Source organism: Sulfitobacter sp. BSw21498 (assembly GCF_006064855.1).
In the GTDB taxonomy this organism is placed as follows: domain Bacteria; phylum Pseudomonadota; class Alphaproteobacteria; order Rhodobacterales; family Rhodobacteraceae; genus Sulfitobacter.
The window spans coordinates 2160884-2217521 of record NZ_CP040753.1 but is presented as its reverse complement, the minus strand read 5'-3'; the positions used below and the strand labels follow the sequence as shown (position 1 = coordinate 2217521).

The following is a 56638-nucleotide window of genomic DNA, read 5'->3' as shown; positions in this document are numbered from 1 at the left end:
CGCGGCACATCCCTCTGAGCGGGCGCGCCGGATGGCACGCTCAGAGGCGGATTAGGAGCAGTAGGTTGGCACGCAGGAAAGTCGCGCAGCGGCGCGGCAGGATCGACATATGATCGGCGTGTGTCATGGCGACAAGTTATACCCGCGCATTCGCAAATGGGAAGGGTTTTTCTGCGCCCTTTTTCCCGCGCTTGAAGGGGGGCTGTTTTCCGCTACGTTTCCCTGCATGAAACAGGTTTTGATTATAGGGGCCTCGGGCGGTGTCGGTGCCGCCTTGGCCGCCGCCTACGCGGCGCGCGGCGATGCGGTCACGCGGCTGTCACGGTCGGTGGATGGGTTCGACATCACCGACGAGACAAGCGTGGATCGCCATATCACCGCTGTGGGCGGGCCGTTCGACGTGGTGCTGGTCGCCACCGGCGCGCTTGAGATAAACGGCGCTGCACCCGAAAAGTCGATCAAATCCATCAGCCGCGACGCGATGATGGATCAGTTCGCGCTGAACGCCGTCGGCCCCGCGCTGGTGTTGCGCCATGCGGGCGACCTGCTGCGGCGCGACAAGGCGTGCGTGTTTGCCGTGCTCTCGGCACGGGTGGGGTCGATCGGGGACAACCGGATCGGCGGCTGGATCAGCTATCGCAGCGCCAAGGCGGCGCTTAACCAGATCGTGCACACGTCCGCGATTGAACTGGCGCGCAGCCACAGGCACAGCATCTGCGTCGCGCTGCATCCCGGCACGGTCAAGACCGGTTTCACCGCGAAATACCTTGCCCGTCATCCGGCTGTGGAGCCATCAGAGGCGGCGGGGAATTTGCTGGGTGTGGTGGACAGTTTGACGCCGAAAGACACAGGCCAGTTCTTTGATTGGTCCGGAAAGCCGGTGCCGTGGTAGGGCGCTTGGTGCTGGTCTTGGGCGACCAGTTGACCCAAACGCTTAGCGCGTTGGCACAGGCGGATAAAACGCGTGACACCGTCGTCATGGCTGAAGTCGCGGACGAGGCGGCCTATGTCAGGCATCACCCTAAAAAGATCGCTCTGATCTTTGCCGCGATGCGCAAATTTGCCCAAGCCCTAGAGGCGGACGGCTGGACCGTCGCCTATACGCAGCTGGACGACACGGAAAACGCGGGCTCTATCGTGGGGGAATTGCTGCGCCGCACCGCGCAGACCGGTGCCAGCGATGTGCTGGCGACAGAGCCGGGGGAATGGCGTTTGATCGACAATTTGAAAGACGCCCCGCTGAAGGTGCAGATCCTGCCCGACGACCGCTTTCTCGCATCGCATGCCGAATTCGAGGCGTGGGCCGAGGGGCGCAAGGCGCTGCGGATGGAGTATTTCTACCGTGAAATGCGCCGCAAGACTGGCCTGCTGATGGACGGAGACCAACCCGCTGGCGGCAAGTGGAACTTTGATCACGACAACCGCAAGGCCGCGCCCGATGACGTGACCGTCGATGGCCCCCTGCGGTTTGAACCGGATGCCACCACCCGCGAGGTGCTTGATCTGGTGCAGGCGCGTTTCGGCGATAACTTCGGGGATCTGGAGCCGTTCTGGTTCGCCACCACCCGCGCAGAGGCCTTGCAGGCGCTGGACCATTTCATCGCCAACGCCCTGCCACGGTTCGGCGATTATCAGGATGCGATGCTGAACGATAACGCATTTCTCTACCATGCGATCCTGTCGCCTTACCTCAACATCGGCCTGTTAAACGTGACCGAGATTTGCGAGGCCGCCGCCGACGCCTATGCCGCAGGCGATGCGCCGATCAACGCGGTCGAAGGGTTCATCCGGCAGATCATTGGCTGGCGCGAATATGTGCGCGGCATCTATTTCCTCGAGGGGCCTGACTATACCAGTCGCAATGTCCTAGGGCATGACCGCGCCCTGCCGTGGTTCTACTGGGGTGGCGAAACACGGATGAACTGTGTGGCCAAGGTGGTAGGGCAGACCCAGACGCAAGCCTATGCGCATCATATCCAGCGGCTGATGGTGACAGGCAACTTTGCCCTGCTGGCGGGGATTGATCCGGCGCAGGTGCATGAATGGTATCTGGCCGTCTACGCCGACGCGTTCGAATGGGTGGAGGCCCCGAACACAATCGGCATGAGCCAGTTTGCCGACGGCGGTGTCATCGCGTCCAAGCCCTATGTCTCGTCGGGGGCTTACATTAACCGCATGTCGGACCACTGCAAAAGCTGCCATTATTCGGTCAGTGCGAAAACGGGCGACAAAGCCTGCCCGTTCAATCTGTTGTACTGGCACTTTCTGGACCGGCATCGCGACCGGTTCTCGAACAATCCACGTATGGGCAATATGTACCGCACATGGGACCGGATGGACGCCGACAAACGCAAGACGGTTCTGGCCGAAGGCGATGCCCTGCTCGCCCGTCTGGACGCGGGCGAGGTGGTCTAGCCGTCGTTGCTGTCTGCGTCGGTCGTGCTGTCCGCAGGAGCCTCTGCTGGTATTTCAGCCGTTCCCTTGGGCGTGGTATCGGTGTCGGCATCACTCGCGGGGGCCGCGCCCGTTTCCTGCAATGCACCGTTCACCCACTGGCCAGTGACTTCCTCGCCCGTCTTATAGCGCATGGTGCCTTGGCCCTGACGTTTGCCGCCCTCGAACGACCCTTCGTAGATATCACCGTTGGGGTAGGTCGCGGTGCCGGCGCCGTCGATCTCTCCGCCGGACCACTGGCCGTCATAGGTGAACCCGTCGGGCATGGTGATCTTGCCGGTGCCATCGCGCAACCCGTCGGCAAAGCTGCCGGTATAGACTGTGCCATCGGGATAGGTCGCCGTGCCCATTCCGTTGCGCTGGCCGTCTTTCCAGCTGCCATCGTATTTATAGCCGTCGGCATAGGTCATCACGCCCTGACCATCATTGCGGGCATTTTTGAACCCGCCCTCATAGACGATGCCGTTGGGATAGGTCGCTCGGCCTTCGCCTTCGATGACGCCAACGACCCATGATCCTTCATAGGTTGATCCGTCGGGATAGGTGATCTTGCCCTGACCGTCTGCCAGATCATCGCGAAAACTGCCTTCGTAGACTGAACCGTCGGGGTAGGTTACCTTGCCCATCCCCTCGATCTTTCCCGCAACCCAAGAGCCTGTGTAGACATAGCCATCGGTGCCGGTGAATGTGCCTTGTCCCTCGCGGCGGTCTTCCGCAAAGCTGCCCTCGTAGATGTCGCCCGTGGCGTAGGTCACTTTGCCGGTGCCTTGGCGCTGGCCGGCGACCAGATCGCCTTCGTAGATGTCGCCATTGGGCTGGGTCAGCGTGCCGGTGCCGTCGATCTGCCCGTCTTTCCACTGGCCGGTATAGGTCAGCCCGTCGGGCATGGTCAGCGTGCCGGTGCCATTGCGGTCGCCATCGACGATTTCACCATCATAAAGCGCGCCATCGGGGTAGGTGATCTTGCCCACGCCCTGCTTGACGCCGTCCACCCAGTCGCCCTGATACTCATAGCCGCCGGGGGATTGCATAACGCCTTTGCCGTGGTGATTGGCATTGCGGAACGACCCTTCGTAGCGCACGCCATTGGCATATTGCGCGATGCCCTGACCGGTGATCGCGCCGGCTTCCCATTCGCCCTCGTAAGTGCCGCCATCGGCAAAGGTGATCTTGCCGAATCCGTCCGGCTTGCCCTTTTCAAAGTTGCCCTCGTAGACCGATCCGTTGGGAAAACGCGCGACGCCTTTTCCTTTGATCTCTCCGTCGACCCAATTGCCTTCGTATTCATAGCCGTTGGGCAGCGTGTAGGTGCCTGTCCCGTGCTGAACGCCGTCTTTAAACGTCCCCTCATAGACGCCACCATCGTCGTATTGCTTGCTTTGCACTTCGCCATCTTGCGCAAGTGCGGTGAAGGGCAGCAGCCCAAGGCAAAGGATCAGCGGGGTCAGGTTCAATTTCGTCATACAGCAACTTTCAAAAGAGAGTGCGGCCAAGAGCGGCGGGCGAGTTTGTTAACGCTTAGCCTATTCAATGGCCTGCGAGGGGGCAATCGTCTTTTGCCCGGCGGTGCGCCTTGGTCTTTTACTTGGCGCGTGATCTGCTACATCACTTGCGTAGATTATCGAAGGATCGCCTCATGACATCGCGTTTTCGCATCACGCTTGGCCAGTTGAACCCCACCGTCGGGGATTTGGCCGGAAACGCAGACCTCGCGCGGGATGCCTGGGCCCAAGGCAAAGAGGCCGGTGCCGATCTGGTGGCTCTGCCAGAGATGTTCCTTGCCGGATACAATGCCCAAGACCTTGTGATGAAGCAGGCTTTCCAGCTGGATGTCATGACCCACCTCGAAGCGCTGGCCGCTGATTGTGCCGACGGGCCCGCGCTGGCCATTGGCGCACCTTGGGTCGAAGGGGCCAAGCTTTATAACGCTTATGTGATCCTCAAGGGCGGCAAGATCGCCAGCCGCGTGTTCAAACACAACCTGCCAAACGAGACTGTCTTTGACGAGGTGCGTATTTTCGACAGCGCGCCTTTGGGTGGGCCGTACGCCGTCGGCGATACCCGCATCGGAAGCCCGATCTGCGAAGACGCATGGCACCCCGATGTGGCCGAAACACTCGCCGAAACCGGGGCGGAGTTCTTGCTGGTGCCCAACGGATCGCCCTATTATCGCGGCAAGTTCGAGACGCGGTTGAACCATATGGTTGCCCGTGTGGTCGAAACTGAACTGCCGCTAATTTACCTCAATATGGTGGGTGGTCAGGATGATCAGGTCTTTGACGGGGCGAGCTTTGCGCTGAACCCCGGGGGCAAGCTGGCGTTTCAAATGCCGGCGTTTGACGCGCAGATAACACATGTCGATCTGGAACAAACCGTCGAAGGCTGGCGCGTGGTCGAGGGCGAGAAGGTGCCGATGCCATCGGAGCTTGAACAGGACTACCGCGTGATGGTGCAGGGCTTGCGCGACTACATGGGCAAGACTGGCTTTAAGAAAGTGTTGCTGGGCCTGTCGGGCGGCATTGATTCGGCGATTGTGGCGACGATCGCTGTGGATGCGCTTGGCGCTGACAATGTGCGCTGTGTGATGCTGCCGTCCGAATACACGTCCCAAGCCTCGTTGGATGATGCTGAATCCGTCGCCAAGGCGCTTGGCTGCCGCTATGACTATGTGCCAATTGCGCAGGGGCGCGCGGCGATCACCGACACACTGGCCCCGCTGTTTGACGGCACCGAACCCGACCTGACCGAGGAAAACATCCAGTCGCGCCTGCGCGGGCTGTTGTTGATGGCGGTCAGTAACAAGTTCGGCGAGATGCTGTTGACCACAGGCAACAAGTCAGAGGTCGCGGTGGGCTATGCCACGATCTATGGCGACATGGCGGGGGGCTATAACCCCATCAAGGATATGTACAAAACCCGCGTCTTTGACAGCTGCCGCTGGCGCAATGAAAACCATCGCGATTGGATGATGGGCCCCGCAGGGGAGGTGATCGCGCCGCGTATCATCGACAAGCCGCCGACAGCCGAACTGCGCGAAGACCAGAAAGACAGCGACAGCCTGCCAGATTATCCCGATCTGGATGCGATGCTGACGATCCTTGTCGACGACGATGGGTCCATCGCCGATTGCGTGGCGGCGGGGTTTGACCGCGATGTTGCCAAACAGGTCGAGCACCTGCTTTATATCAGTGAATACAAGCGGTTTCAGTCCGCCCCCGGTCCCCGTTTGACCAAAGGCGCGTTCTGGTTGGACCGCCGCTATCCCATCGTGAACCGCTGGCGCGACCCCAGTTGATCGCGCGCGCGCTGCTGCACGTTATCTAGACAATGACGCCGCGCTGTGACAAGCCAGCGGCCAATCAGGAGAACCCAATGACCATCACCCGCTTCGCCCCGTCCCCGACCGGTTATATCCACGTAGGCAACCTGCGCACGGCGCTGATGAACTATCTGATCGCCCGCAAAAGCGGTGGCGAGTTCATCCTGCGGATCGACGACACCGATCCGGTGCGCAGCAAGGAAGAATACGTCGACGGTCTGAAAGAAGACCTGACGTGGCTGGGCCTGCATTGGGATCGCGTTGAACGCCAGTCCGAGCGGTTGGAGAAATACCACGCCGCCGCGGACGAGCTGCGCAAGATCGGGCGCTTCTATGAAGCGTGGGAAACGCCGACCGAACTGGATCTCAAGCGCAAGAAACAGCTGAACATGGGCAAGCCGCCGGTCTATGACCGCGCTGCGCTGAACCTGTCGGATGCGGAAAAAGCCAAGCTGCGCGATGAACGCGGCCCGGGCGTGTGGCGCTTTAAGCTGGATCAGGAACGGATCGAATGGAAGGACGGCATCCTTGGCGACATCTCGATTGATGCGGCGTCGGTTTCGGACCCCGTTTTGATCCGCGGTGACGGCCAGATTTTGTACACACTGGCGTCAGTCGTGGATGATACAGAGATGGGCGTGACCAATGTTGTGCGCGGGTCCGACCACGTGACCAACACGGCGACACAAATCCAGATCATGCACGCACTTGGCGGCACCGTACCCTCCTTTGCGCACCATTCGCTGTTGACCGGTCCGCAAGGCGAGGCGCTGTCGAAACGTCTGGGCGTGCTGGCGCTGCGCGATCTGCGCGAACGCGGCGTGCATCCGTTTGCCTTGCTGTCCATCATGTCGCGTCTGGGGTCGTCTGATCCGGTCGAGCTGCGCACCGACATGGAGGCCTTGATCGATGGCTTTGACATCGAACGCTTTGGGTCTGCGCCGACCAAGTTCGACGTCGAAGACCTGTTCCCGATGACGGGCCGCTATTTGCAGACCCTCCCGCTCGAGGCTGTCTCTGATGAGATCGCAGCCCTTGGTGTGCCAGACGACAAGGTTGCACTATTCTGGCAGGTCACCCGCGAAAACGTCACGACACTTCGCGATCTTGAGGGATGGTGGCAGATGTTTAGCGTGGGCGCGGAGCCGGTGATCGCGGACGAAGACAAAGAGTTCGTCGCCGAGGCTTTGGCCTTGTTGCCCGAGGGCGAATTTGACGAAAGCACATGGAGCACATGGACTGCCGCAGTGAAAGAGCAGACAGGCCGCAAGGGCAAAGGGCTGTTCATGCCGCTGCGTCTGGCGCTGACGGGCAAGCCCCACGGGCCGGATATGGCCGCCGTGCTGCCGTTGTTGCAAGTCGTGAAGGCACGCGGGTGAAACGGGTCGGGTTCGCGGGCGCAAGTTCGGGAGCCTTCGGCGAGAGTTTATCTGGCAAAATGAAGCCGCTGTCGGCTGACATAAGGCGCGTCCATCATGGTTGATGGGCGCGCCAAATTTTTATCGGGCAACCTGTTCGGCCATGTGGCCAACATGTCTTTGCTGGCCTCTGTCGGGCTGGTGGCCGTGTTCCTTGTCGATTTCGTCGACATGATTTTCATTTCTATGCTGGGCAAGGCCGAGCTGGCGGCGGCCATCGGCTATGCCGGGGCGATCTTGTTTTTCACCACGTCTTTCGGGATTGGTCTGGGGATTGCGGCCGGTGCTTTGGTCGCGCGGGCCTTGGGGCAGGATGATGCGCAGCTTGCGCGAGAACGTACGACCCATGCGCTGTGCTATGGGGCGTTTTTCGGCGTGATCTTTGCGCTGTGTGTGTTTCTATCGCTGGATGTTCTGGTCGGATTGGTCGGCGCGCGCGGTGAGACGGCGACACTGGCGGTGCATTTCTTGCAGATTGTTGTGCCGTCCGTCCCGTTCCTCATGGTTGGGATGATGGGCAGCGCCATCCTGCGGGCGCATGGGGATGCACGCCGCGCGATGATGGCAACGATCGCGGGGGGTATTGTGAATGCCATTCTTGACCCCATCCTGATCTTTACCTTCGACCTGGGTCTGACCGGTGCCGCCTGGGCGTCTTTTGTCGCGCGGGTGGTGATTGCCTATACCGCGTTGATGCCGATCGTACGCCATTATGGCGGGATCGCGATGCCGCGTCCTTCGGGGCTGTGGCGCGATCTGTTGCCGGTGTTGGCCATTGCGGTGCCTGCCATCCTGACGCAGGTCGCAACGCCTGTAGGGCAGGCATATGTCACCCGCGCCATGGCGGCCTATGGCGAAGACGCGGTGGCGGGCATGGCGATTGTCAGCCGGATGATGCCTGTGGCCTTTGCCGTGATCTTTGCCCTGTCTGGTGCGGTGGGGCCGATCATCGGGCAGAATTTTGGCGCGGGCGATCTGGGTCGGGTCAAACGGACCTATGCCGCGGGGGTCAGCTTTGCCGCATTGGTGATCGTGGCGATTTCCGCCGCGCTTTTTGCGTTCCGCGCACCGCTGGCGGCGATGTTTGACGCCGAAGGCATTACGTTGACGCTGATCTATCTGTTCTGCGGCCCGCTTTCGCTGGCGTTCTTTTTCAACGGCGTGTTGTTCGTGTCGAATGCAGCGTTCAACAATATGGGCCACCCCTATTATTCGACGGTCACCAACTGGGGTCGCAACACGCTGGGGATGATCCCCTTGGTCTGGGCCGGCAGCCTGCTGTTCGGCGCGCCCGGCGTGCTCATTGGGCAGGCGGCGGCGGGGGTGGTCTTTGGGACGCTGGCGTGGCTTCTGGCGCGTCGGATGATCGCGCAAGGGGGGCAGCGCAAACGCGCCAAGCCCGAGGTCTTTGCCCGCGACGGGCGGTTGATGTCGCTACTGCACCTGCGCCGATAGGCGGGTCAGATTGTCGTCCACCAGCGCGGTTTCTTGCGCGGTAAGCGCTTGTGCACGCGGGTATTTCGGCGCGGCGCGGTCATTCAGGATCGGCGTGTCCCAGCCCCGCGTCGTGTCAAAGAACCGCTGCACGCCGTCGACCCCGTATTCGCGCAGGAACCCTTGGACCACGACATCAATATAGCTGAGCAAAATGGTGTGGTCGCCGGATGTCACATGGGTGTCCGTCGGCACTGAATAATGCGCCATGTCGGGGGCGGGAATGATGTCGTGTACGACAGCCCCGTTCGACCCGATGCGGTTGTAGTTGGTTTCGCGGGTATCCAGCGCCACCCAGTCCGCACCAGGCACCGCCGCGATCAACCCGTCGATGACGGTGTCTTTTTCAGGCAGCACGCTGAGAAAGACGTGCGATGCCCCTGCGATGCGAACCCAAAGCCGGTGCCACCCGTGCAACTGCGCCGGACGGGCGTCGGGGTAGGCGTGGGTACTGCGGTTTACGAGGCTGCCATAGCCGAAAAAATATGGTGTCATGCGCGTGTTTTGGCGCCGTGCGGCGCTGATGTCCACATCTTGCGCCTGCAGGTCGCGGTGGGCTGCTCAATATCGCGGCACGGGATGAAAGTTTTAGCGCTGCGCTGTCAACTTTGCTTGACGCAGCGCCGCGATCCGGCATAGCACTTGCCCACACCGTTACGGGAGAACCGGCGCAAGCCGGTGCCGAAGGAGCAACCGCCCCGGAAACTCTCAGGCGCAAGGACCGCAACGGGACCTAACAACTCTGGAGAGTGACGCAACAGCGTCCGCCGAAGGGATAACGATCTCAGGCGAAAGGACAGAGGGGGCATTTGACGGGCTGCATTCCTGCGGTCTGCTGGGTGCCAGTATGGTCAATGGCCTTCTGGATATGGAAAAGGCCGCGTGACCATGAGCGATTTGCAACAGACACCGCTATACGATCTTCATCTGGAACTGGGTGGCAAGATGGTGCCCTTTGCGGGCTATTCCATGCCTGTGCAGTATCCGATGGGCGTGATGAAAGAACATCTGCATACCCGTGCCGCTGCGGGCGTATTCGACGTCAGCCACATGGGGCAGGTGATGGTGACCGGCCCGTCGTGGGAGGCCGCAGCACTGGCGTTTGAAACGCTGGTGCCGATGAACGTGCTGGGGCTGGAAGACGGGCGTCAACGCTATGGGTTTTTCACCAATGACGCGGGCGGGATCGAGGATGATCTGATGTTTGCGCGTCGTGGCGATGACCTGTTTGTTGTCGTGAATGCGGCCTGCAAGGAGTCCGACATCGCGCGGATGAAAGCGGCGCTTGAGCCTGAGCTCACCGTTACACCGATCACCGACCGTGCCTTGATTGCTGTGCAGGGGCCGACCGCAGGCGCGGCCATCGCCACGCTTGATCCGGCCGCAGACGCGATGCGGTTCATGGATTTTGCGACGTTGACGCTGGACGGCGTAGAGGTCTGGGCATCGCGGTCGGGCTACACCGGCGAGGATGGGTTCGAACTGTCTGTACCAGAAGCGCAGGCCGAAGCATTGGTCCGCCGTTTGCTGGAGATCGAGGGCGTCGCGCCGATTGGTCTGGGCGCGCGGGATTCGCTGCGGCTCGAGGCGGGGTTGTGTCTGTACGGCAATGACATCGATGCGGGCACAAACCCGGTGGAGGCAAGCCTGACATGGGCGATCCAGAAGGCCCGCCGCGCTGGTGGTGACCGTGCGGGGGGCTACCCCGGTGCCGACGCTGTGCAGGCCGCGTTCGAAACTGGCACGGCGCGCAAGCGTGTCGGTCTGGCCCCCGAAGGCCGTGCCCCCATGCGCGACGGCACACCGCTTTTTGATGCCGCGACAGGTGGCACGCAGGTGGGCGAAGTGACGTCGGGCAGTTTCGGGCCGACGGTAGGCGGGCCTGTCGCAATGGGCTATGTCAGTGAGGCGCAGGCGGGTATTGATACGATGCTGTGGGGCGAAGTCCGCGGCAAGCGTCTGCCAGTGACCGTTGCCAAGCTGCCCTTTGTTGCGGCGAATTTTAAAAGATAATCTAGTGAAGGATGGAAGTATGAAGTTTACCGAAGAACACGAGTGGCTGCGGGTTGAAGGCGACGAAATCGTCGTTGGCATCACCATTCACGCGGCCGAACAGCTGGGCGACGTGGTGTTTGTCGAGCTGCCCGATGAAGGCACGACTGTCAGCAAGGACGACGAAGTTGTCGTGATCGAATCCGTCAAGGCGGCGTCCGATATTCTGGCACCGATTGATGGCGAGATCATCGAGGTCAACAGCACGCTGTCCGACAACCCCGCCCTGGTGAATGACGACCCGCAGGGCGAGGCGTGGTTCTTTAAGATGAAGGCGTCCGACCCGAGCCAGATGGACGAGTTCATGGACGAAGCCGCCTATCAAAAGTTCATCGGGTAAAGCCCGCTGCCCCGCCGGAGCCTCCGGCGGGGATTTTATACCATTTGGAAGAGGGGCCTTGCGCCATGGTTTTCAAACCGACCGAATATTTGCCGTATGATTTTGCCAACCGCAGACATATCGGGCCTTCTCCGGCAGAGATGTCGGACATGTTGAAAACTGTCGGCGCGCAGAGCCTTGGCGCGTTGATCGATGACACGATGCCCGCTCAAATTCGCCAGAAAGAGCCGCTGGATTTTGGCAAGCCGATGTCAGAGCGCGAAGTGTTAGAATACATGCGCGTGGTGGCGGGCAAGAACAAGGTGCTGACCTCGCTGATCGGGCAGGGCTATCACGGCACGGTGACGCCGCCTGCGATCCAGCGCAACATTTTTGAAAACCCCGCATGGTACACCGCCTACACGCCCTACCAGCCCGAGATCAGTCAGGGCCGGCTTGAAGCGCTGTTGAACTTCCAGACTATGATCAGCGATCTAACCGGCCTCGAGGTCGCCAACGCGTCTCTGCTGGACGAAGCGACGGCCTGTGCCGAAGCGATGACGATGGCGATGCGCCTGTCGAAATCGAAGGCCAAGGCGTTCTTTGTCGACCGCGATTGCCACCCCCAGAACATCGCCGTGATCCAGACCCGCGCGGCCCCGCTGGATATCGAAGTGATCATCGGCGATCCGGACAAAATGGACGCGAGCGCTGTTTTCGGTGCCCTGTTCCAGTATCCCGGCACCTACGGCCATGTGCGCGACTTTACCGACCATATGACTGCGCTGCATGACGCTGGTGCTTTGGGTGTCGTATCCGCTGATCCGATGGCGTTGACGCTGCTGAAAGAACCCGGTGCCATGGGCGCGGATATCGCTGTCGGGTCCACCCAGCGGTTTGGCGTGCCCGAAGGATATGGCGGCCCGCACGCTGCCTATATGGCCTGCAAGGACGCCTATAAGCGCGCCATGCCCGGCCGCATTGTTGGCGTGTCGATTGATGCCCACGGCAACCGTGCCTACCGTTTGTCACTGCAGACGCGTGAACAGCACATCCGCCGCGAAAAGGCGACGTCGAACGTTTGTACCGCGCAAGCGCTGCTGGCGGTGATGGCGTCGATGTATGCGGTTTTCCATGGGCCAGACGGTCTAAAGGCGATTGCACAGCGTATTCACCGCAAGGCTGTACGCTTGGCCAACGGGCTGGAAGAAGCCGGTTTCAAGGTCGATCCGAAATCCTTTTTTGATACGGTGACGGTTGATGTCGGCCCCTTGCAGGCCGCTGTGATGAAATCTGCCGTGGACGAGGGCATCAACCTGCGCCGCGTCGGTGAGACCCGCGTTGGCATCAGCCTCGACGAGCGCAGCGTGCCTGCCACGATCGAAGCCGTCTGGCGTGCCTTTGGTATTCGCCGCACAGATGAGAAGTTCGAGGCGCAATATCGCTTCCCCGACGACATGCTGCGCGAAAGCGCATATCTGACCCACCCGATCTTCCACATGAACCGCGCCGAGACCGAAATGATGCGCTATATGCGTCGTTTGGCCGATCGTGATCTGGCCTTGGACCGTGCGATGATTCCGCTGGGGTCGTGCACGATGAAGCTGAATTCGGCTGCGGAAATGATGCCCGTCAGCTGGCGCGAGTTCTCGATGATCCACCCGTTTGTGCCGCAAGATCAGGCGCTTGGGTATAAGCATATGATCGACGACCTGTCCTCCAAGCTGTGTGACATCACCGGCTATGACGCGATTTCCATGCAGCCCAACTCGGGTGCGCAGGGTGAATATGCGGGTCTGCTGGCGATTGCGTCCTATCACCGTGCCAACGGGCAAGGGCATCGCAACATCTGCCTGATCCCCATGTCGGCCCACGGCACCAACCCCGCCAGCGCAAATATGGTTGGCTGGAAGGTTGTTGTGATCAAAACCGCCCCCAACGGCGATATCGATCTGGACGACTTCCGCGCCAAGGCGGAAAAGCACAGCGAAAACCTTGCTGGCTGCATGATCACCTATCCCTCGACCCACGGCGTGTTCGAGGAAACCGTGACCGAGGTGACCAAAATCACCCACGATCACGGCGGTCAGGTCTATATCGACGGGGCGAATATGAACGCCATGGTCGGTTTGGCGCGTCCGGGCGATGTGGGCGGCGATGTCAGCCACCTCAACCTGCACAAAACATTCTGCATTCCGCATGGCGGCGGTGGCCCCGGCATGGGTCCGATTGGTGTGAAATCGCACCTCATCGCGCATGTTCCGGGCCATCCGAACGGTGGTGAAGGCGCTGTTTCGGCTGCACCCTACGGGTCGCCGTCGCTTCTGCCGATCTCGTGGTCGTATTGTTTGATGATGGGCGGCGACGGGCTGACGCAAGCCACACGCGTCGCGATCCTGAACGCCAACTACATCGCCAAGCGGCTCGAAGGGGCGTTCGAGGTGCTGTACAAAGGGCCGACGGGCCGTGTCGCGCATGAATGTATTTTCGATGTGCGCCCGTTCGAGGAAAGCGCAGGCGTGACGGTGGATGACATCGCCAAACGTCTGATTGACGCGGGCTTCCACGCGCCCACGATGAGCTTCCCTGTCGCTGGCACCTTGATGGTGGAACCGACCGAGTCAGAGACCAAGGCCGAGCTGGACCGTTTCTGCGACGCGATGCTGGCGATCCGCGAAGAAATCCGCGCGATCGAAAACGGAGACATGCCGCGTGAAAACAACGCGCTGAAGAATGCGCCGCACACGGTCGAAGATCTGGTCGGCGAATGGGATCGCCCCTACACCCGCGAACAGGGTTGCTTCCCCCCCGGTGCGTTCCGCGTCGACAAATACTGGCCTCCGGTCAACCGCGTCGACAACGTGCATGGCGACCGCAACCTGATCTGCACCTGCCCGCCGATGGAGGAGTACGCAGAGGCGGCTGAGTAAGTTTCAAGAGATATGAGTGACAAAACGAGCGCGGGGGAAACCTCGCGCCCGTTTTGCGTGGGGCGGCCTTAGCTGTCGGCGAGAAAGGCAAAGACCTTGCGCAGGCGGTTCCATGTGGTCTTGTCTGGTGCCACCAGAATATGCCCCGTCCGCAGGGTCGCGTCATAGGGGCCGCCCGACAGCATCTCGACGTGGGCACCGGCTTGGGCGCAGATCAAGGCGCCGGCGGCATGGTCCCAAGGGTGCAGTGTGCCGCTTAGGATGAAATCGGCATGGCCTTGGGCGACGGTGCGGTATTCGTGGGCCGAACAGCGCAGGGAGTTCACCTTGGCAAAGCTCGGCAGGGTGGCGGCAACCTTGACCCGAAGCTCCTTGGTAAAGTTTCCCAGCGGGACAAATCCGCTGAGCTCTTCGATCTGCTTGCCCATGCCAACGCGCAGCGGACGCGAAAGCCCAAGGGCGCGTTCAAAGCGCGGGGTGCTGGTATCATCGGCAATCACCCAGTCATCGTTCACCGGATCATAGATCACGCCAAAGGCCGGTTTACCGAAGCGTGTCACCGCAAGGATCATGCCGAAGGTCGATAGCCCGTGGGTGAAGTTCGATGTGCCGTCGATGGGATCAAGGATAAAGGCCAGAGGGGCTTCGGCGATCTTGTCGAGTAATCCGGGGTTCGCCGATACCGCTTCTTCGCCGATGATCAGCGCGTCGGGATAGGCCGTGGCAAGGGCGCGGGTGATCATCGCTTCGGCAGCAAGATCGGCAGCGGTGACCAGATCATGCGGGCCGGATTTGGTGTCAATGTCAGCCGGTGCCAGATTGCGGAAACGCGGCAAAACCTCGGCCCGCGCAGCACGGCGCAGGACATTTATCACATGGGTTTGCTGGGCTGCCGTCAGCACCGGCGGCAGGGGGGCGGGCAGCGTCTGGGTCGTCTGCGTCATTGTCGTTTCCCTTTTTTGGTCTATCGGATCCATCTTATTCGCGGGCGCGCAGCACCTGTGCGGGTCTGGCGTTCAAGGCATTGATCGCAAAGCTAAGCGACGCAAGGATCGACGCCAGTGCACCGCCGGTGATGATCAACAGTGCCGAGGGCCAAACCACGGCAAAGCTGGTATCCATCACAAAGCGGCTGACGGCCCAACCGCCCAAAATACCTGCCAGCAACGCAACGGTCCCTGCAAACAGCCCCAACAGGGCGGCGCGCAACAGAAAGCTGGTGGCGATGCTGCGGCGCGAGGCTCCGAGCGTTTTCAGCAAGGCGGCTTCATAGCGACGGGCGTCTGCCCCTGCCGCGGCTGCCCCGATCAATACCAGAAAGCCGGTCAAAAGAGTAGCCGCCGCGCCGTAAGATGTCGCCGCGGCCAACCCGCTAAGCACCGCCGCCACCCGGTCGATCGCATCGCGCACGCGGATCGCGGTGATATTGGGGTAAGCCGTGGCCAGATCGCGCAGAATCGGTGCTTCGGCTTCGGGGTCGGCATAGACGGTCGAGATATAGGTATGCGGTGCGCCGGTCAGCGCGGCGGGGTTCATGGTCAGGATAAACCCGATCCCTGCGGACGAGAAATCGACCTCTTGAAAGCTGGCGATGGTGCCCGTGATGTCGCGCCCCAGCACGTTGATGGTCAGCGTGTCACCGAGCTCTAGCCCGATCTCTTCGGCTTCTTCGGCGGCAAAGCTGATCAGCGGCGGGCCGTCATAATCAGGTGCCCACCATTCGCCCGCGGTGATCACCGTGTCGTCATCAGGGGCCTCGGCATAGGTCACCCCGCGGTCGCCCCGCACAACCCAGTGATCGCCTGCCACATCTTTGGCGGGCCTGCCGTTGATCTGTGTGACGACCCCGCGCAGCATCGGTGCGCTATCGATGCGGCGCACAGCCGGGTCATCGGTTAGCCGTTTAGTGTAGCCCTCGATCTGGTCTTTCTGGATATCGACAAAGAAATACGACGGGGCAACATCGGGCAGGTTGCCCGAAATCGCCTGCCGCAGGTTGCCGTCGATCTGCCCCACGGCGGCCAGTACCGATAGGCCAAGACCGAGCGACAAGACCACGGCACCCGCCCCTTCGCCACTGCCGCCAATCGCAGTCAAGGCCCAGCGAAGCCGCGGTCGTCCGCGTGCCAGAACGGTAGCGCGTTGCGCAAGGAAACGCACCAGCAGTGCAGCCAGCGTGAGTATCCCGAGCGCGCCTGCGATGCCACCCAAGGTCCAAAGCGTCAGCCACCAGCTGCCATTGAACCACCCCGCCAGCCCGACCAGCAGCGCGACGGTCAGCAAGATGACCGCCACGTAGCGCGGCGCGGGAAAGCGTGCGGCCCCGTCCCATGCATCCCGAAACAGGGTCGCCGCGCGGATGTTCTCGCTGCGCGCCAGTGGCCAGAGCGTGAAGGCAAACGCCGTGAGCAGCCCGTAGATCGCCGCCTCGGCCAGCGGTGCGGGGTAGATGGCAAAGGCCGCAGGGATCGGCAGCCGCGCGGAAATTAGTGGCGCAAAAACCAGCGGGGCCACGGCCCCCAACACCACGCCAATGGCGACGCCCAAAAGCGATAGCGCGCCGATCTGGATAAAGTATGTCTGGAAGATCGTCGCACGGTCTGCCCCAAGGGCTCGGAGCACGGCAATGACCTCTGTCTTGCCGGTCAAATAAGACCGTACAGCAGCCGACACGCCGACGCCGCCCACAGCCAGACCGGACAGGCCCACAAGGATCAAAAACGCAGTGAGCCGTTCGACAAAGCGCGATACCCCCGGTGCGCCATTGCGCGCATCGGTCCAGCGCATCCCGCTGTTTTCGAACCGCGCACGGGCGGCGGACTTAAGCTGATCGAGATCGGTTTCGGGGGGGAGCAGCATCCGGTATTTAGAGTTGAACAGCGTCCCTTCGGCCAGCAGGCCGGCGCCCTCCAACGCATCGGTGCGCAGCAGGGTACGGGGGCCAAGGGCAAAGCCGCTGGCGGCGCTGTCGGGTTCGCGGGCGATCAGGGCGGACAGGCGGAACTCCTTGACGCCAAGCTTGAAGGTATCGCCGGGGGATAGGCCCAGACGGTCGGACAAGGCGCGCTCCATCACGGCACCCGACAGCCCGTTTTCTATGCCAAGCGCCTGTTCCAGCGGCATCGCGGGTTCCAGCAACATGTCGCCCACCAGCGGGTACAAATCATCGACCGCCTTTACCTGCGTCAGCGCACGGTCTGCTGCGGAGCCGTCACCGGCGACGGCCATGGACCGGAATTCGACGACCTCGGACACGGCGCTGGCTTGGGTTTCGATCCAGTCGCGTTCGTCTTGGGTGGCGAAACGATAGGTGAAATCGATCTCTGCCGCGCCCCCCAGCAGGGCCGCGCCTTCGCGTTGCAGCCCGCCTTCGATAGCGGACCGTACAGACCCTACGGAGGCAATCGCCGCGACGCCAAGGGCGAGGCAGGCCAGAAACAGACGGAACCCGCGCAGCCCCCCGCGCATCTCGCGGCGGGCGAAACGGCCGGCCAGACGCAGGCTCATGCGCCGGTCCCGCCGACGATGCGCCCGTCGGTCAGCGTCACCACCCGATCACAGCGGGCGGCCAGATCATCGGCGTGGGTCACCAGCACCAGCGTCGCCCCATGCTTTTCGCGCAGATCGAACAACAGCTCCATAATCGCGGCCCCGTTGGTGCTGTCGAGATTGCCGGTTGGTTCATCCGCCAACAGGATCGCCGGACGCGGGGCAGAGGCGCGGGCCAGTGCAACCCGCTGCTGTTCGCCGCCCGACATCTGTGCGGGATAGTGGTTCAGCCGGTGACCCAGACCCACGGCGTGCAATTCGGCCTCGGCGCGGTCAAAGGCATCAGCCACGCCGTTCAGTTCAAGCGGGGTGGCGACATTTTCCAGCGCGGTCATTGTGGGGATCAAGTGGAAAGACTGGAACACGATGCCCATCCGTCCGCGGCGAAACTTGGCCAGCCCGTCTTCGGACAGCGTGCTGAGGTCTTCACCCAAGGCCCGCACGGAACCGCCTGTGGCCCTCTCGAGCCCGCCCATCACCATCAGCAGCGAAGACTTGCCCGACCCCGACGGGCCGGTAAAGGCGACCGTCTCGCCTTGTGCGACGTCCAGAGTGATCCCATGTAGGATGTCGACCTTTCCGGCGTTGCCATTCAGTTTCAGGGATGCATCTTGAAGCTGGAACACCGGGTCGGTCATAGGGCTGCCTTTTGAAATACGGTCCCTGTTGGATATGGAGGTTCGACCATGATGCGCAAGGTTACGACGGCACTTGTTCTGGTATTAGCAGGCCCCGCACTGGCGGAACCGCTTGTTCTTGCGGCATTGGGCGACAGTCTGACGCAGGGATACGGTCTGCCTGCCGAAGACGGGTTCGTGCCTCAACTGCAAAACTGGCTGGATCAGAATGGGGCCGAGGTGACGGTCATCAACGCGGGCGTGTCTGGGGATACCACCGCCGGCGGGCTTTCACGTGTTGCCTGGACCATGACGCCCGAGGTGGATGGCATGATCGTGACGCTTGGCGGGAACGACCTTTTGCGCGGGATCGATCCGTCGGTCAGCCGTGCCAATCTGGACGGGATACTCAAGGCCGCGCAGGACGCCGAGGTCGAGGTGCTGCTGGTCGGCATGACGGCACCGGGCAACTTCGGGCCAGAGTATAAAACGTCCTTTGACAGCATCTATCCCGATCTGGCCGCGCAGTATGACGCGACGCTGATGGGCAGCTTTTTCGACGGTCTGTCAGAGAATGGCAAACAGCCTGATCTGGCGCAGGCACGGGGCTTTTTCCAAGCAGACGGTGTGCACCCGAACGCGCAGGGCGTCACCAGAATCGTCGATGCACTGGGGCCCAAAGTGCTGACCCTGATCGATCAGATCAACGAGAACCGGTAACTTTGCACAAAAAACGGGCACCGAAGCGCCCGTCGTCAAAATTATTATGATCCGGCGTGGGCCGGGTCAGGCCAGTGCGATATTTGCAGCACTTTCACGGCCGTCACGGCCTGCCTCGATGTCGAATGTCACCTTCTGGTTGTCGGCAAGCCCGGTCAGGCCAGCGCGTTCAACCGCCGAGATGTGAACAAAGATATCCTTGCCGCCGCCATCAGGCGCGATAAAGCCATATCCCTTTGTAGTATTGAACCATTTTACGGTGCCAGTCGCCATGCCCCGTTACTCCTGTGTTTGTCCTGCCCACATTATGCGGCAGCGTGGCTCGGTCAGAACTTGATCGCACCAGCGCCTAAGGGCTGAGGGGTCGAAAGTCTTTCGCGTCGCACCTCTGATTTTGGCGCCAAAAAGGACAAAATCAAGAGTTTTTGCCCGCAAATTCACAACAGGCGGGCGTTTGCGCATGAAATTTCACAACAGTGAAATAATTTTACCAGTTGATAAAAAAATCATTCCGTGGGAGCGTTTCTGAATAAATAGTGACAGCAGGGATAAAAAAATGTCGCAGAAAATCTTTGAACCGGGGGTCGCTGCCGGAAGGCTGGACGCTGATGCCTACACCGCGCAGTTTTCGGATTTGCACCCGCCGCTGGATGTGCACGAGGCGCTGGTCGCCGCAGACCGATGCTATTTCTGTCACGACGCGCCGTGCATCACGGCGTGCCCGACGGACATCGATATTCCGCTGTTCATCCGGCAGATCGCCACCGGCACACCGGATGCTGCGGCCAAGACCATCCTGAGCCAGAACATCATGGGCGGCATGTGTGCCCGCGTTTGTCCGACCGAACAACTGTGCGAACAGGCTTGCGTCCGCGAAGCGGCCGAGGGCAAGCCGGTCAAGATCGGCGAGCTTCAACGCTATGCCACGGACCATCTGCAAGCCAAGGGGTCGCATCCGTTTAAACGCGCAGCACCGACGGGCAAACGGGTCGCGGTTGTGGGGGCGGGTCCGGCAGGGCTTTCTTGTGCGCACCGTGCGGCGATGATGGGTCATGATGTCACCGTCTTTGACGCGCGGCCCAAGCCCGGCGGCCTGAACGAATACGGGATCGCCACCTACAAAACACCAGACGGGTTCGCGCAGGCAGAGGTCGACTGGCTGCTCAAGATCGGCGGCATCACCGTGCAGAATAACGCGGCCCTCGGTGCGGCAATGACGCTGGACAGCCTGCGGGCCGACTATGACGCTGTGTTCCTTGGTATGGGCCTTGGCGGTGTGAACGCTTTGGGTGCTGAGGGCGAGGATAAGGCCGGCGTCCTAAATGCCGTCGATTTCATCGCCGATCTGCGTCAGGCCAGCGATGTAGCCGCCGTGCCAATCGGCCGCGACGTTGTGGTGATTGGCGGCGGGATGACCGCTATCGACGCGGCCATTCAGGCGAAACTGTTGGGGGCGTTGAATGTGACGCTGGTCTATCGCCGCGGGCGGGACCGGATGAACGCCAGCGTGTTTGAACAGGATCTTGCCGCCTCTAAAGGGGTGCGGATCGTGACCCACGCCACGCCGGTCGCCGTGATCGGAAACGGTGCCGTGCGCGAGATCGAATTCGAGTATGTGGATGACCAGATGCAGGGCACGGGTCAGACCCTGCGCCTTGCTGCGGATCAAGTGTTCAAGGCCATCGGCCAGACGTTGCAGGGCGACGCGCTGCCGATGCTTGAGGCGCGCAAGATCAAGGTCGATGGCACCGGACGCACTAGCGTTGACGGGGTCTGGGCAGGCGGGGATTGCGCCAGCGGCGGCGATGACCTGACCGTGACAGCCGTTGCCGAAGGGCGCGACGCGGCGATGGACATTCACATGGTATTGATGGGCTAAGCCCCTACAGGAGAACGCAAATGGCTGATCTAAGAAGCGACTTCGTGGGCATCAAAAGCCCGAACCCGTTCTGGCTGGCATCCGCGCCGCCAACGGACAAGGAATACAACGTCCGCCGCGCCTTCGAGGCGGGATGGGGCGGTGTCGTGTGGAAAACGCTCGGCATGGAGGGCCCGCCGGTCGTCAACGTCAACGGCCCGCGCTACGGTGCCATCTATGGGGCGGACCGGCGGCTGTTGGGGCTCAACAACATCGAGCTGATCACCGACCGTCCGCTTGAAGTGAACCTGCGCGAGATGAAAGCGGTCAAACGCGACTACCCCGACCGTGCGCTGATCGCCTCGATCATGGTCCCGTGCGAGGAAGAGGCGTGGAAAGCGATCCTGCCGCATGTGGAGGACACCGGTGCCGACGGGATCGAGCTGAACTTTGGCTGCCCGCACGGGATGGCCGAACGCGGCATGGGGTCTGCCGTGGGGCAGGTGCCGGAATACATCGAAATGGTGACCCGCTGGTGCAAAATGTACACGCGGATGCCGGTGATCGTAAAGCTGACGCCGAACATCACCAATGTGCTTTATCCCGCCGAGGCCGCGAAACGCGGTGGTGCGGATGCGGTGAGCCTGATCAACACGATCAACTCTATCACCTCGGTCGATCTGGACCTGTTCGCGCCCGAACCGACAATCGACGGCAAAGGCACCCATGGCGGCTATTGCGGTCCGGCGGTGAAACCCATTGCGCTGAACATGGTGGCCGAGATTGCCCGCAACCCTGCCACGGCTGATATGCCGATCAGCGGTATCGGCGGCGTGACCACATGGCGCGACGCGGCAGAGTTTCTCGCACTTGGGGCGGGGAACGTGCAGGTCTGTACCGCCGTGATGACCTATGGATTTAAGGTCGTCGAGGAAATGATCAGCGGCCTGTCAGAATATATGGACGACAAGGGGATGACGTCGGTCGATCAACTGGTCCGCCGCGCGGTGCCCAACGTGACCGACTGGAACCAGCTGAACCTGAACTATGTCGCCAAGGCAAAGATCGATCAGGATTTGTGCATCTCGTGCGGGCGATGTTTTGCAGCCTGCGAAGACACGTCGCACCAGGCGATTGCCATGTCCGAAGACCGGACGTTCAGCGTGATCGACGATGAATGCGTGGCCTGCAACCTGTGCGTCAATGTCTGCCCTGTCGAGGATTGTATCTCGATGGTGGAATTGGCCACGGGCACCACGGACCCGCGTACCGGAAAAACGGTCGAAGCGGCGTATGCCAACTGGACGACGCACCCGAACAACCCCTCCGCCACGGCGGCAGAGTGAACCTTGGCCCCCGCCGCTATTTTGCCGGTGCGGCGGGGGTCAGCAACGTAGAGAACATCAGCCGTAGATGATCCGACGCCTGTTGATGCTGTTCGGCGTCGCCCTCAAGCAACAGCGCCACTTGTGGGGCAAAATCCGCATAGTGCTGCGTTGTGGACCAGATCGAGAATATCAGATGCCGCGGGTCCATCCGTGCGATCCTTCCTGCGTCCATCCAGGCCGAAATGACGGCGCATTTTTCATCAAAAAGCGGCTTTAGATCGCTTTGCAATCGAGGGCCCATATGCGGCGCACCGCGTAAAATTTCACCAGCGAACAGCCGGCTCTCGCGGGGCAAATCCCGCGCCATATCCAGCTTGCGCTGCACGTAATCCAACAGCTCTGTGCGCGGGTCACCGTGGGCGTCGAGCTCTACCAGAGGGTCCAGCCATGTTTCCATAAGCTGGCTGAGAAGGGTCGTATGAATTTCTTCTTTGCCACTGAAATAATACAATATATTTGGTTTGCTGAGCCCTGCCTCTGTGGCAATCTGATCCAGCGTGGCACCCCGAAACCCGTAGCAGGAAAACACATCCAGCGCGGCGTCCAGGATGACACGCCGGTTGCGCCTTTGGATTCGGCTGGGCTTTTTCTTGGCGGTGGCGTCGGGCATGGCGCGGTCCCTTCCGGTGTAAGTGCCTGAAAATGCGGCAGTCCGCCAGTGACGGGTGGCCCCAAGGAAAGCATTTCTTGACAGACTTAACCCTAGCCGCAATCGTGGATTTACCAAATGGTAAAAATTTACACCTTCCACAAGGTAGAAAACGCAAAGGAAACCGCTATGGCCGCGCCCGGTGAAAACCTGAAGATCAACCCTGATCGTCTGTGGGACAGTCTGATGGAGATGGCCCAGATCGGCCCCGGTGTGGCAGGTGGGAATAACCGCCAGACGCTGACCGACGAAGACGCCGAAGGCCGCGCCCTGTTCCAGAAATGGTGCGAGGAGGCCGGCTGCACCATGGGTCTCGACACGATGGGCAACATGTTTGCGCAGCGCGATGGCACTGACCCCGATGCACTGCCGGTCTATGTCGGGTCGCATCTGGATACGCAGCCTACGGGCGGGAAATATGACGGCGTATTGGGCGTGCTTGGCGGGTTGGAATTGCTGCGCACGATGAACGATCTGGGGATCAAGACAAAGCACCCCGTGGTCGTGACCAACTGGACCAACGAAGAAGGCACCCGCTATGCGCCCGCCATGCTGTCGTCCGGTGTCTTTGCCGGCATCCACACGCAAGAATGGGCCTATGCAAAGACCGATGCCGAGGGCCTGAGCTTTGGTGATGAGCTCAAGCGGATCGGCTGGCAAGGCGACGAAGAGGTCGGCGCCCGGAAGATGCACGCCTTTTTCGAGCTGCACATCGAACAGGGCCCGATCCTTGAAACCGAAGGCAAAGACATCGGTGTTGTCACCCACGGGCAGGGGCTGTCGTGGACCCAAGTCACCGTGACCGGCAAGGATGCACACACCGGATCAACCCCGATGCCCATGCGCAAGAACGCAGGGCTTGGCATGGCGCGCATGCTTGAGGCCGTGGACCAGATCGCATGGTCCCACGCGCCCCACGCGGTTGGTGCCGCAGGGCATTTCGAGGTCTACCCGAATTCGCGCAATGTCATTCCGGGCCAAGTGATCTTTACCGTCGATTTCCGGTCGCCTGATTTGAGCGTGATCGAAGATATGGAAAAGCGTCTGCGGGTCGAAGGCCAGAAGATCGCCGATGACATGGGGCTTGAGGTTGCCTTTGAAAAGGTCGGCGGCTTTGATCCCGTGACGTTTGACGAAGGCTGCGTCTCCGCAATCCGGTCTGCAGCAGAGCGGCTGGGGTATAGTCATATGGATGTCATCTCGGGGGCCGGTCACGATGCCTGCTGGATCAACGGGGTGGCTCCGACAGCAATGGTCATGTGCCCCTGCGTCGATGGGCTAAGCCATAACGAGGCCGAAGAAATCACCAAAGACTGGGCCAAAGCGGGTGCCGATGTACTGCTGCACGCGGTGCTGGAAACAGCCAAGATTGTGGGCTGATCCGGGCGGGGGCCGCAGCTATTGCGCAGTGGGGGCCAGCCCCCACACCCCCGGGATTTAGGCCAATTGGAAGACAGATAGGGGAGAGGGAAAAATGAGTAAGGTTATCAAGGGCGGCATGGTCTGCACGGCGGATCGGACCTGGAAAGCGGATGTGCTGATCGAGGGCGAGATCATCAAACAGATCGGCGAGGATCTGGTGGGCGACGAATACATCGACGCCGAAGGGGCCTATGTCATTCCCGGCGGTATTGATCCGCACACCCACCTCGAGATGCCCTTTATGGGGACCACGGCGGCCGAAACCTTCGAGACGGGGACTTGGGCCGCGGCTGTGGGCGGGACGACGATGATCGTCGATTTCTGTCTGCCCGGTGCGGATGGGTCGATCAAGAACGCGATCAATGAATGGCACCGCAAATCCGCACCGCAGATCTGTTCGGACGTCGGCTATCACATGGCGATCACCGGTTGGAACGAGAATGTCTTTGACGAGATGAAAGACGCCGTCGAGATGGGGGTGAATTCGTTCAAGCATTTCATGGCCTACAAGGGTGCCTTGATGGTCGAGGATGACGAGATGTTTGCATCCTTCCAGCGCTGTGCTGAACTGGGTGCGCTGCCCATGGTGCACGCCGAAAACGGTGATCTGGTTGCGGCCTTGCAAGAGAAGTATTTCAATCAGGGGATCACGGGGCCAGAGGGGCACGCCTATTCCCGTCCGCCCGAGCTGGAAGGCGAAGCCGCGAACCGCGCGATCACCATCGCAGATGCCGCAGGGGTGCCGCTTTATATCGTGCATGTGTCCTGCGAGCAGACCCACGAGGCGATCCGCCGTGCGCGGCAAAAGGGGATGCGGGTCTACGGCGAGCCACTGATCCAGTTCCTGACCTTGGACGAATCAGAATATTTCAACAAGGATTGGGATCACGCCGCACGCCGTGTCATGTCGCCGCCGTTCCGGTCCAAGGACCATCAGGACAGCCTTTGGGCGGGCTTGCAGTCGGGATCGTTGCAGGTGGTTGCGACGGACCACGCCGCGTTCTCGACCGAGCAAAAACGCGCGGGCAAGGACGATTTCCGCATCATCCCCAACGGGTCGAACGGGCTGGAAGAGCGTCTGGCAGTTCTGTGGACCGAAGGCGTCGAGACGGGCCGGCTGACACCGAATGAATTCGTCGCCGCGACCTCTACCAACGTGGCGAAAATCCTGAACATCTACCCGCGCAAAGGGGCCATCGTCGAAGGGGCGGATGCGGATATCGTCGTCTGGGATCCAAAAATCAGCAAGACGATTTCAACCGCGAACCACCATTCCATTCTGGATTACAACGTCTTTGAAGGCTTTGAGGTCAAGGCACAGGCACGCTATACCCTCAGTCGTGGCGAGGTCATCTGGGCCTGGGGGCAGAATTCGCAGCCCAACCCCGGACGCGGACGCTTTGTGCCGCGGCCTGCCTTCCCGTCGGCCAACCTTGCGCTGAGCAAGTGGAAAGAGTTGACTGCGCCGAAACTGATCAAACGCGATCCGTTGAACATCCCTGCGGGGATCTGAACGCGGACCCGCCAAAGCGGCGCGGCGGTTGCGCCGCGCTGACATATGAAGAAAAAGGCCAGCATAAATGCGAGCACGTTGTACGGCAGAAGAGGGACGCAGCATATGAGCACCGCGCCCGTGATCTCGGCCCAGAACCTATCCCTGACATTTGAAACGAACGACGGCCCTGTCCACGCGCTGAAAGACGTCTCGCTTGATATCGAAAAGGGCGATTTCGTTAGCTTTATCGGGCCATCGGGCTGCGGCAAGACGACGTTTCTGCGCTGTATGGCGGACCTTGAGCAGCCAACGGGTGGCGAGATCACGGTGAATGGCGTGAGCGCTGCCGAGGCACGCAGGGCGCGGGCTTATGGCTATGTGTTTCAGGCGGCGGGGCTTTATCCATGGCGTACGATCGGTGGCAACATCCGTCTGCCTCTCGAGATCATGGGGTATTCCAAGGCGGATAAGGCGGCGCGTGTCCGTCAGGTGCTGGAGCTGGTCGAGCTGGCGGGGTTCGAGCGCAAGTTCCCTTGGCAACTGTCGGGCGGGATGCAGCAACGGGCATCTATCGCGCGGGCCTTGGCGTTTGATGCGGATATCTTGTTGATGGACGAACCCTTTGGTGCGTTGGACGAGATCGTGCGTGACCATTTGAACGAACAGCTTTTGCGTCTGTGGGCGCGCACGCAAAAGACCATCGCTTTTGTCACCCACTCCATCCCCGAGGCGGTGTATCTGAGCACAAAAATCGTGGTGATGAGCCCGCGCCCGGGACGGATTGCTGATGTGATCGAAAGTACGCTGCCGCGAGAGCGCCCTTTGGACATCCGCGAAACACCGGAATTTCTGGAGATCGCGCATCGGGTGCGCGAAGGGTTGCGGGCAGGGCATGCGGATGATTGATCGCGCACCTGCCGCAGCCCGGCCCTTCGGGGAGGATTTTCAAACCATCTGGAAGCAAGGGGGCGCGCGATGAGGGCGAGCTTTCTGCCTGTGCTGACCGTGGTCGGGGTTTTGTTTGCGCTGTGGTATGCGGCGGCAATCTGGCTGAATTCGGACTGGACCTATGACAAGGCGACGCGGTCGGGTGAGGTGGTGACGACGACATCGCTGGTCGCGGACACGTGGTCGCAGAAAAAGCCCAAGCTGCCCGCCCCGCATCAGGTAGCGTCCGAGATTTGGGATACGACGGTGATGAAAAAGATCACGTCGAAACGGTCTTTGGTGTATCATTCGTGGGTCACGCTGAGCGCGACCCTTCTGGGGTTTGGCATGGGGACGTTGCTTGGCGTCTTGTTGGCCGTGGGGATCGTGTTCAACCGCGTGATGGATATGTCGGTAATGCCGTGGGTCATTGCCAGTCAGACCATTCCCATTCTGGCGATTGCACCGATGATTATCGTGGTGCTGAACGCCGTGGGCGTGTCGGGCTTGCTGCCCAAGGCGATGATCAGCATGTACCTGTCTTTCTTCCCCGTTGTCGTGGGCATGGTCAAAGGGCTGCGTAGCCCTGACCAAATGCAACTGGACCAGATGCGCACCTGGCATGCGAGCACGGCCCAGTCGTTCTGGAAGCTGCGCTTGCCTGCCTCGATGCCGTATTTCTTTACCTCGCTCAAGATTGCTATGGCGGCGTCCCTTGTCGGGGCCATCATCGGTGAACTGCCAACGGGGGCGGTCGCGGGACTTGGGGCGCGGTTGCTGGCGGGCAGCTATTATGGCCAGACGATCCAGATTTGGAGCGCGCTGATTATGGCGGCGGCGCTGGCGGCGCTGCTGGTGGGGATCATTGGTCTGATCCAACGGGTGACGTTGAAACGGATGGGGATGGCGCGATGATCTGGTTGGTATTTGCAGCGCTGGCATGGGCTTTCGGCATGTGGGTCAACATCCGGCTGGCGCGGTTGCGTCCGGGGCGGTGGGTGTCTTTGGCGGCACCGTTGGTTTTTGGGGCGACGCTGATCGCCGTGTGGCAAGGCATCGTGCGGGGGCTCGAGATTTCGCAGGTCTTGCTGCCTGCGCCGTCGCTGATCGCGCTGCGGTTGGTGTCGTCGGTCGATATCCTTTGGGTGGATTTTGTGCAGACCGTGCTGAAGGGCGCGCTGTCGGGCTATGTTCTGGGCTGCGGTGCGGCCTTCCTAATTGCCATTGCGATTGACCGGTTTCCGTTTTTGCAACGCGGGCTGTTGCCGGTTGGTAACTTTGTCGCGGCACTGCCGGTGATCGGCATGGCGCCTATTCTGGTCATGTGGTTCGGGTTTGATTGGCAGTCAAAGGCCGCCGTGGTGGTCGTCATGGTGTTCTTTCCGATGCTGGTGAACACCGTGCAGGGCCTGCAAGCGACGGATGCGATGCAGCGCGACCTGATGCGGACCTATGCAGCCAGTTATTGGGCGACGTTGTTCAAGCTGCGCTTGCCTGCTGCGATGCCTTTCGTGTTCAATGGTCTCAAGATCGGCACGACCTTGGCGTTGATCGGGGCGATTGTTGCTGAATTTTTCGGCTCTCCCGTGCGGGGAATGGGGTTTCGCATCTCTACCTCGGTCGGTCAGCTTGCGCTTGATCTGGTCTGGGCCGAGATTGTTGTCGCGGCGATTGCCGGCTCCGCCTTCTATGGCGCGATGTCCTTGTTTGAACGGCGGGTGACCTTTTGGCACCCCAGCCAGCGGAACTAACCAAAACGACCAACCAACCAAGAGGGAGATATAATAATGAAAAAACTATCAACATATGTCGCCGGGGCCGCTGTGGGCCTGATGGGGACCATGGCGCAAGCTGCGGATGATGTGACGCTACAACTGAAATGGGTCACGCAAGCGCAGTTCGCGGGCTATTATGTGGCGCAGGATAAGGGGTTCTATGAAGAAGAAGACCTGAACGTCACGATCAAACCGGGCGGTCCGGATATCGCGCCAACACAGGTTCTGGCCGGTGGCGGAGCGGATGTTGCCGTTGAATGGATGCCTGCCGCTTTGGCCGCGCGTGAAAAAGGCCTGCCGATGGTCAATATCGCACAGCCGTTCAAGTCGTCTGGCATGATGCTGACCTGCCGCAAGGACGCCGGGATCGAGACCACCGACGACTTTAAGGGCAAGACCTTGGGCGTCTGGTTCTTTGGCAACGAATTCCCTTTCCTTAGCTGGATGAACAAGCTTGAGCTGCCCACCGAAGGCGGCGAGGATGGGGTTACCGTTCTAAAGCAGGGCTTTAACGTGGACCCGCTGCTGCAAAATCAGGCGGCTTGCGTGTCGACCATGACCTATAACGAATACTGGCAGGTGATCGACGCAGGTCTGACACCAGATGATCTGAACGTGTTCAAATACGAAGAGCAGGGCGTCGCCACATTGGAAGACGGGCTGTACGCACTGGAAGAGAACCTTGCCGATCCGGCGTTCGAGGAAAAGATGGTGCGCTTTGTGCGGGCGTCGATGAAGGGCTGGAAATACGCCGAGCAAAATCCTGATGAAGCCGCGGAAATCGTCTTGGACAATGACGCTTCCGGTGCCCAGACCGAAGAGCATCAGAAACGCATGATGGGCGAAGTGGCCAAGCTGACCGCAGGCAGCAACGGCGCATTGGACGAGGCAGACTATGAGCGGACGGTACAATCGCTGCTGTCTGGTGGCTCCGATCCCGTCATCACAGCCGAGCCGTCGGGAGCCTGGACCCATGCGATCACTGACAAGGCGCTGAACTAAGAGGGTATATCCCTAAGGGTATGCCGAAACGAGAAGGGGCTGGCAGTGATGCCAGCCCCTTTTACGTTGTGAGTCTGATACTTAAAGAACGGTAACTTTGGTGCCGATAGGCACGCGCTGGTAAAGGTCCTTGACGTGTTCATTCAGCATCCGGATGCAGCCATTCGAGACAGAGCGCCCGATGCTGCTGGGTTGGGTGGTGCCATGGATGCGGAAATACGTGTCTTTGCCGTTCTGGAACAGGTACAGTGCGCGCGCGCCCAGTGGGTTGCTGGGGCCGCCCGGCTGCGCGTCGGTGTTCCCGATGAACCGCGCATAGGATTTGGGTTCGCGTTCGATCATTTCGTCCGTGGGGCGCCACGTGGGCCATTCCTTTTTGACGTCGATCGTCGCGGTGCCGGTGAATTCCAGACCCGCTTTGCCGACGCCCACACCGTATCGCATGGCCTGACCGGGGGCGGTCACCAGATACAGGTAGTGGCTGCGGGGCAGGATCAGCAGTTCACCCACGGCATATTGCGGTTTGATCGACACCATTTGCGGCATGGGATCATAGGCGGCACCCGCGGCGAACAGCGCGTGCGGAAAGGCGAGGGCGGCCAAAGAGCCTGCGATAAACTGACGACGGCGCATGGGGGGCTCCTTTAGGATGTGATGACGGTATTTTGCCACTTGGGTTGGGTTTGGCAACCCTGAGGGCATAAAAAAACCGGCTGTCCCGTGAGGGTCAGCCGGCAAATTCATGGTGCGGGCCTAAGGCCCTGCATGGCTTATGCCAGTGCGATGTTCGACGCGGATTCGCGGCCGTCACGGCCAGCTTCGATGTCGAATGTCACTTTCTGGTTGTCGGCCAGACCGGTCAGGCCTGCGCGCTCAACAGCGGAGATGTGTACGAATACATCTTTGCTGCCGCCATCGGGTGCGATAAAGCCGAAGCCTTTAGTTGTGTTAAACCATTTTACGGTGCCAGTGGCCATATCCGTAGTCTCCTCTAGTATGCCATCCGCGTCGTGCGATGGCTCGGCGTTGTCGGTCTGGATCGAAGTCTGAACGCCGTATGAGGGAGACAGTTGGTCGAAAAAGAATAACGTTAGCTCCTTCGATATGGCAGGTCGCAGAGATTCGCGCAAGAGGCTGTCAATGGGCGTTAAAAAACAGGCCGTTCATCGCTTATTTCGGCACATTCTTGCCTTACTTCCTTCGGCGAAGGCGTTTTACGCCAATAGATGTTGGCCGTTTGCAACCTCAAAACGGTTAACGCCTTGGCTCATTTTGCCCCACTGCTGACAGATTCTTTTGCGATTTTGTTCCCAGCCGTATCACAAACTTAACGATTCCCCCTTTCTGGTAACCCGACAACGAGTGAGCCCCCTTATGAAAATCCTTGCCGTAGACGACGACCCTACCATCCTCGACCTCCTGCGCGACTGCCTCACGCCGTCGCTTGGGTTTGATCTGGTCTGTGCCGTCTCGGCCGAGGACGGGATGGCCAAGATCGAAGACCACGGGGCAAGTTTTGACTGTTTCTTGCTGGATATCATGTTGCCCGGCGTCGATGGGATTACGCTGTGTGACGATATTCGCACCATGCAGGCCTATAAAAGCGCGCCGATTATTATGATTACCGGCAGCCGCAAACACGATCTGATGGACACGGCATTCCGTGCAGGGGCGACCGATTTCATCTTCAAGCCGCTCAACGGTATCGAGCTGGGCGCGCGGATCAACATGGCGGGGATGCTCAGCGACAGCCTGCGCCGTGAACGCGAGGCGGCCCATACGCTGGCGGAACTGTCGGGCCTGATGAAGGTCCGCGTGGACGAAAGCTTTGATCTGAACGTCGTGGGGGTCGATGATCTGCACGGGTTCGAAAACCACATGCTGCGCCTGCCCGAAGGCTGCTATGCCATGAGTCTTTTCGCGGTGAAGCTCCCACAAATCCGCAATATCTTTGACGCGGCAAGCCCGGCTGAATTCTGCCGCCAGATGGGTTTGGTTGCGCAGGCCACGGTCGCGGCGCTGGTGCACGAGAAATGCTATATGGGCTATGCGGGCGACGGAATCATCGTGGGGACCGTGATCGGCCGCCACCGGATCAAGCCGGATGAAATTCAGAAAGACATCGAGGATATCCTCTCCCATGACGGCACTGCGGTGCGGATTGGGGGGGACTTTAGCGCAGATGTAACCGTAAAGCTCGTGTCGAACCAGCGGCTGTGGTCGGGGCTGTCTGCCTGCAACACGCTGCGCGACTTTCTGGGCCGTGAAACCGTGCCAGACAGCGCCAGTACGGACCGCACCGACGGCTATGCCGAGCTGGCCGACGGGGTATAATCGCCCCCCCTTTTTTGCATCGCACTCGCGATGCCCACTAGAAACGAAAAGGCCCCCGCAGTTTCCTGCAGGGGCCTTTGTCATTAAAACCTACGGCTGGATCAGCGCGAGAATTTCTTGTGTTTCATGCGCTTGGGTTCCATGGCGTCTTCGCCCAGACGGCGTTTCTTGTCTTCTTCGTAATCAGAGAAGCCACCTTCGAACCATTCGACATGTGCGTCGCCTTCGAATGCAAGGATGTGCGTACAGATCCTGTCAAGGAAGAAGCGGTCGTGCGAGATGACCACGGCGCAGCCCGCGAAGTCGACCAGCGCGTCTTCGAGCGCACGGAGCGTTTCAACGTCCAAATCGTTGGTCGGTTCATCGAGCAGCAGTACGTTGCCGCCTTCTTTGAGCAGACGCGCCATGTGCACACGGTTGCGTTCACCACCTGACAGCAGGCCGACTTTCTTCTGTTGGTCGCCGCCCTTGAAGTTGAATGCACCGCAATAGGCGCGGGAGTTTACTTCGGCGTCGCCCAGTTTGATGATCTCGGCCCCGCCAGAGATGGCCTGCCAGACGTTATCGTCCGGGTTCAGGTCATCGCGCGACTGGTCGACGTAGGACAGATCAACCGTGTTCCCAAGCTCGATCGTGCCGGTGTCGGGTTGTTCGTGGCCGGTGATCATTTTGAACAGGGTCGATTTACCCGCGCCGTTGGGCCCGATCACGCCGACGATCCCGCCCGGTGGCAAGGTAAAGTCCAGCTTTTCGATCAACAGCTTGTCGCCCATAGCCTTGGACAGGCCTTCGACCTCAAGCACCTTGTTGCCCAGACGTGGGCCGTTGGGGATAACGATCTGGGCGCGCGTCAGACGCTCGCGCTCTGAGCTGTCGGCCATTTCGTTGTAGGCGTTAATACGTGCCTTGGATTTCGCCTGACGGGCCTTGGCCCCCTGACGCATCCATTCAAGTTCGCGCGACAGCGTCTTTTGCTTGGACTTGTCTTCGCGGGCTTCTTGCTCAAGCCGTTTGGCTTTCTGGTCGATCCAGTTGGAATAGTTCCCTTCGTAAGGGATGCCATTGCCGCGGTCCAACTCAAGAATCCAGCTGGTGATGTTATCCAAGAAATAACGGTCGTGGGTCACGATCAGGATCGTGCCCTTATAGTCGATCAAGTGCTGTTGCAGCCAAGCGATGGTTTCCGCGTCCAAGTGGTTGGTCGGTTCATCGAGGAGCAGCATTTCAGGCGCTTCAAGCAGCAGTTTGCACAGGGCAACACGGCGGGCTTCACCACCAGAAAGGGTTGTGACATCCGCATCATCAGGGGGGCAGCGCAGGGCTTCCATCGATACGTCGATCTGGCTGTCGAGATCCCACAGGTTCTCTGCGTCGATCTGGTCTTGCAACGCGGCCATCTCGTCGGCGGTTTCGTCGGAATAGTTCATCGCCAGTTCGTTATAGCGATCCAGAATATCTTTCTTCTTTTTGACGCCCAGCATGACATTCTCGCGCACGGTCAAAGCGGGGTCGAGGTAGGGTTCTTGCTCGAGGTAGCCAACCTTGGCACCCTCGGCGACCCATGCTTCGCCCGAAAAGTCTTTGTCCTGACCGGCCATAATCCGCATCAACGTCGATTTACCCGAACCGTTGATACCGACGACGCCGATTTTCACACCCGGCAGGAAGTTCAGGTTGATGTTGTCGAAACATTTCTTACCGCCCGGATAGGTCTTTGAGACACCGGACATGTGATAGACATATTGAAAGGCGGCCATTGAGAATCCTCGGATAAGCTGAATACGATTTGGAGCGTGCAATATCGCCACTGGCGGGCAAGAGCAAACGTTCAATATATTAGGCTCATATATAAGGCATCTCGTGCGGTTTTGAAGACCCGCCGCCGAGGGACCGCTTTTAGGGTGTGGTGCGCTTTGCTTTGGATCATGGCCCGACGACCCGTCAGCGGAGTTTTGGCAGCAGGTTTCCGTTTTAACTGAGCAAAAGCCGGTAAATGGGGACGATTGACCGCATTTTACACGAAATTCAGTCGAAAAAAATTTCAGACCTCGTTTATATTCTGCAGACTCGGGTGTGTTTAGCGCCCCGATTCAACGCGGCCGCAAAAAGACCGTGTCTCAACATAGGGATAAATACATGACAGCTTCGACTATTATAGTTGGTCTGGACGGGGGAGAGGCCGGAGCGCGCGCTTTGGATTTCGCTATGACCCAGGCCAGATTGATCGGGGATTGCGAGCTCAAGCTCGTGTATGTGATCGAATGGTCTCCGTTTAGTTTCCAAACCTCCGAGGAAAATGACCAGCGTCACAAACGGCGCGAAGAAGAGCTGGCGCTAGCCCGTGAACGCATTGTCGATCCGGCGGTGAAAAAAGCGGACGAAAAGGGCGTAACGGTTCAGGGCATCGTAAAGCACGGCGATGTTGCCGATATTCTGGACGATCTGGCCAAAAAGCATGGCGCACAGCAGATCGTGGTGGGCCGTGTCGGTCTGCGCGGTTTGAAAGAGCGTATGTTCGGTGGCGTGACGGGCCGTTTGGCCGTCGCCTCCCGCGTGCCTTTGACGATCATTCCTTGAAAGGTCATATCATGAAAAACTTTCTGACAACGGGTGTGGGGGCTGCTGCTGTCTCTGCCTTGCCGATGGTTGCCTCTGCACAAGAGGCCGTGGGCATGGATCAACGCATCAACGATATCTTTGCCGGTTCGACGGGCTGGTTCGTGAACCTGATCTTTATGTCGCTGCCGGGCACCAACTTCCCGTGGATCGTGCTGTGGCTGGTGGTCGCGGCGTCTGTGTTTACGCTGTACTTTGGTTTTATTCAGATCAAGGCGTTCTCGCATGCGATATCGCTGGTGAAAGGCGATTATTCCGATCCCGACGACGCGGGTGAGGTCAGCCACTTTCAGGCGCTGACGACGGCGCTGTCGGGGACTGTCGGTCTGGGGAACATCGCGGGCGTCGCGGTGGCCGTGGGCATCGGTGGGCCGGGCGCAACCTTCTGGATGATCTTGGCCGGTTTGCTGGGCATGGCATCCAAGTTCACCGAATGTACGCTGGGTGTGAAATATCGCAATGAATACGCCGATGGCACCGTTTCCGGTGGTCCGATGTACTATATGACAAAGGGCTTTAAGGAACGCGGCCTGCCTTTGGGCGGCTTTCTGGCGATTGTCTTTTCGATCTTTACCATCGGCGGCGCCTTGGGCGGCGGGAACATGTTCCAAGCCAACCAGGCACATGCGCAGCTGTCCGGTATCATCGGGGATTACCCCGGATGGATCACGGGCATCGTGTTTGCCGCCGTGGTGTTTTCGGTCATCGTGGGCGGGATCAAATCCATCGCCAACGTGACTGAAAAGATCGTACCGCTGATGGGTGTGATCTATGTCGGGGCCGCGCTGATTATCCTGATCGTTGAATACGACAAGATCGGTTGGGCCTTTGGCCAGATCTTTGAAGGCGCATTCAGCGGTCTGGGTGTTGCAGGCGGTCTGGTTGGTGCGTTGATCCAGGGCTTTAAACGGGCGGCGTTCTCTAACGAAGCGGGCGTGGGATCGGCTGCGATCGCACACTCTGCCGTGCGCACCAAAGAGCCGGTGACCGAAGGCGTGGTTTCCCTGCTTGAGCCGTTCATCGATACCGTTGTGATCTGTACGATGACGGCTTTGGTGATCACCATCTCTGGCGTGTTGGTTATGGACCCCGAAACAGGGCGTTTCATCCTGAACGAGGCAGGCACCGCGATCCAGACCGTTGACGGGTCCAGCGGCGTGCAGCTGACATCCGCCGCCTTTGCGACCGGGTTCAGCTGGTTCCCCTATGTCCTAGCTGTGGCGGTGATCCTGTTCGCCTTTTCCACCATGATCAGCTGGTCCTACTACGGGCTGAAAGCGTGGACCTATCTGTTTGGCGAAGGCAAAACCAAAGAGATCGTGTTCAAGGTGATCTTCTGCCTGTTCATCATCGTGGGGGCTGCGGCCAATCTTGGGGCGGTCATCGACTTTTCTGATGCGATGATCTTTGCTATGGCGGTTGTGAACATCACGGCGCTGTACTTCCTGATGCCGATCGTCAAACGCGAGATGAAGAGCTATTTCGCACGGCTTAAATCCGGCGAGATCAAGAAGTTCGTCGATTAACGCACGGACTACGCGATTGACAAAGCGGCGTTGCTGCCCTTCTTTCGGCCCCTGATGTATATCGGGGGCCGTTTTCGTTGGGTTATCCATTTCCATATGCGCCCCCAGGGCAGGTGATCGGACTGCTGGGCGGGTCGTTTGATCCGGCACACGAGGGGCACGCGCATATCACCCGCGAAGCGATAAAGCGTTTCGGGCTGGATCGCGTGTGGTGGATGCTGAGCCCCGGCAACCCGTTGAAGGCACAAGGTCCGGCCCCGATGGAGCAGCGTCTGGCGATGGCGCGGCAGGTGATGCAGCATCCGCGGGTCGAGGTCACGGACATCGAGGCCCATCTAGGCACGCGCTATACCGCGCAGACCCTTGCCGCGCTGCGCGCGCGCTATCCCGGCGTGCGGTTCGTCTGGCTGATGGGCGCGGATAATCTGGCGCAGTTCCACCTGTGGCAAGACTGGCAGCAGATCATAGAAACGGTGCCCTTGGGTGTTCTTGCGCGACCCGGCCAGCGGATCTCGGCGCGGATGAGCCGCGCGGCGACGCTGTATGCGCCCTACCGGATTGCGGGGCGGCACAGCCAGCTCTTGGGGCGCTCGCAAGCGCCGGCGTGGTGTTTTGTGAATGTGCCGATGGTCGATGTCAGTTCAAGCGCGATCCGCGCTGCGGGCAAATGGTCAGCGTAGTCTGCAAAAGGCGACGCCCGCCCCTAGATCGTGTCCCGCCCTGCCCAAGGCAAAAGGGACCTCGGCGCAGATGCCGGACCCGCGCCAAGCTCTATTGGCAGGAAATCGCCTGCGGGAATCAGTGACAGGGCGTCAAACATGATCAAAATGGCGCGTTGCGTGTCCCGTCCGTTTCCATGGCCCCGTTGCCCATGAAAATGTGATTTGCTACTGCTTGTGTCACTGGGTCCTGTCAGGTTTAAGTCGCCTCATGAAAACTGTTTTATCACGTCGTTTCTTTCTGGGGTCCGCTGCAGCGGGCATTATCGCGCCGGCTGCGTTTGCGGCCCCGCCGACTGAATCGCTGCGCCCTGTGTTGCGCGGGGATGATCTGTTCCGGCAGTCGATCCCCTCTGCGCAAGAGCTGATCGACAAAGCCAAGCTCGACGGGATGGTGACCTTTAGTCTGGCAGACGCCGAAACCGGTGCGGTGCTTGAACAACATGGCCCGCTTGAGGGCATGCCCCCTGCCAGCGTAACCAAAGCGATTACCGCGCTGTACGCGCTGGACACGCTTGGCGCGGCGCATCAGTTCGAAACGCGGATCATGGCGACCGGCGGTGTCGTGGGCGGCGAAGTGCAGGGCGATCTGATCCTTGTGGGCGGGGGCGATCCGACGCTGGATACCGCCGGGCTCGCGAGGCTGGTGGACGACCTGAAAGCGGCCGGGATCATAGGCGTCAAAGGCGAGCTGAAAGTCTATGAACACAGCCTGCCGATGTTCCCGTTGATTGATGCCGACCAGCCGGATCACGTGGGTTACAATCCGGCAGTGTCGGGGCTGGCGCTGAACTTTAACCGCGTGCATTTCGAATGGAAGCGCGAGAACGGCAGCTATGCGGTCACGATGGACGGACGGTCAGGGTCTTACCGCCCCGATGTCGCAATGGCCGCGATGGAGATCAGCGACCGCAGCGCACCGGTATTTACCTATCGCGATGCGGGCACGCGCGATGATTGGAGCGTTGCCCAAAGCGCCTTGGGGAATGGCGGGTCGCGGTGGTTGCCTGTGCGCAAACCGGGGCTTTACGCGGGCGACATATTCAAGACGCTGGCAGGATCACAGGGCATCCGCCTGCGCAACATGAGCCTGATCACCAGCCTGCCAGAGGGCGAGGTTCTGGTGGCCCGAAAAAGTGCGCCTTTGCGCGATATCCTGCGCGATATGTTGAAGTATTCCAACAACCTGATCGCTGAGATGGCAGGGCTTTCTGCCACGGTCTATCGCACCGGAACGCCGGTTTCCTTGCGGGCCTCGGCGGCAGAAATGAACGTTTGGGCCAAGGCCAATCTGGGCATGAATGCGCCTGCGCTGGTCGATCATTCCGGTCTGGGTGAAGACAGCCGCGTGTCGTCGCAGGACATGGTGACAGCGCTGGTCAGGATCCACGGGTCAGGCACGTTGAAACCCTTGCTCAAGTCGATTTCCTTGCGGGATTCCAAAGGCCGCCCCGTGCAAAACCATTCGATCAAGGTCGAGGCAAAAACCGGAACGTTGAACTTTGTCTCGGCGCTGGCGGGATATCTGACGGCACCAGACGGGCGGGTGATGGCGTTTGCCGTGTTCACTGCCGACACGCCCCGTCGCGCGACCCTGACGCGCGCGCAACGTGAACGCCCTGACGGGGGGCGGGCCTGGAATGGGCGGGCCAAACGGCTGCAGCAGGGGCTGATTGAACGCTGGGGGGCGTTTCATCAGGCCAAGGATACGGCCTCGCTTTAGCGGATCGGCCCGACCAACTGGTTTATTTTACATGGCGCGCGCGGGCACCGCGTTCGATGGCGGCAGCGTGCAGACGGTCCAGATCCAGTTCATAGCGGATTTCTTCGAGCAGGCGCAGCTCTGCCTCTTCGAGGGTGCCGTCGGCTGCGGCCACGTCACAGGCCAAGGCATATGCCGTCTCGTTTAGGCGGTCAGGCATCGCGGCTTTGACCAGCCCGAACAGGGCATCCAGCCCGTCCTCTTGTTCGAACAGATCAAAGACCATGGAACTGACAGTGCTAATGCGGTCCAGATCATAACCTGAGAACACGGGTAGCATATTCACTGCCGACTGAATCTTGAGCAGTTCCGTGGTGCGGATGTCCTCGTCCGAAGCGGAGACCGCGATCATAATGGCGACAAGACAGTCTTGCGCGCTTAAGCTGAGGGAGGTGTCGTCAATCATGCGCATTTCCGTTCGGTTATTGCGTTGATCTGCAGATTATTGACGGGCCTACAGGGACGCAATAGGTACAGCCTGCCTGCGCGCATTGGGTGCGGGGTGAAAATGATGGAATTGATGACATGTCGCAGATGCGTGAAGCAGCCCTAACCAGCAAAGCGTGGCCGTTCGAGGAAGCACGTCGGGTGTTGAAACGCTATGCAAATAAGGCTCCCGAGAAGGGGCATGTCTTGTTCGAGACCGGCTATGGCCCGTCGGGTCTACCGCATATCGGGACCTTCGGCGAAGTTGCGCGCACGACGATGATCCGCCGCGCTTTTCAGCTGATCAGCGACATTCCGACGCGGTTGGTGTGCTTTTCGGACGATCTGGACGGGATGCGCAAAGTGCCGAGCAACGTGCCGGACCCCGAAGCCTTGGCCGAACATCTGCAAAGACCACTGACATCTGTGCCCGATCCTTTCGGCACGCACGACAGCTTTGGCGCACATAACAACGCGATGCTGCGCCGGTTCCTTGATACATTCGGGTTCGAATATGAATTCATCTCGGCCACCGAATTCTACGGGTCGGGCAAGTTCGACGAAGTGCTGCTGCGCGCCGCCGAGAAGTATGACGAGATCATGGAAGTGATGCTGAAGTCGCTGCGCGAAGAGCGCCGCCAGACCTATTCGATCTTCCTGCCGATCCATCCTGAAACGGGGCGGGTGATGTATGTGCCGATGAAAGAGGTCAACGCCAAGGAAGGCACGATCACTTTCGACGACGAAGACGGTACAGAAATGACCTTGCCGCTGACCGGTGGCCACGTAAAATTGCAGTGGAAGCCTGACTTTGGCGCCCGTTGGGCAGCGCTGGATGTCGACTTTGAGATGTACGGCAAGGACCACAGCACCAACACGCCGATCTATGACAAAATTTGCCGCATTCTGGGCAACCGCCCACCAGAGCATTTCACCTACGAGCTGTTCCTTGATCAGGACGGGCACAAGATTTCCAAGTCGTCGGGAAACGGGCTGACCATCGATGAATGGCTGACCTACGCCAGCGCGGAATCGCTGTCGTATTTCATGTATCTCAAGCCCAAGACGGCCAAGCGCATGTATTTCGATGTGATCCCCAAGGCGGTTGATGAATACCACCAACAGCTGCGCGCGTTTGAGACGCAGGATGACAAGGGCAAGCTGAACAACCCTGTTTGGCATATCCACGGGGGCGATGTGCCCAAGTCGGATATGATCGTGCCGTATTCGATGCTGCTGAACCTTGCGTCTGTTTCCTCGGCCGAGGAAAAGTCGCAGCTGTGGGGCTTTATCCAGCGCTATGCGCCCGATGCGACGCCCGAAGGCAACCCCGGTATGGATGCGGCGGCCGAACATGCGGTGCGCTATTACAACGACTTTGTGAAGCCCACCAAAGTGTTCCGCGCGCCCACCGATCTGGAGCGCGAAGCGCTGGAAGACCTGCGTGACCAGCTGAAAACATGGGACGGCGGGCTGGATGCCGAGGCGTTGCAAACGATGGTTTTCGCTGTCGGGAAAGAACGTTTCGACCCGCTACGTGATTGGTTTACTGCGCTTTACGAAGTGTTGTTGGGCGCAAGCCAAGGCCCGCGTTTCGGCGGCTTCATCGCGCTTTATGGTGTGGATGAGACTGTCGCACTGATCGACGACGCGCTGGCAGGCAAGCTGACCACGGCGTGAAACTATTGCCCTATGGTGTGCGTGGATTAAGTTAAGTCCAACACATCATAGGGAGCATTCTCATGCGTGGCGCGGTTCTTTCGGCCTTTTTCGGGATGGTTTTGACCTTTGCGACGGCGTTTGGTGCCACGGCGCAGCAGTCGGATATCGAAAGCACGATCACCGGCCAGTTCGAGGCCTTTAAGGCAGATGATTTCGAGGGCGCGTTCGAATATGCGAGTCCCAATCTGCAGATGATGTTTCAATCCACCGAAAATTTTAAACGTATGGTGACCTCGGGCTATCCGATGGTCTGGAAAAACACCGAAGTGCGGTTTCTGGACCTACGCGAGATCGCGGGCGCACAGTGGCAGAAGGTGCAGGTGACGGACCTGAAGGGTTTCACCTATTTACTGGATTATCAGATGGTTGAGACGCCGGAGGGCTGGCGCATTGCCTCTGTTCAGCTGCTGGATGCGCCAAGCGTTTCGGCGTGACGTTGCCCCCGAAGCGCCGTACGCTGCGGTTAGACGTGATTAACCACTTGTGAATATTTCTATCCCCCTGCCGGCCAAGCGTCGGAGTTTTGCAATTCATGGGGGGCGACATCGCACCCTCGGCGAAGGGGATGACGATGAACAAGGCAATCACGGACGGTCTGCTGCTGACACCTGCGGCTTTTGCACAAGGCTTGGATGTGTATTCAAGCGGGGATGGTACGGCGGGGTCTGACACCTATGAAAATGCGATAAATGCGGCGCTTATCCCTGCGGATCAGGACTTTGGCGGCGCGCTTGAGCTGATCAAGACGCAATCTACGCAAAAGCTGCGTTACATGGGGCAGACGCCGCTTTTACCGGGGTGCTATTTGCGGATTACGGCGCGGGTCAAAGCGATCGGTGGGAATTTACCCTCGGTGCGGATCGCGGGGTATCCGGCGCTTGGCAATGGCAGCCGTGTGGGAGGGCTGGTCGAAGTGGGGCCGGCGGTGGCGCTTACGAGCTATGGCGAAGTGGTCGAGGTCAGCGCGATTGTCGGGCCGGGGCTGCGCGGCGGTGTCGATATGGTCTGGGGCAACGCGCCGGTCTACGGGCATTTCGGACTGGATCTGACGGGGCAGAACGGCGGTGTCGTTCGTATTGATGATGTGCGGATCGAGGATGTGACCAGCGTTTTCCTGCGCGACATGTTGGCACAGGTCGATGTGCGGGACTATGGCGCGGTGGGGGATGGCAGCACGGATGATACGGCTGCCTTTGTTGCGGCGAATGCAGGTGCACAGGGGCGCAGCGTGTTGATCCCGAGCGGGACGTATCTGCTGAACGGTGACGTGACCTTTGACGCGCCGACACGGTTTGAAGGGACGGTAACCATGCCCGCCAGCGCGATCCTGCTGCTGCGGCGGAATTTCGATCTGCCCCATTATATCGAGGCGTTCGGGAATGAAGAGATCGCGTTTCGCAAGGCGTTTCAGGCGTTGTTGAATAATGCGGATCATGAATCGCTTGATCTGGGCGGGCGCAAGGTCAACGTTACCGGCCCGATCGATATGCAGGCGGCGACGCCTGAACGCACCAGCTATGCCACGCGACGGGTAATCCGCAACGGCCAGCTTGAGGCGGCGAGCAATGGCGATTGGGACACGGTAACGGTGACCTCGCAGGCAAGCTATTCGCCCTCGGATGCGCGCAAGCTGACGAATGTCGTGAACGTCGCGAATGTGCCTGTGGGGGCGTTGATCACCGGCAACGGGGTGGGGCGCGAGATCTATGTGCGGGCCAAGAATGTCGCCACACAAGAGATCACGCTGAACGCACCGCTGTATGACGCGGCGGGGACACAGAATTTTACCTTTACGCGGTTTCAGTATCTGCTGGATTTCGGCAACTACAGCCAGCTGAGCAAGTTCGTCCTGGATGACATCGAAATCCAGTGCAACAACGTGGCCAGCGGGATCAACCTTGCGCCGTCGGGGACGATTTTCCATGTGCGCGACTGCTTTATCTCGCGGCCCAAGGATCGGGGGATCACGTCTAGCGGCGGCGGGTGTCAGGGGATGTTCGTGGATCGCTGCCAGTTTCTGTCCGCCGAAGACGCGCTGGACGTGCCGGACCGGACCACGATTGCGATCAACTGCAATGCCAATGACGTCAAGATCCGCGATAACCGTGCCACGCGCTTTCGCCACTTTGCGCTGCTTGCGGGGCAGAATAATATCGTCACGGGGAACCATTTCTTTCAGGGGGATACGGTCAAAAACGGCGTCCGCTCTGCTGGGTTGATCTTTGCGGCGCAGCATACGGCGAGCGTGGTGAGCGGAAATTACATCGACAATTGTTTCGTCGAATGGACCAACGAACAAGACCCCGCGCCGGAATACAGCAGCGAGTATTCTTTCAGCTCCCTGTCGATCAGCGGCAATATATTTCTTTCGGGCGAAGTCGCCCCGTGGTTCAGCTATATCGTGATTAAACCTCATGGGGCGGGTCATGTGATCAACGGGCTTACGATCAACGACAACCGTTTCCGCAGCATCAATGGGTTTATTGATCGGGTGGAGCGTATCGACACGAGCTTTGCCGATATGGATTTCTCGCGCATGCGCAACATAGAGATGACCGGCAATTCGTTTCACGGCATCAGCAATCCGGTCTCTAATCCCGTGCAGGTCGAACATACCGAAGGCAGTTTGGCCAAGACCTGGGTGGTGGATATTGCCGACCGTTTCCCCTTTGGCGGGTGGGCGATCGCGGTGGACAGCATCACAATGGATGGGCCGGTGCGCGACGGATCGAACGTAGCGCAGTACAGCGCACCCTATGTCTTGACAGATCAGGGAACGGAGCGTGATCTGTTGCATCTGGTCTGGAGCACCAGCGTCAAAGGATCGATCTTTATGCAGGCGCGGATGGATAAACGCTAGAATTCGCGCCAAAGCGACAGTTTCAGCGCGGGGTTGGAACTGTCGCTTATCAGCGTTTCGGCCCCGATTTGCAGGCGAATATCAGGGCGGCTTTTGATCGGACGCACAACGATGGAGGGCGCGATAGAGGTCGCGGTGGTGGCAGAGGTCGACGCGTAGAAAATTTGCAGCATCCCTGAAAACCTATCGCCAAAGTTGATCCCGAAGGTGCTGTCCACTTTGGCCAGATGCTCTTGGAGATATACGTCCCACGAAAGCGAACTGTCGATGGTGATCCAGCCGTTTTTCTGCGAGAGCGTGAAGCCGCGGCCCCATGACAGCCCCGCTTTTACATTCGGAGTGACCACATCCCCCACCCACGCCGCGCCGATGCCCAGTTCGGCGGACCAAACGCTCGGGCGATCCCGTCGGCCCAACGGACGGCGTAGGAAAAAAGTAGCGGACCCCGATTGCAGCCCATAAGCGCTTGCGAGAAAACTGACCTCTGCCCCGAGGGTGAGGTCATCGCGGGCGCCGTATTCAAGAAACGTGCTTTCCGAGATGTCATAATTTTGCGTGACACTGACAGTATTTGAACTGAAGCCTTTGCCTTTTTCCCGTAACCAAGCGCCGCTGTGGGCGGGGGCTGGGAAAGTCAGGAGGATAAGGAGGATTGACCATAAGCGCATCGGGTACCCTTTCAACGGGTAGCTTGGCGCTTCATGCTTAATAAATTACTTATAACTGAGGGCGGGGGCGCGGTGACGACGGCATGCAAAAAGGCCCGTAGCGTTGCTACGGGCCTTTTTCGTTAGATCATGTAGGGCCGTTTAGACTTTGACGCTGCTGCCGCGTGGGCCAGCAATCAGCCATACGATAAAGCCGACGACGGGGAAGATCAGGACGCCGAGAATCCAGAGGATTTTCGCAAGGCCCGAAGCGCCGGAGGTGAAGATTTGGTAGATCGCGTAAATGTCTGCGATCAGAATGATTAGTCCGAGAATGCCGAATTCCATTGTAAAGCTCCTGAGTTGTAATCTGAATTACTGTCTGGGGTCACAACTTCGTATCTTCGAAAGATGTTCCCAAAATTGTTATTGGAACTTTTTCGTGATCGACCGAGTTGCTCTCCCGATAGCCCTGACGGGACAGTGTAATTTGAAGGAAATACTATGAAGACCTCTACAGCAGTTATCGCAGGGCTCGCCGCCATTCTGGTGATCGCATTTGCAATCTTTTTCATCGATATTGATCAGACAGAAGAAGGCGCGCTGCCTGATGTCGACGTCTCTGTTGAAGGGGGAAACCTTCCTAAGTTCGACGCCGAGACCGGTTCGGTTAACGTGACCGAAGAAGAGGTCGATGTTAAAGTTCCTGACGTCGAAATCACCACCGAAGAGAAAACCATCAAAGTTCCCGGTGTTGAAGTAACGCCGCCGTCGAACGACTGATAATACGCATCAGTTTCAACGAAAAAAAACGCCCCCTGATTTGGTCAGGGGGCGTTTTTTTATGTCTGGTTGGTCTCAGTTTCGGGTGAGTTTAGACGCAGGTTTCGCGCCGTTGTCCCCGTCAGATGTAAAGGTGAGCGTGACCTTGTCGCCTGCCATCAGGTCAGACGGAACAAGGGTCTTTGCATCCAAGGTCCACGATGATTTGTCTTGCAGAACAATGATATTGGCCAAGCGATCGTAGGCCAGGATCGTGCCGGTTGTTTCGTCGGCAAAGGCGGGGGCAGAGAGGGCGGTCAGGCCCAGGGTGGCAAGGGCGATCAGGCGCATTTGGGATCCTCCGATAAAGCGCAGAATCCGAATGTGGGGTGGGCGCGGGTGCAAAGCAATCACCTGACAACGGGTGCATGAAAATAATTATGCGTCATGTGATGTCGGGGAACTGCGGACTGTTCGATGTGTTGTGCCGCTACATCCAGCCGAAAGGAGAGAGCGATGAAAGCCCAATCAAAATCCCAGCAACGTGCCGCTGGCGCGGCCCTGTCTGCAAAACGGGGCGAGACAAAGGTGAACGATCTGCAAGGCGCGTCGAAAGATATGTACGACAGCATGTCCGAGGACGAGCTGGAGGAAATGGCCTCTACCGAGCATGATGGATTGCCGGACGAGGTCGAAGACTAGGCGCGCGCCTCTTAGCGTTTTTTGCCACCGTAACGGGATTTACCACCGCGCATCCCGCCGCGGCCACCGGTTGACCGGCCCGATGCCTTTTGCGCGTTGTCAACGGCTTTATCCACCGCATACTGGCGGGCCATTGGATCATCGGCGATGGCGAGATCGACGGCTTCAAGCCGTTTGACCTCGTCGCGCAGACGTGCGGCTTCTTCAAATTCAAGGTTCTCGGCCGCTTTGCGCATGTCGGTGCGCAACCCGTCGAGCACGGTTTGCAGGTTGCCGCCCGCCAAAGGGTTGTCGATCTTGGCGGTGACGCGACTCATGTCCACATCGCCTTTGTAGAGACCGGCAAGGATGTCATCGACGTTCTTTTTCACTGTGGTCGGCGTGATCCCGTGCTCTTCGTTATAGGCGACTTGCTTGGCACGACGGCGATCGGTTTCGCCCATGGCGCGTTCCATCGAGCCGGTGATGCGGTCGGCGTACATGATCACGCGGCCTTCGGCATTCCGCGCGGCACGACCGATGGTCTGGATCAGCGAGGTTTCAGAGCGCAGGAAGCCCTCTTTATCCGCGTCGAGAATTGCCACCAGCCCACATTCGGGGATGTCCAAGCCTTCACGCAACAGGTTGATCCCGATCAGCACGTCAAACGCGCCGAGCCGCAGGTCGCGCAGAATCTCGATCCGCTCAATCGTGTCAATGTCGCTGTGCATATAGCGCACGCGGATGCCCTGTTCGTGCATGTATTCTGTCAGGTCTTCGGCCATGCGCTTGGTCAGCACGGTACACAGCGTGCGGAAGCCGTCGGCAGCGACCTTGCGCACCTCGTCCAGCAAATCGTCGACCTGCATTTCCACGGGGCGAATTTCGATCTGAGGGTCGACCAGTCCAGTGGGGCGAATGATCTGTTCGGTGAAGACACCGCCGGTTTGTTCGATCTCCCACGCTGCCGGCGTCGCCGAGACAAACACCGATTGCGGGCGCATGGCGTCCCATTCCTCGAACTTCAAAGGACGGTTGTCCATACAAGAGGGCAGGCGGAAGCCGTGTTCGGCCAACGTCATCTTGCGCCTAAAGTCACCCTTGTACATGCCACCGATTTGCGGGACCGACACGTGGGATTCATCTGCAAAAACAATGGCGTTGTCAGGAATGAATTCGAACAGGGTGGGGGGCGGTTCGCCCGGGGCACGGCCCGTCAGATAGCGCGAGTAGTTCTCGATCCCGTTGCACACGCCTGTGGCTTCCAGCATTTCGATGTCAAAGTTGCAGCGCTGCTCAAGCCGTTGCGCCTCCAGCAGTTTGCCTTCGCCCACCAATTGATCAAGCCGCATCCGCAGCTCTTTCTTGATGCCGATCACCGCCTGATTCATCGTCGGCTTTGGGGTCACATAGTGGCTGTTGGCGTAGACGCGGATTTGGTCGAAGGTACCGGTTTTCTCGCCCGTAAGAGGGTCGAATTCAGTGATGCTTTCCAGCTCTTCGCCAAAGAAAGACAGACGCCATGCGCGGTCTTCAAGGTGAGCGGGGAAAATTTCGAGGCTATCACCGCGCACACGAAAGGTGCCGCGCTGGAAGGCGGCGTCGTTGCGTTTATAAGCCTGTGCGATCAGGTCGGCGATCACCTGACGCTGGTCGTAAGAGCTGCCGGTTTTCAAATCCTGCGTCATCGCGCCATAGGTTTCGACAGAGCCGATACCGTAGATGCACGAGACAGAGGCGATGATGATCACATCATCGCGTTCCAGCAGCGCCCGCGTGGCAGAGTGGCGCATCCGGTCAATCTGTTCGTTGATCTGGCTTTCCTTCTCGATGAAGGTGTCAGAACGGGCGACATAGGCTTCGGGTTGATAGTAGTCATAATAGCTGACGAAATATTCGACCGCGTTTTCGGGAAAGAACCCTTTGAATTCGCCATAAAGCTGCGCTGCCAGCGTCTTGTTCGGCGCAAGGATGATGGCGGGGCGCTGTGTTTCCTCGATCACCTTGGCCATCGTGAACGTCTTGCCCGTCCCCGTGGCCCCCAACAACACCTGATCGCGTTCGCCGGACCGCACCCCTTCGGACAGTTCCTTGATTGCGGTGGGCTGGTCGCCTGCGGGTTCGAATTCGGTCGAAAGCTTGAACTTCTTGCCGCCCTCAAGTTTGGGGCGGTCGCGCACATTGGGCGCGGGGTTGGCAAGATAGGCGTCTTTGCGCTCGGGCAAACTATCAGAGTGGGCGTAGGCCATAACATCGTCCTTTGGGGGTGCCCCTAAGGTGTCATGTTTTTGCGCGGGTTCAAGGGGCGTAGCCCTGCGCGAGGCGCATATGTCGCTTTCGTCGCAGGCTTATTTGGTCAGGCGCTTGCGGTTGGCACTGACCTTTTTGCTAACCGGTGCCATCGCGGCCGAGAGAATCTGGTCCGGTGTGCCGCCTGCAAAGGCAGCTTTGGTGGCCGCCTCATAGGCTTTTGCCATGGCAGGGCCCTTTTCATTGACCATGCGGGCGTTTTCTCCGCGGGACTGCGGTAGGGCACCGGCCATCCCCAAAAGCCTAAGCGTCATAACAGCTTGGGTGTCGATCATCAGCTTGGCGAGGTTGGTATTTAGCGTCATCAGGGTAAGAGGGTTCATGGGATGTGCTCCAATTGCATGGGATCAGCTTATGCTGCGCCGCAGCATATGTAACCCGAATTTGTCACAATTCACCGTGATGCCTTGATCCTTGGCTGTATTTGGCTGATAAACCGCCTAATCACAGCGGAGATTCAGCGATGCGCGCGCGTATTTATCAGCCTTCCCGAACTGCCATGTCCTCTGGCACTGCCAAAACCCGTGTTTGGTTGCTTGAGTTTGACCCGGAGCACGCGCGCGAAATTGACCCGCTGATGGGCTGGACCTCGTCGAAAGACACGCAAACACAGGTGCGTTTGCAGTTCGCGACCAAGGAAGAAGCGGTCGAATACGCCCGTGACCACAATATCGACGCGATGGTTCAAGACCCCAACAAGCGCCGCGCGAATGTGCGTGCTGGTGGCTATGGCGAAAACTTTGCCACAGCGCGCCGCGGGTCCTGGACGCATTAACACTTTCTACTTTTTCTCATGTTAGGCCCGATGTGGGCGGTGTGAGCGAGACGCAATACACAGGGCGGCCCCTTCCAAGGTCGCCCGTTTTCTTTTCGACCGATGAACATACGCGCAAAGGTACAAACTCATGACGATCACCCAACTCGTGACCCACTCCGGCGGCTTTCATGCGGACGAGCTATTGTCGTCAGTCATCCTGACACGGCTGTTCCCCGACGCAACGATCCTGCGCAGCCGCGACACGGCGCTGATCACGCCGGCGGAAGGGCGCATCATCTATGATGTGGGCGGCGACTTTGACGCTGAAGCCGGGATATTTGACCACCACCAACGTCCCAATCCACTGCGCGAAGACGGCCAGCCCTACAGTTCATTCGGGCTGATCTGGGCGCATTACGGGCACGATTATCTGCGCGCGCTTGATGTGCCCGAGGCGGATGTAATCACCATTCACGACAACTTTGATCGCGGGTTTGTCCTGCCGATCGACCTGCTGGACAATGGTGCCGTCAACGCGTCAGAGGCGGGGCCGCTGTTTGCCGGTCTTACCCTGCCGGCACTGCTGGAAAGCCTCAAGCCCGTGTTCGATGACCGCGAAGAGGGTGTGGACGACCGTGCCTTTGCCGCCGCCTTGCCCATTGCGCGCGCCTTTGTCGAAGCCTCCATCCGCCGAAAGGCCGCCAAATTCCGTGCCGAAGCGATGGTAATGGCCGCGATTGACGCTGCGGGTGACGGGCATGTGCTGGACTTGCCGATGGGCATGCCGTTTCGGGGGCCGGTGATCAAGGCGGGTGCAGACCACCTGCTGTTTGTCATCCACCCACGTGGGTCTGAATGGACGCTGACGACGATCCGGTCGGGGGATGATACCTTCGAAAACCGTGCAGATCTGCCGGTAGCATGGGCTGGCCTGAAAGACGCCGCGCTTGAAGAGGCGTCCGGCGTAAAGGGGGCCAAGTTCTGTCACAACGGTCGTTTTATTGCGGTTGCCGACAGCCGCGAGGCGATCTTGGAAATGGCCGATATCGCTGTGCGCGAGGCCACGGCGGCTTAGCATTGGCGATGTAATGGGCCGCGGTTTGCCGGTGGTGGTGGTGTGCTGCTGTACCGCGCGGCGCTGATGCGGTGACCGATCTCGCTTGCCCCCCGGGCGGGCGTGAATACACTGCACCTCCAGCCATCGGGGGGCGACGCGTGAACAGCCAGCTAAGACATTTGCCACAGATCGACACGTTGTTGCAGCAGCCACCGATTGCCCAGGTGGTCGCCGCCTATAGCCACGAGGAAGTGCGCAGCGCCCTGCGGCTGACACTGGACGCGCTGCGCGGCGAAATCCTGAGCGGCGCGGCTGTCGAGCTGCCTGATTTTACCAGCGAGGGTTTTGCCCGCACCCTTGCAGATCGGATCGAGGTGGCCCGCCAGCCGAACCTGCGTCCCGTGATCAACGCGACGGGTATCATCATCCACACCAATCTTGGCCGTGCCCGCCTTGCGCCCGAAGCCTTGCAAGCGATGCGCGACATCGGTGCGCGTCCGTCGAACCTTGAACTGAACCTTGCTACCGGCAAGCGTGGATCGCGGTATGACCATGCCGAGGCGCTGATTTGCCATTTGACGGGTGCAGAGGCGGCGCTGATCGTGAACAACTGCGCCGCGGCGGTGGTGCTGGCGTTGATGGGAACCGCGTCGGGGCGCAAGGTGATCGCGTCGCGGGGGGAGCTGATCGAAATTGGCGGATCATTCCGCCTGCCCGACGTCATCGCTCAAAGCGGGGCAGTCCTGAAAGAAGTCGGCGCCACGAACAAAACACGGCTTAGCGATTATGCCGACGCGGTGGATGAGGACACGGCGGTTCTGTTGAAAAGCCATACCAGCAATTTTCGCATTGTTGGATTTACCTCTGCCCCGTCACGCACGGCTTTGGCGCAATTGGCAGCAGAGCGGGACCTGATCCTGATGGAAGATCTGGGCAGCGGCGTGCTGATTGACCTGTCGCCCTTCGGTCTGCGGGATGAACCGGTGGTGGCGGATATTTTGAAAGCGGGCGTCGATCTGGTCATGTTCTCGGGTGACAAGCTGTTGGGCGGGCCACAGGCGGGCATCATTGCGGGGCGAGCCGACATTATTGCAGGGTTGCGCAAGCATCCGCTGCTGCGGGCTTTGCGGATCGATAAGCTGTCCCTCGCAGCACTTGAGGCAACTTTGCGACTGTACCTGCCGCCCCATAATCCGCTGTCACGGGTGCCTGTGTTGCAAGCGTTGTCGCAGCCCCTGGCTGAAGTCGAGGTGCGGGCGCACAAACTGGCGGCGTCTGTAGAAGCTATGAATGGCGTCACAGCATCGGTGACCCCGTCCGCTGCCTATGTCGGTGGCGGATCGTTGCCACAGCAGGACTTGGAAAGCGTAAGCGTCGTGGTGGCCTGTGATGCCCTTTCACCGGAAGCGCTTAGCGACCGGCTGCGCGGGGGGCCGGTGCCGGTCGTCGCGCGCATCCATCAGGGAAAGCTGTGGCTGGATATGCGCACAGTCACCGATGCGGAATTGCCTGATATCGTTGCCGCACTCGGTACGATTGCCGCCCCATGACATCGGCCTGTGTGATCGTGATCGGCCATGTGGACCATGGCAAGACGGCGTTGGTGCGGGCGTTGACAGGCATGGAAACGGACCGGCTGGCCGAAGAGAAAGCCCGTGGTCTGTCGATCGCGCTGGGCTTTGCGCATTGCGAGATGGCAGGCGGTACACTTGACCTGATTGACGCACCGGGACACGAGGATTTCATGCGCACGATGGTGTCTGGCGCAAGCGGGGCGCAGGGCGCGCTGCTGGTGGTTTCTGCTGTGGATGGCGTAGCTGCGCAAACGCGCGAGCATGTGCAGATTGCGCAGCTGTTGCAGGTCCCAGTAGCTGTCGTCGCGGTGACAAAGGCCGATTTGATCCCTGCTGACGATCTGCCAGCGCGGCTGGCCGCGATTGGCGATGCCCTTGCGGCGCAGGGTGTCACGCGGGCCGAACTGGTGCCCTGTTCAGCCACGACCGCTGGCGGGGTGGACGGGCTGAGACAGGCGCTGGCGGCGCAGTTTTCAGACCTGCCACCACGGGCGGTTCCGGCGGGCGCTTTCCTGCCGGTGGATCGGGTGTTCACTTTGGCGGGGCGTGGCACGGTGGTGACGGGGACGTTGCTTGGGGCGGCGCTGTCTGTTGGCGATGCGCTTGTGGTTCAGCCACGCGCCGCAGCAACGGTCGTGCGCGGGCTGCAATCGCGCGGTACTGCGCGGAAACGGGTCGAGATAGGCGAGAGGGTTGCCGTGAACCTGCGCGGCATCTCGGTTGAAGAGGTGGCGCGCGGTGATGTCCTGTGTGGGACCGCATACGCACCGTCTGCATGTATGGACGTGGCGCTGACCGTCTCTGCCAGTGCGGCGCGACCGGTCAAACATATGCAAGAGCTGCGCGTGCTCTGGGGCACCGCGCATGAGGTCGCGACACTGCGGCTGATGGGCGGCGGGCAGATCGCGCCGGGTGGGACGGGGCTGGGGCAGCTTCGGTTTAAACAGCCGGTGGTCGGCTTTGCAAGGCAGGCGGCGGTGCTGCGCCAGCTTTCGCCCGCGGCGACGCTGGCGGGTGCGGTGATTCTGGACCCGCAAGCCACTGCGGTCGGGGCGGGCGACAAGCGGCGGCTTGCGGTTCTGCAGGCGGCACACACTCAAGACGCGGCGGCCATCGCGGCAGCGCTATGTGGCCAAGGGCGCGGTGTAGCGTTCCGGGCTGATATGATGCGACTGGCGCGTGGTGAAGAGACTGTAGGCTTGCCAGAGGGCACTGTGCCCCTGTCCGCAGATCATCTCGCGTTGACCGATGATTTTGCGGCGGTGCAAGAGGCGCTGCTGGGGGCGTTGCGGGGATTTCATGCCGAACATCCGATAAAGCAGGGGGCCGCGCCTGCTTTGCTACAACAGGTGACGCCGCTGCGGGCGCTGGTGCCTTTTGCCCAAGCCGCGCTGGTCAAGTCGGGCGAGGTCATGTTGCGCGATGGTTTGATTGGTCTGGCGCAGCATGATCCCTTTGCAGCACTTGCCGCGCAACAGGCGGCGCGCCTGACGGAGATTGAAGAGAGTATTCGTACCGGCGGCACCACCCCCCCTGACCTGCGGCAGTTCGATGCGCCGGACGACGCTGATCTGATTGCCCTGATGGTGGGTCAGGGGTGGCTGGTATCGCTGCCTAATATCGCGCTGAAGCAGCAGGTTGTGTTTCATGAAGCGACCATCAGACAAGCGCAGCGGACCCTCGCGGCGGCCTTCCCTCCGCCCATGGCCTTTACCACCGGCGAGGCACGCAGTGCCTTGGCGACGAGCCGCAAGTTTATCGTGCCGCTGCTTGAGCATCTGGACGCCCAAGGTATCACTCTGCGGGAGAACGACACACGGCACATGGTAAAGCCTGCGCATTAGACTTTCCCCCGCACCCCACCGCCGCTAGTCTGCCCTCAGTGCGGAGGCGACCGGAGTCTGGTGGCTTCCCTGGTCTTCAAAACCATGGACGCGTCGATACGGCGTGTGGTGGGTTCGATTCCCATCCGTCTCCGCCAACCCGTCTGGACATGCCCTTCGATCCCCCACAGTATGCAGCGGCATACTTGGGAGGGGGCGACATGAGCGATCAGAAACCGGAATTTACGCTGAATGATCTGGAGGGGGCAGCCCATCATTTTGACGGCACGGGCCCTGCGTTGATCTGTTTTGTGAAAGAGGATTGCGAGACCTGCAATATCGCGGGGCCTGTTCTGCAAGCACTGTCGCAGGCCTATGGCGATGCTGTCCGGTTTTTGGTGCCGGGGCAGTCGGGCGAGAAGAACGCCGATTTCGCACAGCGCCACGGGCTGACCATGCCGGTGCTGGAGGATGCGGGGTGCAAGACCTCGTTCAACTGGGATTTCGAGATCGTGCCGGCGGTGTACTGGATCGACGAAAGCGGCGAGGTTGTGACTCATTTCGAAGGCTTCGTGCGCGATGACTGGCAGGCGTTGTCTGATCAGATGGCCAGTGCCACGGGCAAAGCTGCGGCGCAGATTGATTGGGACGGCCTGCCTGCCTGGCGCCCTGGATGCGGGTCGAAACACTTTGACCCCGAGGTGTATGACACCCTGCGGGCCGAGGCCGACGGCAGCCGTCTGCGCGCCCGCAAGGTAGAGGTCGCCAGCGGTGATGACATGGCGGAATTCATGTTCGATCAGGGCTTTTCGGACGGGTTGCCCTTGGTGCCGCCGACGCCTGAACGGGTGATCCGCATGCTAGAGGGGACGCACCGTGATCCGCAGGATGTCGTTGCCACGGTGCCGCCAAACATGGGCATCGCCACGGTCGAAAAGATCGCGATCAATGCGGTGATGGCAGGGTGTAAGCCCGAATATCTGCCCGTGGTGATCGCCGCGGTAGAGGCCGTCTGCACCGACGAATTCAACATTCACGGGGTCACGGCCACCACCATGGGCGCGGCCACGGTGATGGTGGTCAACGGACCGATTGTGGACCAGATCGGGTTGAATGGCGGGCTAGGGGCTTTGGGGGCCGGCAACCGCGCCAACGCCACCATCGGGCGCGCCCTGCGGTTGATCATTCGCAACGTCGGCGGCGCGACTACGGGCGGCGTCGAACGGTCGGTTTTGGGCAATCCGATGAAATACACCATGTGCTTTGCCGAGAACGAAGAACGCTCCCCCTGGGAGCCGCTGCATGTGGAGCGGGGGTTCAAGGCGGAGGAGTCTGTCGTGACCGTCTTTGCCATGACCGGTGGGCCGGTGCATCTGGTGGACCAGACCTCGCGCAAGCCGGACCAGATTGCAGGGTCGCTGGGGCAGGGGCTTGAAGGAGTTTTTCTGCCCAAGATGCACAACCTGCCCATCGACGCGCTGCTGGTGGTCTGCCCTGAACATATCAAGACGCTGACCGTCGATGGCCCCTATTCCAAGGACCGGCTGCGCGACCGCATTCAGCAGGTCACCGCGCGCCCGCTGTCCGAGATGGTGCAGGACGATCATTCGGGTGCGGGTATCCCCGTGGCGGATGCCGAACGCATGGGGCCGGAGAAGCTGGCGCAGCTTGCCCCCAAATTCGCAAGCAAGGAATACATCCATATCGTCGTGGCTGGTGGGGATGCGGGCAAATTCTCGTCCGCGTTCCACGGGTGGGCCACGGGCGAAGTGGGGTCGATTTCCGTTTCCAGAAAGATCGATCTGGGCTAGGTTTCACAGCAGAGGAGGACGTGAATGACAATAATTCTTGACCCGACGGACGAACGTGTCCCCGTCGCGCGTCAGATCAGCGAACGTTCCGGTTCGGTGCAGGGGGTTGTCGGGCTGCTGAATATCAGCAAGCCACGTGGCAATATCCTGCTGGATGAACTGGACAGGTTGCTGACCGAAAACGCACCCGGCGTTGAGATCCGGCACTATACCAAGCCGACTTTCGCCAAACCGTGCCCCGACACGCTGCGCCACCAGATCCGCGATGAATGCGACTTTCTGGTCGAAGGGCTGGCGGACTGAGGATCATGTACCACGTGCAGTATGCACGATACAGTCTGGTTTGAAATCCAGGGGATCCCGTCTGTTTCTATCGCTTCGAGCGTGTTCGGCCAAGCCGCTGAAACGCAGCGCAAGGCGTTAGGCATGGAGGGCGCGCGCTATGTGCTGGTGCCGCATCCTATTCAGGATGCCACGGACGACGAAATGCGGGCCAAGGCCCGCGAGGCGTTCGACCAGATCATCGGGGCGTTGCGCGACGCGTGACTGACGCAAAAATATGAGGCGGCGCGGGGAAACCTGCGCCGCCTTTCTCGTGGGCGGGTGTTAGAGCTCGGACAGCCAGCGCAGAGATGTCAGGTCATCCGCGATCCAGATCATCGCTTTGGCGTGGTCCAGTTCCGGAGGTTTCGGCAGGATGCCGGCAGGGATCACCGTGGCGCGGGCAAGGGATCGCTCGAGAGGCTCGCCCACCGTTTCATGCATGTACCGCACGGCTTGAAGCAGGCTCAGGTCGGCCCCTGCCAGCGTCCCGTCGGCCAGTGTTAACCGTCCGTCGCGGCGCAAGATCTCGCGTCCGTTCAGGGTAAAGCGGGTGAGATCAGAGCCGCCGGTCGCCATTGCGTCGGTCACCAGAAACACCTCCTCCGCGCCACGGTTGGCGGCAAGTGCTGCGCGGATCATCGCAGGATGCACGTGCACGCCATCCGCTATCAGCCCTGAAGCCACGCGCGGATGATCCAGCGCGGCCCCGACCAGACCGGGGGTGCGGGCGTTGGCTTGGCTCATGGCGTTGAACAGATGCGTCGCCATGCGGGCACCCGCATCAAAGGCGCGCATCGCCGTGTCGTAATCGCAATCGCTGTGCCCCAACGATACCAGCACGCCTGCCTCGGTCAGCGCCGCGATCTGGTCGGGGGTGGCGTTCTCGGGGGCGAGGGTCATTATCAGGTTCGGGATTTGCGCGACAGCGTCGGTCAGCATCGATATATCGTCAGCCGTCAAAGAGCGGATCAGGCTACCATCATGCGCCCCTTTGCGGGCAACGGACAGATGCGGCCCCTCAAGGTGGAGGCCCGCGATGCCGGGAATGCCTTGGTGCAGCGCCTCGGTCACGGCGGCGATGGCGGCGCGGCTGTGGGCGGGCGTATCGGTGATTAGCGTGGGCAGGAGCGCATGGGTGCCAAGCCGCCGGTGTGCTGTGGCCATGATACGCAGCGTGGCCAGATCAGGGGCGCTGTTCAGCATCACCCCGCCGCCGCCATTCACTTGCAGATCAACAAAACCGGGCGACAGGATGCCGCCTGCAAGCGGATGTGTCTTGGTGCGCTGTGGCAGCTCGGCCTGTGGCATGATGTTGGTCGCGCCGCCGGCATCGACCACCAGCGCATGATCGACCAACAGCGTCTGGCCGTCGAACACACGGGCTCCGGTAAAGGCAATCATGGGCGGGTTCCTTCGCGGGCTGCGCGCAAGGCCAGCGCGATCGCCCCGTCCAGTGCACGGCCCTTGGCATCGATGAGATGAGCGGTCTGGGTTTCGGGCAGATAGGCGGCGTAGTGCGGGCCGACCCCTCCGGTCAGA

The 56638-nt window shown here is 60.1% G+C and carries 51 protein-coding genes, 1 tRNA gene and 1 riboswitch (1 of these 53 only partly in view); of the genes, 34 read left to right on the top strand and 18 right to left on the bottom strand.

Annotation, left to right across the window (positions count from 1 at the left end):
* Window positions 1-226: 226 nt before the first annotated feature.
* Together E5180_RS10740 and E5180_RS10735 are read left to right on the top strand one after the other, a co-directional pair.
* On the top strand, window positions 227-892 hold the full coding sequence (locus tag E5180_RS10740; RefSeq protein WP_138924370.1) for an SDR family NAD(P)-dependent oxidoreductase: 666 nt from the start codon (window positions 227-229) through the stop codon (window positions 890-892).
* Entirely contained in the window at window positions 886-2415 is a 1530-nt protein-coding gene (locus E5180_RS10735; RefSeq protein WP_138925192.1) for a cryptochrome/photolyase family protein, read from the top strand. Before E5180_RS10740 ends, E5180_RS10735 begins: the two co-directional genes overlap by 7 nt.
* Here the strand turns inward: E5180_RS10735 and E5180_RS10730 are convergent.
* The gene (locus tag E5180_RS10730) at window positions 2412-3917 is read right to left on the bottom strand and encodes a 2-isopropylmalate synthase (protein WP_138924369.1); all 1506 of its coding nucleotides are present in this window, start codon (window positions 3915-3917) and stop codon (window positions 2412-2414) included. The two genes, E5180_RS10735 and E5180_RS10730, sit on opposite strands and share 4 nt — an antisense overlap.
* 173 nt (window positions 3918-4090) lie before the next feature.
* Between E5180_RS10730 and E5180_RS10725 the strand changes: the two genes are divergently transcribed.
* The 3 genes from E5180_RS10725 to E5180_RS10715 all read left to right on the top strand — a co-directional run bounded on the left by E5180_RS10725 (window position 4091) and on the right by E5180_RS10715 (window position 8646).
* Entirely contained in the window at window positions 4091-5749 is a 1659-nt protein-coding gene (locus E5180_RS10725) for an NAD+ synthase (RefSeq protein ID WP_138924368.1), read from the top strand.
* 77 nt (window positions 5750-5826) lie between these two features.
* Window positions 5827-7152, top strand: coding sequence for a glutamate--tRNA ligase (gene gltX, locus E5180_RS10720; protein WP_138924367.1), 1326 nt, complete (start codon window positions 5827-5829; stop codon window positions 7150-7152).
* A 96-nt stretch (window positions 7153-7248) separates the two neighbouring features.
* On the top strand, window positions 7249-8646 hold the full coding sequence (locus E5180_RS10715; protein WP_138924366.1) for an MATE family efflux transporter: 1398 nt from the start codon (window positions 7249-7251) through the stop codon (window positions 8644-8646).
* On the opposite strand, the gene E5180_RS10710 is transcribed toward E5180_RS10715, so the two are convergent.
* Window positions 8626-9180: a gamma-glutamylcyclotransferase family protein gene (locus tag E5180_RS10710; RefSeq protein ID WP_138924365.1), complete on the bottom strand. Its 555-nt coding sequence runs from the start codon at window positions 9178-9180 to the stop codon at window positions 8626-8628. The two genes, E5180_RS10715 and E5180_RS10710, sit on opposite strands and share 21 nt — an antisense overlap.
* A 152-nt stretch (window positions 9181-9332) precedes the next feature.
* A riboswitch (glycine riboswitch) is annotated at window positions 9333-9419 on the top strand.
* Window positions 9420-9573: 154 nt separating this feature from the next.
* Between E5180_RS10710 and gcvT the strand changes: the two genes are divergently transcribed.
* From gcvT to gcvP, 3 genes are all read left to right on the top strand, one after another.
* Window positions 9574-10698: a glycine cleavage system aminomethyltransferase GcvT gene (gene gcvT / locus E5180_RS10705; protein WP_138924364.1), complete on the top strand. Its 1125-nt coding sequence runs from the start codon at window positions 9574-9576 to the stop codon at window positions 10696-10698.
* Window positions 10699-10717: 19 nt separating this feature from the next.
* On the top strand, window positions 10718-11077 hold the full coding sequence (gene gcvH / locus E5180_RS10700) for a glycine cleavage system protein GcvH (RefSeq protein WP_093731422.1): 360 nt from the start codon (window positions 10718-10720) through the stop codon (window positions 11075-11077).
* Between the two features lie 65 nt (window positions 11078-11142).
* Window positions 11143-13986 (top strand): aminomethyl-transferring glycine dehydrogenase, encoded by a 2844-nt coding sequence (gene gcvP, locus E5180_RS10695; RefSeq protein WP_138924363.1) that lies wholly within the window; start codon window positions 11143-11145, stop codon window positions 13984-13986.
* 68 nt (window positions 13987-14054) lie between these two features.
* Here the strand turns inward: gcvP and E5180_RS10690 are convergent, their stop codons facing one another.
* From E5180_RS10690 to E5180_RS10680, 3 genes are read right to left on the bottom strand one after another with little or no spacing between them, the layout of a single operon-like run.
* Window positions 14055-14930 carry an inositol monophosphatase family protein gene (locus tag E5180_RS10690; protein WP_138924362.1) on the bottom strand — a complete coding sequence of 292 codons (876 nt, stop codon included), beginning with the start codon at window positions 14928-14930 and terminating at the stop codon, window positions 14055-14057.
* 34 nt (window positions 14931-14964) lie between these two features.
* Window positions 14965-17493 (bottom strand): ABC transporter permease, encoded by a 2529-nt coding sequence (locus E5180_RS10685; RefSeq protein ID WP_138924361.1) that lies wholly within the window; start codon window positions 17491-17493, stop codon window positions 14965-14967.
* Window positions 17490-18173 (bottom strand): ABC transporter ATP-binding protein, encoded by a 684-nt coding sequence (locus E5180_RS10680; RefSeq protein ID WP_093731418.1) that lies wholly within the window; start codon window positions 18171-18173, stop codon window positions 17490-17492. Before E5180_RS10680 ends, E5180_RS10685 begins: the two co-directional genes overlap by 4 nt.
* Before the next feature lie 48 nt (window positions 18174-18221).
* Between E5180_RS10680 and E5180_RS10675 the strand changes: the two genes are divergently transcribed.
* Window positions 18222-18872 carry an arylesterase gene (locus E5180_RS10675; RefSeq protein ID WP_138924360.1) on the top strand — a complete coding sequence of 217 codons (651 nt, stop codon included), beginning with the start codon at window positions 18222-18224 and terminating at the stop codon, window positions 18870-18872.
* Between the two features lie 66 nt (window positions 18873-18938).
* Here the strand turns inward: E5180_RS10675 and E5180_RS10670 are convergent, their stop codons facing one another.
* Entirely contained in the window at window positions 18939-19145 is a 207-nt protein-coding gene (locus tag E5180_RS10670; RefSeq protein ID WP_138663098.1) for a cold-shock protein, read from the bottom strand.
* A 283-nt stretch (window positions 19146-19428) separates the two neighbouring features.
* On the opposite strand from E5180_RS10670, the gene E5180_RS10665 reads away from it, so the two are divergent.
* Both E5180_RS10665 and preA read left to right on the top strand, forming a co-directional pair.
* Window positions 19429-20751 (top strand): NAD(P)-dependent oxidoreductase, encoded by a 1323-nt coding sequence (locus E5180_RS10665; protein ID WP_138924359.1) that lies wholly within the window; start codon window positions 19429-19431, stop codon window positions 20749-20751.
* A gap of 20 nt (window positions 20752-20771) precedes the next feature.
* Entirely contained in the window at window positions 20772-22076 is a 1305-nt protein-coding gene (gene preA / locus E5180_RS10660) for an NAD-dependent dihydropyrimidine dehydrogenase subunit PreA (protein ID WP_138924358.1), read from the top strand.
* Window positions 22077-22092: 16 nt separating this feature from the next.
* On the opposite strand, the gene E5180_RS10655 is transcribed toward preA, so the two are convergent.
* On the bottom strand, window positions 22093-22728 hold the full coding sequence (locus E5180_RS10655; protein WP_138924357.1) for a TetR family transcriptional regulator C-terminal domain-containing protein: 636 nt from the start codon (window positions 22726-22728) through the stop codon (window positions 22093-22095).
* A gap of 168 nt (window positions 22729-22896) precedes the next feature.
* Here E5180_RS10655 and E5180_RS10650 point away from each other — a divergent pair, with 168 nt between their 5' ends.
* From E5180_RS10650 to E5180_RS10625, 6 genes are all read left to right on the top strand, one after another.
* Entirely contained in the window at window positions 22897-24147 is a 1251-nt protein-coding gene (locus E5180_RS10650) for a Zn-dependent hydrolase (RefSeq protein ID WP_138925191.1), read from the top strand.
* Between the two features lie 94 nt (window positions 24148-24241).
* A complete protein-coding gene (hydA, locus tag E5180_RS10645) occupies window positions 24242-25702 on the top strand; it encodes a dihydropyrimidinase (RefSeq protein ID WP_138924356.1) in 1461 nt (486 codons plus the stop codon).
* 105 nt (window positions 25703-25807) lie between these two features.
* Window positions 25808-26590, top strand: a complete 783-nt coding sequence (locus E5180_RS10640; RefSeq protein ID WP_138924355.1) for an ABC transporter ATP-binding protein — start codon at window positions 25808-25810, stop codon at window positions 26588-26590.
* Between the two features lie 69 nt (window positions 26591-26659).
* Window positions 26660-27526: an ABC transporter permease gene (locus tag E5180_RS10635; protein ID WP_138924354.1), complete on the top strand. Its 867-nt coding sequence runs from the start codon at window positions 26660-26662 to the stop codon at window positions 27524-27526.
* Complete coding sequence (locus tag E5180_RS10630; RefSeq protein ID WP_138924353.1) at window positions 27523-28362, top strand: ABC transporter permease; 840 nt, start codon at window positions 27523-27525, stop codon at window positions 28360-28362. The genes E5180_RS10635 and E5180_RS10630 overlap by 4 nt, the downstream gene beginning before the upstream one ends.
* A 36-nt stretch (window positions 28363-28398) precedes the next feature.
* Window positions 28399-29388 (top strand): ABC transporter substrate-binding protein, encoded by a 990-nt coding sequence (locus E5180_RS10625; RefSeq protein WP_093731406.1) that lies wholly within the window; start codon window positions 28399-28401, stop codon window positions 29386-29388.
* An 81-nt stretch (window positions 29389-29469) separates the two neighbouring features.
* Here the strand turns inward: E5180_RS10625 and E5180_RS10620 are convergent, their stop codons facing one another.
* Together E5180_RS10620 and E5180_RS10615 are read right to left on the bottom strand one after the other, a co-directional pair.
* Window positions 29470-30021, bottom strand: coding sequence for a L,D-transpeptidase (locus E5180_RS10620; protein WP_138924352.1), 552 nt, complete (start codon window positions 30019-30021; stop codon window positions 29470-29472).
* A 137-nt stretch (window positions 30022-30158) separates the two neighbouring features.
* Entirely contained in the window at window positions 30159-30365 is a 207-nt protein-coding gene (locus E5180_RS10615) for a cold-shock protein (RefSeq protein ID WP_005851393.1), read from the bottom strand.
* A gap of 397 nt (window positions 30366-30762) precedes the next feature.
* On the opposite strand from E5180_RS10615, the gene E5180_RS10610 reads away from it, so the two are divergent.
* Window positions 30763-31722 (top strand): response regulator, encoded by a 960-nt coding sequence (locus E5180_RS10610; protein ID WP_138924351.1) that lies wholly within the window; start codon window positions 30763-30765, stop codon window positions 31720-31722.
* 101 nt (window positions 31723-31823) lie between these two features.
* Here E5180_RS10610 and ettA read toward each other — a convergent pair whose 3' ends face one another.
* Entirely contained in the window at window positions 31824-33479 is a 1656-nt protein-coding gene (gene ettA, locus E5180_RS10605; RefSeq protein WP_093731403.1) for an energy-dependent translational throttle protein EttA, read from the bottom strand.
* Window positions 33480-33858: 379 nt separating this feature from the next.
* Between ettA and E5180_RS10600 the strand changes: the two genes are divergently transcribed.
* From E5180_RS10600 to dacB, 4 genes are all read left to right on the top strand, one after another.
* Window positions 33859-34299, top strand: a complete 441-nt coding sequence (locus E5180_RS10600) for a universal stress protein (protein ID WP_138924350.1) — start codon at window positions 33859-33861, stop codon at window positions 34297-34299.
* A gap of 11 nt (window positions 34300-34310) precedes the next feature.
* On the top strand, window positions 34311-35864 hold the full coding sequence (locus E5180_RS10595; protein WP_138924349.1) for an alanine/glycine:cation symporter family protein: 1554 nt from the start codon (window positions 34311-34313) through the stop codon (window positions 35862-35864).
* Between the two features lie 77 nt (window positions 35865-35941).
* Entirely contained in the window at window positions 35942-36544 is a 603-nt protein-coding gene (locus tag E5180_RS10590; protein WP_138924348.1) for a nicotinate-nucleotide adenylyltransferase, read from the top strand.
* 250 nt (window positions 36545-36794) lie between these two features.
* Complete coding sequence (gene dacB, locus E5180_RS10585) at window positions 36795-38306, top strand: D-alanyl-D-alanine carboxypeptidase/D-alanyl-D-alanine endopeptidase (protein ID WP_138924347.1); 1512 nt, start codon at window positions 36795-36797, stop codon at window positions 38304-38306.
* 22 nt (window positions 38307-38328) lie between these two features.
* On the opposite strand, the gene E5180_RS10580 is transcribed toward dacB, so the two are convergent.
* Window positions 38329-38751: a tellurite resistance TerB family protein gene (locus tag E5180_RS10580; RefSeq protein ID WP_171048941.1), complete on the bottom strand. Its 423-nt coding sequence runs from the start codon at window positions 38749-38751 to the stop codon at window positions 38329-38331.
* Window positions 38752-38870: 119 nt separating this feature from the next.
* Between E5180_RS10580 and E5180_RS10575 the strand changes: the two genes are divergently transcribed.
* The 3 genes from E5180_RS10575 (at window position 38871) to E5180_RS10565 (ending at window position 43353) form a co-directional block, all read left to right on the top strand.
* Window positions 38871-40451, top strand: a complete 1581-nt coding sequence (locus E5180_RS10575; RefSeq protein ID WP_138924345.1) for a lysine--tRNA ligase — start codon at window positions 38871-38873, stop codon at window positions 40449-40451.
* 62 nt (window positions 40452-40513) lie between these two features.
* Window positions 40514-40927: a DUF4864 domain-containing protein gene (locus E5180_RS10570; protein WP_138924344.1), complete on the top strand. Its 414-nt coding sequence runs from the start codon at window positions 40514-40516 to the stop codon at window positions 40925-40927.
* A gap of 137 nt (window positions 40928-41064) precedes the next feature.
* Complete coding sequence (locus E5180_RS10565) at window positions 41065-43353, top strand: glycosyl hydrolase family 28-related protein (protein ID WP_138924343.1); 2289 nt, start codon at window positions 41065-41067, stop codon at window positions 43351-43353.
* Here E5180_RS10565 and E5180_RS10560 read toward each other — a convergent pair.
* Window positions 43350-44021, bottom strand: a complete 672-nt coding sequence (locus E5180_RS10560) for a hypothetical protein (RefSeq protein WP_138924342.1) — start codon at window positions 44019-44021, stop codon at window positions 43350-43352. The two genes, E5180_RS10565 and E5180_RS10560, sit on opposite strands and share 4 nt — an antisense overlap.
* Window positions 44022-44162: 141 nt before the next feature.
* Window positions 44163-44348 carry a PLDc N-terminal domain-containing protein gene (locus E5180_RS10555; protein WP_138924341.1) on the bottom strand — a complete coding sequence of 62 codons (186 nt, stop codon included), beginning with the start codon at window positions 44346-44348 and terminating at the stop codon, window positions 44163-44165.
* A gap of 156 nt (window positions 44349-44504) precedes the next feature.
* Between E5180_RS10555 and E5180_RS10550 the strand changes: the two genes are divergently transcribed.
* Window positions 44505-44783, top strand: coding sequence for a hypothetical protein (locus E5180_RS10550; RefSeq protein ID WP_138924340.1), 279 nt, complete (start codon window positions 44505-44507; stop codon window positions 44781-44783).
* A 75-nt stretch (window positions 44784-44858) separates the two neighbouring features.
* On the opposite strand, the gene E5180_RS10545 is transcribed toward E5180_RS10550, so the two are convergent.
* Entirely contained in the window at window positions 44859-45113 is a 255-nt protein-coding gene (locus tag E5180_RS10545; RefSeq protein WP_138924339.1) for a hypothetical protein, read from the bottom strand.
* A gap of 165 nt (window positions 45114-45278) precedes the next feature.
* Between E5180_RS10545 and E5180_RS10540 the strand changes: the two genes are divergently transcribed.
* Complete coding sequence (locus tag E5180_RS10540) at window positions 45279-45464, top strand: DUF3008 family protein (RefSeq protein ID WP_093731390.1); 186 nt, start codon at window positions 45279-45281, stop codon at window positions 45462-45464.
* A gap of 11 nt (window positions 45465-45475) precedes the next feature.
* Here E5180_RS10540 and uvrB read toward each other — a convergent pair whose 3' ends face one another.
* Window positions 45476-47692 carry an excinuclease ABC subunit UvrB gene (gene uvrB, locus E5180_RS10535; protein ID WP_138924338.1) on the bottom strand — a complete coding sequence of 739 codons (2217 nt, stop codon included), beginning with the start codon at window positions 47690-47692 and terminating at the stop codon, window positions 45476-45478.
* A gap of 99 nt (window positions 47693-47791) precedes the next feature.
* The gene (locus tag E5180_RS10530) at window positions 47792-48076 is read right to left on the bottom strand and encodes an antifreeze protein (protein WP_138924337.1); all 285 of its coding nucleotides are present in this window, start codon (window positions 48074-48076) and stop codon (window positions 47792-47794) included.
* A 140-nt stretch (window positions 48077-48216) separates the two neighbouring features.
* On the opposite strand from E5180_RS10530, the gene E5180_RS10525 reads away from it, so the two are divergent.
* The 7 genes from E5180_RS10525 to E5180_RS16005 all read left to right on the top strand — a co-directional run bounded on the left by E5180_RS10525 (window position 48217) and on the right by E5180_RS16005 (window position 55321).
* Window positions 48217-48528 carry an ETC complex I subunit gene (locus tag E5180_RS10525; RefSeq protein ID WP_138924336.1) on the top strand — a complete coding sequence of 104 codons (312 nt, stop codon included), beginning with the start codon at window positions 48217-48219 and terminating at the stop codon, window positions 48526-48528.
* Between the two features lie 130 nt (window positions 48529-48658).
* Entirely contained in the window at window positions 48659-49585 is a 927-nt protein-coding gene (locus tag E5180_RS10520; protein WP_138924335.1) for an MYG1 family protein, read from the top strand.
* A 140-nt stretch (window positions 49586-49725) separates the two neighbouring features.
* On the top strand, window positions 49726-51117 hold the full coding sequence (gene selA / locus E5180_RS10515; RefSeq protein ID WP_138924334.1) for an L-seryl-tRNA(Sec) selenium transferase: 1392 nt from the start codon (window positions 49726-49728) through the stop codon (window positions 51115-51117).
* Window positions 51114-52985 carry a selenocysteine-specific translation elongation factor gene (selB, locus tag E5180_RS10510; protein ID WP_138924333.1) on the top strand — a complete coding sequence of 624 codons (1872 nt, stop codon included), beginning with the start codon at window positions 51114-51116 and terminating at the stop codon, window positions 52983-52985. Before selA ends, selB begins: the two co-directional genes overlap by 4 nt.
* A gap of 42 nt (window positions 52986-53027) precedes the next feature.
* Window positions 53028-53122: transfer RNA gene (locus E5180_RS10505), tRNA-Sec, on the top strand.
* A gap of 63 nt (window positions 53123-53185) precedes the next feature.
* Window positions 53186-54775, top strand: coding sequence for a TlpA family protein disulfide reductase (locus tag E5180_RS10500; protein WP_138924332.1), 1590 nt, complete (start codon window positions 53186-53188; stop codon window positions 54773-54775).
* Window positions 54776-54799: 24 nt separating this feature from the next.
* Window positions 54800-55321, top strand: coding sequence for a UGSC family (seleno)protein (locus E5180_RS16005; RefSeq protein WP_258182285.1), 522 nt, complete (start codon window positions 54800-54802; stop codon window positions 55319-55321).
* A gap of 60 nt (window positions 55322-55381) precedes the next feature.
* Here the strand turns inward: E5180_RS16005 and nagA are convergent, their stop codons facing one another.
* Both nagA and E5180_RS10480 read right to left on the bottom strand, forming a co-directional pair.
* Complete coding sequence (gene nagA / locus E5180_RS10485) at window positions 55382-56500, bottom strand: N-acetylglucosamine-6-phosphate deacetylase (RefSeq protein ID WP_138924331.1); 1119 nt, start codon at window positions 56498-56500, stop codon at window positions 55382-55384.
* Window positions 56497-56638: the end of a BadF/BadG/BcrA/BcrD ATPase family protein gene (locus E5180_RS10480; RefSeq protein ID WP_138924330.1), read on the bottom strand. 746 nt of this gene lie beyond the right edge of the window; the window shows 142 of its 888 coding nt (coding positions 747-888); its start codon lies beyond the right edge, outside the window; it ends in the stop codon at window positions 56497-56499. Before E5180_RS10480 ends, nagA begins: the two co-directional genes overlap by 4 nt.

Bases quoted from the DNA above. Each gene is read 5' to 3' on its own strand.
- E5180_RS10595 (WP_138924349.1), top strand. From the start codon at position 34,311: ATGAAAAACTTTCTGACAACGGGTGTGGGGGCTGCTGCTGTCTCTGCC.
- E5180_RS10625 (WP_093731406.1), top strand. From the start codon at position 28,399: ATGAAAAAACTATCAACATATGTCGCCGGGGCCGCTGTGGGCCTGATG.
- selB (WP_138924333.1), top strand. From the start codon at position 51,114: ATGACATCGGCCTGTGTGATCGTGATCGGCCATGTGGACCATGGCAAG.
- E5180_RS10600 (WP_138924350.1), top strand. From the start codon at position 33,859: ATGACAGCTTCGACTATTATAGTTGGTCTGGACGGGGGAGAGGCCGGA.
- E5180_RS10545 (WP_138924339.1), bottom strand. From the start codon at position 45,113: ATGCGCCTGATCGCCCTTGCCACCCTGGGCCTGACCGCCCTCTCTGCC.
- E5180_RS10580 (WP_171048941.1), bottom strand. From the start codon at position 38,751: ATGATTGACGACACCTCCCTCAGCTTAAGCGCGCAAGACTGTCTTGTC.
- E5180_RS10650 (WP_138925191.1), top strand. From the start codon at position 22,897: ATGGCCGCGCCCGGTGAAAACCTGAAGATCAACCCTGATCGTCTGTGG.
- E5180_RS10615 (WP_005851393.1), bottom strand. From the start codon at position 30,365: ATGGCCACTGGCACCGTAAAATGGTTTAACACAACTAAAGGCTTCGGC.
- E5180_RS10640 (WP_138924355.1), top strand. From the start codon at position 25,808: ATGAGCACCGCGCCCGTGATCTCGGCCCAGAACCTATCCCTGACATTT.
- E5180_RS10690 (WP_138924362.1), bottom strand. From the start codon at position 14,930: ATGACGCAGACGACCCAGACGCTGCCCGCCCCCCTGCCGCCGGTGCTG.
- E5180_RS10670 (WP_138663098.1), bottom strand. From the start codon at position 19,145: ATGGCGACTGGCACCGTAAAATGGTTCAATACTACAAAGGGATATGGC.
- E5180_RS10630 (WP_138924353.1), top strand. From the start codon at position 27,523: ATGATCTGGTTGGTATTTGCAGCGCTGGCATGGGCTTTCGGCATGTGG.
- gcvT (WP_138924364.1), top strand. From the start codon at position 9,574: ATGAGCGATTTGCAACAGACACCGCTATACGATCTTCATCTGGAACTG.
- E5180_RS10710 (WP_138924365.1), bottom strand. From the start codon at position 9,180: ATGACACCATATTTTTTCGGCTATGGCAGCCTCGTAAACCGCAGTACC.
- E5180_RS10730 (WP_138924369.1), bottom strand. From the start codon at position 3,917: ATGACGAAATTGAACCTGACCCCGCTGATCCTTTGCCTTGGGCTGCTG.
- gcvP (WP_138924363.1), top strand. From the start codon at position 11,143: ATGGTTTTCAAACCGACCGAATATTTGCCGTATGATTTTGCCAACCGC.
- E5180_RS10675 (WP_138924360.1), top strand. From the start codon at position 18,222: ATGATGCGCAAGGTTACGACGGCACTTGTTCTGGTATTAGCAGGCCCC.
- E5180_RS10570 (WP_138924344.1), top strand. From the start codon at position 40,514: ATGCGTGGCGCGGTTCTTTCGGCCTTTTTCGGGATGGTTTTGACCTTT.
- dacB (WP_138924347.1), top strand. From the start codon at position 36,795: ATGAAAACTGTTTTATCACGTCGTTTCTTTCTGGGGTCCGCTGCAGCG.
- uvrB (WP_138924338.1), bottom strand. From the start codon at position 47,692: ATGGCCTACGCCCACTCTGATAGTTTGCCCGAGCGCAAAGACGCCTAT.
- E5180_RS10610 (WP_138924351.1), top strand. From the start codon at position 30,763: ATGAAAATCCTTGCCGTAGACGACGACCCTACCATCCTCGACCTCCTG.
- E5180_RS10525 (WP_138924336.1), top strand. From the start codon at position 48,217: ATGCGCGCGCGTATTTATCAGCCTTCCCGAACTGCCATGTCCTCTGGC.
- ettA (WP_093731403.1), bottom strand. From the start codon at position 33,479: ATGGCCGCCTTTCAATATGTCTATCACATGTCCGGTGTCTCAAAGACC.
- hydA (WP_138924356.1), top strand. From the start codon at position 24,242: ATGAGTAAGGTTATCAAGGGCGGCATGGTCTGCACGGCGGATCGGACC.
- E5180_RS10655 (WP_138924357.1), bottom strand. From the start codon at position 22,728: ATGCCCGACGCCACCGCCAAGAAAAAGCCCAGCCGAATCCAAAGGCGC.
- E5180_RS10715 (WP_138924366.1), top strand. From the start codon at position 7,249: ATGGTTGATGGGCGCGCCAAATTTTTATCGGGCAACCTGTTCGGCCAT.
- E5180_RS10555 (WP_138924341.1), bottom strand. From the start codon at position 44,348: ATGGAATTCGGCATTCTCGGACTAATCATTCTGATCGCAGACATTTAC.
- E5180_RS10500 (WP_138924332.1), top strand. From the start codon at position 53,186: ATGAGCGATCAGAAACCGGAATTTACGCTGAATGATCTGGAGGGGGCA.
- E5180_RS10540 (WP_093731390.1), top strand. From the start codon at position 45,279: ATGAAAGCCCAATCAAAATCCCAGCAACGTGCCGCTGGCGCGGCCCTG.
- E5180_RS10635 (WP_138924354.1), top strand. From the start codon at position 26,660: ATGAGGGCGAGCTTTCTGCCTGTGCTGACCGTGGTCGGGGTTTTGTTT.
- nagA (WP_138924331.1), bottom strand. From the start codon at position 56,500: ATGATTGCCTTTACCGGAGCCCGTGTGTTCGACGGCCAGACGCTGTTG.
- E5180_RS10530 (WP_138924337.1), bottom strand. From the start codon at position 48,076: ATGAACCCTCTTACCCTGATGACGCTAAATACCAACCTCGCCAAGCTG.
- E5180_RS10620 (WP_138924352.1), bottom strand. From the start codon at position 30,021: ATGCGCCGTCGTCAGTTTATCGCAGGCTCTTTGGCCGCCCTCGCCTTT.
- E5180_RS10560 (WP_138924342.1), bottom strand. From the start codon at position 44,021: ATGCGCTTATGGTCAATCCTCCTTATCCTCCTGACTTTCCCAGCCCCC.
- E5180_RS10565 (WP_138924343.1), top strand. From the start codon at position 41,065: ATGAACAAGGCAATCACGGACGGTCTGCTGCTGACACCTGCGGCTTTT.
- preA (WP_138924358.1), top strand. From the start codon at position 20,772: ATGGCTGATCTAAGAAGCGACTTCGTGGGCATCAAAAGCCCGAACCCG.
- gcvH (WP_093731422.1), top strand. From the start codon at position 10,718: ATGAAGTTTACCGAAGAACACGAGTGGCTGCGGGTTGAAGGCGACGAA.
- E5180_RS10685 (WP_138924361.1), bottom strand. From the start codon at position 17,493: ATGAGCCTGCGTCTGGCCGGCCGTTTCGCCCGCCGCGAGATGCGCGGG.
- E5180_RS10680 (WP_093731418.1), bottom strand. From the start codon at position 18,173: ATGACCGACCCGGTGTTCCAGCTTCAAGATGCATCCCTGAAACTGAAT.
- E5180_RS10520 (WP_138924335.1), top strand. From the start codon at position 48,659: ATGACGATCACCCAACTCGTGACCCACTCCGGCGGCTTTCATGCGGAC.
- E5180_RS10725 (WP_138924368.1), top strand. From the start codon at position 4,091: ATGACATCGCGTTTTCGCATCACGCTTGGCCAGTTGAACCCCACCGTC.
- gltX (WP_138924367.1), top strand. From the start codon at position 5,827: ATGACCATCACCCGCTTCGCCCCGTCCCCGACCGGTTATATCCACGTA.
- E5180_RS10550 (WP_138924340.1), top strand. From the start codon at position 44,505: ATGAAGACCTCTACAGCAGTTATCGCAGGGCTCGCCGCCATTCTGGTG.
- E5180_RS10665 (WP_138924359.1), top strand. From the start codon at position 19,429: ATGTCGCAGAAAATCTTTGAACCGGGGGTCGCTGCCGGAAGGCTGGAC.
- E5180_RS10575 (WP_138924345.1), top strand. From the start codon at position 38,871: ATGTCGCAGATGCGTGAAGCAGCCCTAACCAGCAAAGCGTGGCCGTTC.
- E5180_RS10740 (WP_138924370.1), top strand. From the start codon at position 227: ATGAAACAGGTTTTGATTATAGGGGCCTCGGGCGGTGTCGGTGCCGCC.